The sequence below is a fragment of the Lampropedia puyangensis genome, assembly GCF_004833285.1.
Lineage (GTDB): Bacteria > Pseudomonadota > Gammaproteobacteria > Burkholderiales > Burkholderiaceae_C > Lampropedia > Lampropedia puyangensis.
Window position 1 is genome coordinate 1 of sequence record NZ_STFG01000025.1, and the last position, 44,563, is coordinate 44,563.

Here is a 44,563-nt window from a genome sequence, read left to right on the forward strand (position 1 = left end):
CTGGCTTTCAATGAGGCGTTGTATTCTTTCCAGTTGGTGGTGCGGTAGGTTTTCTTGCCCCAAGTGGATTCAGTCATTAAGCAACTGTTGCATATCTTGCGTCAAATTTTGCACTGCCATTCCATAGGGTGCATACAAGCGCAAGGTGCCATTTCGATCGAAAATATAGCCACCAGCAGAGTGGTCCATGGTGTACAGCCCATCATCCCCCACTGGGACCTTTTGATAAAACACTTTGAACTCACGCGCCATCGTTGCCAGCTCTTGTGGTGAACCCACCAAGCCAATGGCATGGGTATCAAAACTATCGAGATACGCCCGCATGATCTCTGGGGTATCGCGCTCTGGATCTACCGTGACAAAGATCACTTGCAAGTCTTGGCCTTGTTCGCCCAGTGCAGCTTTGACTTGGGCTAGCTCCAGCATGGTGGTTGGGCATACATCTGGGCACTGCGCAAAGCCAAAAAAAATGTAGCTGAGTTTGCCTTGCAGAATGCTTTGATCGACCCATGCGCCACTCGTATCCGGCATGCGCCAATTGCCACCATAGGCAGCACCAGTAATGTCATGGGAATGAAATGCGGTGCGCGAAGATCTTGCTGCCTCATCACTGCACGCCTGCAATAGCAACGACATACCAATTAAAAAAAAGATTAAAGAAGAACGCGCAGTTGCCGCCATGTAATGTCCTCTTAAGCTCAAAACCAATAGTGGTCCAACATCAGCGCGGCAAATAAAGTACTGAGATGCCAGAGCGACCACCGAAATGTGCGTTTGGCCAAAGCATCGCTGTAATGCCTGTGCAGATTCCATGCATGCACACAAAAAACCCAGCCGCAAATAAGTGCCACCGCGCCATACAACAATCCACTCATGCCCAGCAATACAGGTAAAAGGCTGATACCCCACAATGCCAAGGTATAGAGAAAAATATGGCGTGTTGTATAAGCTTGGCCATGCGTCACAGGAAGCATAGGCAGGCCTGATCGACGGTAATCATCCACCCGATACAAGGCAAGAGCCCAGAAATGCGGTGGCGTCCAGATGAAGATGATCAAAAACATCAGCAGGGCTTCTGGCGAAACTGTGCCTTGAATGGCAACCCAACCTAGCAGCGGAGGCATAGCACCAGAAGCACCACCAATCACGATGTTTTGCGGCGTAGCACGTTTGAGCCAAACGGTGTAGACCACCGAGTAGCCCAGCAACGTTGCGAATGTCAATCCAGCAGCAAGGGGATTGGAAGCTCTCCACAACACAGTGGTCCCCGCAGTGCATAACACCAAGCCGAAGACCACCACCAAAGAAGTAGCAACCGTACCTTGCGCTGTAGGGCGCGCGGCTGTGCGCTGCATGCGAGCATCACTGCGCGCCTCAATCACGCAGTTAAACACGGCTGCCGCCGATGCCACCAGCCAAATGCCAAAAGCGGCGAAAGCAATACGCAGCCACTGCCGTGTATCAGGCCAGTTAGGCAAAGCCAACAACATGCCAATGACTGCACAGAAAACGATGAGTTGCACCACACGCGGTTTGGTCAACATCCACAACTGGCGGGGCATAGAGGTACGCGATACCAGTCCGCGTTGAGTCGGCAGCAAAACAGGCACTCCTGCCATTGATGGCGAAGGCTCTGCGGTGGTGGTGGCCTGACTACTCCATCTGGTGGAGGAGATGGGCTGATTCATCGTGATTCTCCTTATGCGCCAGCACAGATTTATAGATCGCATGAACGAACACGCGACCTGCATCGAGCCTGTATGCCTCAGTTGCTCATCATGTGGAAATGCATGCTCCAGATGATCCAAATCGAAAGCGCCACCACAATGAACAAAATAACCAAAGTAAAGACGAAGCTGGCTAGGTTCCAGCCCCCTTCTGAACTACGATTCATGTGCAGGAAGTACACCAGTTGCACCACAATTTGCACGACCGCGAAACCAACCAAGATCAGTAAAGTGGTTGGCCTTGGCAGCATCGGATTCATCACCAGCACAAAGGGAATGACCGTCAAAATGGCGCACAACACAAAGCCAATGAGGTAAGACTTGGAACTACCGTGACTCTGCCCTGCCCGGCTTGTATCAGAATGACTCAAATTGGCCATGATCAAAATGCTCCAAACAAATAAACAAAGGTGAAGACACAAATCCAGACCAGATCAAGAAAGTGCCAGAACAAGCTCAGGCAAGAAATACGTGTCACATTCACCGCCGTCAAACCTTTGCGACTGATTTGATGCATGACCACTGCCATCCACAACAATCCAAAGAAAACATGCAAACCATGCGTGCCGACTAAGGTAAAAAAGGCAGACAAATAGGCACCGCGTGTGGGGCCGGCGCCAACCGAAAGCAAGTGATGGAACTCATAAATCTCCATTCCGATAAAAGCCAGGCCAAACGCAAAGGTTGCGGCTAACCAGCGCAATACGCCAGCCTGATCCAGGCGGTGCATAGCTTGCATGGCAAAGCCATAGGTGATGCTGGAGAACAGCAACATGAACGTTGCCGCCAAAATCAGTGGAAGGTTGAACAATTCTTGCCCTGTCGGGCCGCCCGCATAAGCGTTGCTAAGCACAGCATAAGACGCGAACAATGTGCCAAACAGCACACAGTCGGACATCAGGTAAATCCACATACCAAGTACTTTCATGGAGCCTTGATCGTGGGCGTGGCTGTCATGCGCATCGGCATGTTCAGCAGAATGTTGCGCGTGGTGCGCCAATGTGGTCATGGTGTTACTCCTGATGCATACGGAATGTGCCGCGCTGCGGGCATACCGTATGCGTTCACGTTCATGGGCATCAACGGCTGCTGGCCATTGCTGCTGTGGTCTTTTTGCCCGCAAGGTCTTTGCGTCGAGCACTTTCGTTTTCTATGCGGGCCACTTCTTCTGCTGGAACGTAGTAGTCAACGTTGTCGTCGTAAGAACGCACAATCAAAGTCACCACTACTGCCACCAAGCTTGCAGCAGCTAGCCACCAGATGTGCCAGATCAAGGCAAAGCACAAGGCCAAAATCCAGATATTCACGATCAGTGGCACACCGGTATTCGAGGGCATGTGAATCGGCTGGTAGCGACTAGGCGCTGCAGGCAATCCTCGTTTTTTTGCCTCATGGAATGCATCCAGAGTATCCACTTTAGGCACCACAGCAAAGTTATAGAACGGCGGAGGTGATGCGGTCGCCCACTCCAAAGTACGTGCATCCCAAGGGTCGCCCGTCAAGTCTTGGTTTTCTAATTTTTTACGGTTGAGAATGCTCACTGCGATCTGCACCAGCATGAAAATAATGCCAGCAAAGACGAACAAAGCTCCTACAAAAGCGACATTCAAGTAAGGCTCCCACGCAGGATTGTCATGTTGGTTCAAACGGCGTGTCATTCCCATGAAGCCCAGCATGTACAACGGCATGAAGGCCAGATAGAACCCAATTACCCAGCACCAGAAGGAGTACTTACCCCAGCGCTCGCTGAGTTTGAAACCAAACACCTTGGGGAACCAGTACACCATGCCAGCAATGTAGCCAAACAAAGCGCCGCCAATGATCGTATTGTGGAAGTGCGCCACCAAGAACAAGCTGTTGTGCAACAAGAAGTCTGCGCCCGGAATAGCCAACAACACGCCAGTCATACCGCCAATGGTAAAAGTCACCAAGAAGGCAATCGTCCACAACATAGGTACGCTGAACTCCACACGGCCGCCGTACATGGTGAATAGCCATGTGAATATTTTCACCCCTGTAGGGATGGCGATGATCATGGTCATGATGCCGAAGAACGCATTGACGCTGGCGCCTGACCCCATCGTGAAGAAATGGTGCAACCAAACGACGAACGACAAGATACCGATAGCCAATGTTGCGCCCACCATCGAGGTGTACCCAAACAGTTTTTTGCGCGAAAATGTCGCCGTCACTTCAGAGAAAATCCCAAATGCGGGCAGCACCAAAATATAGACCTCTGGGTGCCCCCAAGCCCACACCAAGTTGACATACATCATGGGGTTGCCGCCCAAGGTGTTGGTGTAGAAGTTGAAGTCCAGGTAGCGGTCTAAAGTCAGAGCCCCCAAGGCGACCGTCAAGATGGGGAAGGCTGCAATAATGATGATGCTGGTAACAAACACTGTCCAGGTGAACACGGGCATCTTCATCAAACCCATGCCAGGCGCTCGCATACGCAAAATGGTCACAAACAAATTCACACCAGTAAGCAAAGTTCCTACACCTGAGGCCTGTAGAGCCCAAATGTAATAGTCCACCCCTACCCCTGGACTGAACTCAATACCCGACAGCGGCGGATACGCCACCCAACCGGTCATTGCAAACTCGCCCACTGCCAATGACAGCATCATCAAAACGGCGCCCACCACGAAAATCCAAAAACTGAACGCGTTCAGGAAAGGGTATGCCATGTCGCGTGCACCAATTTGTAGTGGAATGACAATATTCATCAGCCCCACCACAAAAGGGGTTGCAACGAAAAAAATCATGATCACGCCGTGGGCAGTGAAAATCTGGTCGTAATGCTCTGGTGGCAAAAAACCGTCACTGCCAGGTCCTGCCATCGCCAATTGGGCACGCATCATCAAGGCATCTGCGAAGCCACGCACCAGCATAACCAGCGCCACGACGATATACATGATGCCGATCTTCTTGTGATCCACCGTGGTGAACCAGTCGCGCCATAAAGGCCGCCACCATTTCATGTAGGTAACCAAGCCTAACAGGCCAACTCCCCCCAGCACCATAGCAATCAGCGTTACCACGATGATGGGATCGTGCGTTGGGATGGCATCCCACGTCAACTTTCCAAACATGTTTACTCCTTGTGTGCTGTGGTGACTGCGTCTAAGTGCAAGACGTGCGAGTCCCTAGCAGCCTCGGCGGAGCGGGTGTTCTCACCTACCCCAATAAATTGATCGATCACACTTTTAAATAAATTCGGTTGCACGCCACCGAAATGCACCACCGCATGGCCTTGCGAAGGCTTGGCCACTTTTTGGAAAGTTGCCATGTCCAGCGTGATCGGTGCTGTGCGTACCTGTGTTACCCAGCGGTCAAAGGCCTGCTGACTAGTGGCCTTAGCCACAAAATTCATTTTTGAAAAACCGTGCCCGCTGTAGTTACCGGACATGCCGCGAAACTCCCCTTCTTCGTTGGCAATCAGGTGCAGCTTAGTTCGCATACCAGCCATCGCATAGATTTGCCCACCCAACTGCGGAATGAAAAAAGTGTTCATGGTGGAGTTGGAGGTGATGTCAAACTCCAACTGCCGTCCCGCAGGAAATGTGAGCTGATTGATCGTGGCAATCCCATAGTCTGGGTAGACAAACACCCATTTCCAGTCTGTGGCAATCACCTGCACATGCAAAGGCTCGCCTTTCACATCCAACGGACGATAGGGATCAAGCGCATGGGTTGACTTCCATACAATGGTTGCCAGCGCAATGATGATCAGCAAGGGTACGCCCCACACCACCACCTCCACCTTGTTGGAGTGCGCCCAGTCCGGGGTGTACTCTTCTTTGGTATTGGTTGAGCGAAAACGCCAAGGGAACCACAGCGCCATCACAATGGCAGGCACTACCACAATAAGCATGAGCCCAATGCAGATCAAAATCAGATCACGCTGGGCAATACCCACCGCACCTTTGGAGTTAAACAACACCCAGTCGCACCCGGCTAATGTGGCTGCCAGTACAGCAAGCCCCACCAGACGCAGGCAATTCCAGATTGATTTCATGGGGAAGCCCTGTCGAAAAAAAGATCGAAAAATAGGTAAGATGGAATACTGAAAAAACATACAAGACAGCATAAATCCATACAAACTGTACCACAAATTCAATTTTGTACGTTATTACAGAACATACAAAAATATGAAAACAACTCTATCAATGCCATCAGAACGTAAACTCAAGAAAGCAAACCACGCCTGGATGCGACCATTTGAAGCAAACGGCGGGGCAAGATACATACAAATATCCAAACAAATCATTGGTGCTGTTCATGATGGGGTTTTGTTGCCTGGCGACCGCTTGCCTCCCCAGCGCGACTTGGCACAAACCTTTGGGGTTGACCTAACAACCGTCACGCGAGCACTGGCAGAGGTGCGAAATGCTGGCCTGCTTGATGCGCATGGTGCTGGAGGAACATTCATCGCAACGCACAACACCAAAGATGACCGCACCGTTGATCTGAGCATGAACATCCCGCCTTTGCTCCATACCAGCGGTTTTACACATGCGTTTGCACAAGGCATGCAAAGCATTCCAGCGCTTTTGGCCAGCAGCGATTTGATGAGCTATCACGTTGGAGCAGGCAATAAGGCGGATCGGGAGGCTGCCGCGCTTTGGCTCAAGCCGATGCTGGGAACAATCGACAGTGACCGGATCGTGATTTGTCCCGGCACCCAATCTGCTCTTGCAGCATGGTTACTGGCCTACACAGAGCCAGAAGACACCATCGTGGTCGATGCCCTCACCTATCCTGGCATGCTTGCTGCAGCTCGCTTAATGCAGCGTAACATTCTGCCGGTTGAGGCCGACGAGCACGGTATGCACCCAGATGCCTTAGCGCAGGCCTGTAAAAACCATTCCCCGGCGATGATCTATCTGATCCCGACCATACATAACCCCACCACAATCACCCTATCGCAAGAACGACGCGAAGCTTTGCTTGCGGTAGCAAGTCAGCACCACATTCCGATTCTTGAAGATGACCCCTACTGGTTACTAGCAGGCGATGCCCCGCCGCCACTGGCAACCATGCAGAGTGCGCGTAGCGCACCCGTGTATTACGCATCAACACTGTCAAAATATTTAGCGCCGGGGCTGCGCACTTCTTACTTGGTGGTGCCACACTCGCACCCAATTGAACCGTTACTCGACGCCTTGCGCTCTATCACTCTGATGGCACCACAACCCTTGGTTGCCCTTGCCAGTCAGTGGATCAGAAGCGGTATAGCGCAAGATTTGTTTGAAAAAGCCAAAAATGAGCTCGCTAAGCGCCAAACCCTGGCCCGAAGCATTCTTCCAGAGCCACTATGGGCGCATCCATGTGGCCTTCACGCATGGCTGGCATTACCCAACAAGGTAGATTTGTATCGACTCATACAAACTGCACAAGAACAGGGCTTGGGGGTTGCCAATGCAGAGGCCTTCACACAGGTCAGTCCACCCCCCAACGGCATTCGCATCTCGTTGGGCGGAGCACCAGATATGCGACGCCTGCAAACAGCCCTAGAAAAATTGGCCGCAATTTTGCATGATCAGCAGGCCCCGCGCCCCTATCAAACCATTGTCTAAGAATGTGTTCACGATCTAAAAACAGATGCCTGCCCCATTGTTGAGAGCAGCAAAGCTGCTCAAAATGAGTTTGCGTTTTGGGCTGCCACGCTCTAGTCTTCTGCACATAGCTGTAATTGCTCTCCGGTCGCCAGCACCTCCAGCATTTGGCCTTTGCGGACCACATGCGAGTTGTCATAACGATAACGTAGCACCTTCTCAACAGTCCCATCATCACGTTGAAGCCTCCACATGCACGTTATGACCAGCCTGCGCACGGGCAACCACCCGCGTTGTTGTTAAATGCATATGCAGTGTCATTGTGTCCTCGTGGTCTTAAGAAATAACATACAAAACATATTGTATGGATTTTATTTCACACGTATGCAAGAATGAGCCATGCAAACAAGCAACACATGCCATCCTCATCACCGTAAACGTTTTCATTTGATCATGCTGACCTGTTTGGCTTTCACCGCAGCCATGATTGGTGCGCTGATCTTTGTAGTCTCGCGTCCACAAACAGCACAAGTGCAGGCAGCAGAGCAACATGCCATCGCCAAGTGCAGACAACGTAGCGGAAATCCAGAACGTACAGCCATCTACCGCGCGACCCAAGTGCAGGCCTGCAATGAAATGGAAAAACAATATCGCATCAAATTCGGCAAAGGATCAGACCAGACTTAACGCACATGGCAAATCCTGCCCCAATATCAAAAAAACACGTTTTGAATGGCAAAAAACGCTTTTTTCTAGGTGCGTGTGCGCTCATCATGCTGGCTATAGGCATAGCGCTTTGGCAATATTTTGGCTTTAGTAATCAAAGCAGTTGGACCGAGCAAGCCATTGTTTTTGAAGATACTTCCCTGCAGCTGCCCCCTGAGATAGCAGGAGCCACTGGGCGGATTCGCCTCGTTCACTTTTGGGACCCGGCCTGCTCAGGTTGTAACCGCGAAACTGGGGCGCACTTGAGCTACCTGATCAGCATGTATCGCCGAGAAAAAATTGATTTTTTCAGCGTACAAAAACCCCATACCCAAGGCGATCTCCCTCTGTTTTTACGTGAAAAACTCGTACCTCTGGAAAAGCTCGATGGAATGGAAAACATCCCGGCTAGCCCATTTGTGGCGATCTGGGATCGCAATGGGAAACTCGCTTACGCAGGCCCTTACAGCCTTGGAATGGTTTGCACTTCTGCCAATAGCTTTGTTGAACCACTTCTAGACAAACTGCTTCGCGGGGAAGAAGTCGAACCTTCAGGTATTTTGGCTGTCGGCTGTTATTGCTCGTGGCAATGAAATGGTATTGCGAAGATAGGTGGTGTTATTCAAACGCAAAAAATGCAACACAGACTTGTCAAGTGAAGTCATAAAAGTGACGTCAAAGAACCGTCTGAGTCAGCGATACGAGACCGCCCCTATATTTTTGCTTACTTCAAATTTCCCGAAAGAAATTTAGCCAATCGTTCGCTGCGAGGATTGCTCAAAACCTCTCTTGGCGCGCCCTGCTCCTCAATAACGCCTTGGTGTAAAAACACCACGTGGTTGGACACTTCACGTGCAAAGCCCATTTCGTGGGTAACGACCACCATTGTGCGACCTTGCTGAGCGAGCAGTTGCATAATGCGTAGCACCTCACCGACCAACTCAGGATCCAAAGCACTGGTCGGCTCATCAAACAGCAGAACTTCGGGTTCAACTGCCAATGCCCGGGCAATAGCCACACGCTGCTGCTGCCCGCCTGAGAGCTGATTGGGGTATTTATCCTCGTGGCCTTTGAGCCCCACCATATCCAGATAGCGAGCTGCCAGGGCCACTGCCTGTTCTTTACTCTGGCCCAGTACCTGAATCGGCGCTTCGATGATGTTTTGCTGCACAGTCATGTGCGCCCACAGATTGAAATGCTGAAACACCATAGTCAGCTTGGTTCGAAAGCGCTGCAACTGCTTCAAGTCGCTGGCATGCAATTCGCCATCTTTATGCAAGTTCAAGCCAAGCTCTTCCCCTGTCAGCAGCAATCTGCCCTTATTGGGCCGCTCTAACAGATTCATGCAACGCAAAAAGGTACTCTTGCCAGAACCGGAACTGCCAATAATGCTGATCACATCACCGGCGCTGGCAGAAAGCGAGACGCCCTTGAGCACATGGTTGTTGCCATAGTATTTATGGATATCCAAGGCTTGGAGTTTGATGTTCGAGGATGCGTTGCTTGTCATGCCAATAACTCGTTAATGGGTTCGCGGTTGAAGGTAGGAGGTATAGCGCTTCTCAAGTACGCGAAAAATCCCCATCATCGTGAAAGTGAGTACCAAGTACAGGCCTGCGGCAAACAAAAAGGCCTCAAACGTCAAATAGTAATCACGGTTTATTTTTTGTGCCGCAGCGGTGATTTCGAGCATGGCCGGCACCGTACTGGCCAGGCTGGTGCCATGCATCATCTGCATCACTTCATTGGTATAGGGCGGTAATGCTCTGCGCATGGCACTTGGCAGAATAATTCTGCGCAGCGCCTGCCAGCGCCCCATGCCCATGGCGTATGCAGCTTCAACCTCGCCTTTACTTGTATCGCGAATAGCCCCAGCCAAAATCTCAGCAAGGTACCCTGCATGGTTAATACTGAATGCCAGCATGGCACAGAACATGGCGCTCTTGAATGGCTCTAAAAACCAAATAGTGTCCCAATGGTTTTTGATCCATTCGAGCTGACCAATGCCGTAATAAATCAAAAAAATCTGAATCAATAACGGCGTGCCACGCACGAAATAGGTAAATGAGGATGCGATTGCATTGAGCACGCGAGATCGCGCGCACAGCATCAATGCAAAAATAACGCCTGCAATACCGCCAAAAATCAGTAAGCCGCCCAGCATATAGAACGTGCCAGCCATACCTTTGAGGTACAACAGCCACGTTGAGGATTCGGAAAATATCTCCCAGTTCATTACAGCCTCACAAGGTGATTTTTTCCGAGCCCAAGCTATATCGGGCATGCACTTTGCGCAATACCCAGAGCGACAGACTCGTGAACAACAAATAGATGACCGCAGTCATCAAAATGAAAACAAACGGCTGACGTGTTGCCGAACCTGCTTGGCGTGCCAGATACGTCATGTCATGCAAGCCGATCAGGCTGACCAGCGCAGTAGCCTTAATCAGCGCCATCCAGCTATTGGTGAAGCTGGGCACCACATAGCGAATCATTTGAGGCAAGGTAATACGACGAAAAACCTGCCAACGCCCCATGCCAAATGCCAGTCCGGCCTCACGTTGACCAAATGGAATCGCCTTGATTGCGCCACGAAAATTTTCAGTCATGTAGGCGCCATAGATAAAACCAATAGTCAGCACACCCGCAATGAATGGATTCACCGTCACTTGCATGTTCCAACCCATGCTTTCAAATGCAGCATTGAGGACGGTTGGTCCGCCATAAAAAACCAGCAGCATGGTCAACAGTTCAGGGACACCCCGAACAACAGTGGTGTACAGCTGGCCAAGCGCTACGGCTATCGGATTGCCCGAAAGTTTGGCCCCTGCACCAAGCAACCCTAATAAGATGGCAACGAGCAAGGAGGCCAATGCGACCCCAACCGTCGTTAAGGAGCCGTGCAAAATTGATATGTAATAACCGTTCATGCCCGATTGCAGTGATCGTGTCGATCTATAAATGGCGGGCTTGCGAGCAGTAAACAACACAAGCCATCCTCGAAAGATGGAATGTTAACAGCGCCTTAGCCCATATTCGGACGAAGGCGCTGTAATAGAAGGAGAAACCCAAGCGAAGGGAGCGGCTAGGGTAACTTATGTCCTGCGGTAGTTGACAGAATCAGTCTTGACCGTAAGGATCAAAATCGAAATATTTTTTCGCAATCTCAGCATATTTGCCATTGCTGCGCAAAGTCTTGATGGCCTGGTTAAGCTGGCCTTTGAGTTCATCCTGCCCTTTACGCAGTGCAATACCCATGCCTTCACCGTAGTACTTGGAATCGAGCAAATCGGGTCCGACTGATTTGAAGTCTTTACCATCTGGCTTGCTCAAAAATCCCCCCGTCACTTCCACTTTATCAGCCACCGTGCCATCGAGACGGCCAGCATTGATGTCCAAATAGACCTGATCCTGCGCTTCGTAGGCGACCACTTTTACACCTTTTAGGGCCAACTCACCTTCAGCATAACGCTCTTGCGTACTCCCCTTGAGAACACCCAGCGTCATGCCTTTCAAAGAATTCTGGTCTTTATAGTCGACCGAGTTTTTCACCACGATAGTGCTTGGCGTTTTGTAGTAACGATCAGAGAAATCAATCACGCGCTTGCGCTCTTCTGTGATCGACATATCACTGATGATTACGTCATAACGGCGGCTCTGAAGTCCGGGGATCATCGAATCCCACACTTGCTCAACAAACACGCATTTGCGCTTGAGTTCTTCGCACACAGCGTTTGAGAAATCGATATTGAAACCGACCAACTCCCCTTTTGCATTTTTGTACACGAAGGGTTCGTATGTAGGATCAACCGCCACACGCAGATCCTGCGCCACTACAGTGAAAGAAGCACCAGCCATCAAGCTAGCCAGCAAGGCAGTCGTCACGTGTTTTTTCATAGAGAACACTCCAAAATCAATGTCATAAATAAATGAGTCTCTGCGCGTTTGCGTTGACGCTCGATGCAAAAGAGCAATCACAGCGGCGTTAAGCGGCAAAGAACCATTTCAGTGGCAGCAATTCTAGTGCCAGCTTATTCATTGAGTCATTGTTTTGGTCTGATTCATTCAACATTTGAGGGTAAACAAGCAGTTGAACCATGCTGCACAGACTGTGGCCCCATGGCCGCAGTCATGGGGTGGCGACAAAGAGAATCACGGCATACAGCCTTTAAAACAATCTCTCTTCTTGACTTATACAAAAAAGCAACATTTATCTATATTCGTTATAATCGCGGCTGTTGCATTTGATTGCTTAGCGTTAAAGGCTTGGCATCAACGCCACTCGCTCATGCATGCTGAAGGTCCATCGCGGCCTGGCAGGCATGGTGTTTTCAACGGAATGCAGGCATCCCACCATCGGTCTGTATTCCATCTGGATGGTCGTTTTCTCGACTCGATGCCCAACGACTTGTTTGTCATGCACCTTTTATGTGCATGCGAAGAGGAACGTTTGCGTGAGATGGACTGCTTTTTCATCTCATTCGGCAGCCAATACGTATGCAGCTGTTGCAGCTTGCATGCCGTTTGTCTGAAGGCATGCGCTTTATTTAGCGTTTGTTTTTGTGTTGGTTAGTGTGATAGGCGGAACTTGGCTTGCCAGCCTCATTCGCCTTGCCTTGACTTATTTGTGCTCTTCGCTTGGCGTTGGGCTACAGGCTCTGACCAGTTGCCAGGCATCTGCATATCTGCTGCATTAGCGTCTACGCATGCAGCAGACAAGGATGCGCATATGCATCCCTTCCAGACCACAGGGAGGTACGACAAGATGGCCAAAAGCATTCACATCGACCACGTCTACAAAGTCTTTGGCAATAAGCCTGAACAGGCCATCACCATGGCCAAACAAGGCAAATCCAAACAGGACATTCTTGAAAAAACAGGCCAATCCATTGGTGTATATGACGCGCATTTCTCTATTGAAGCGGGAGAAATTTTCGTCATCATGGGGCTTTCTGGGTCAGGCAAATCTACGCTGGTCCGCATGCTCAACCGCTTGATTGAACCCAGTGCGGGCAAGATCGTGGTCGACGGACAAGACATCAACGCACTCAGTGATAAGGCTCTGCGCAACTTGCGCCGCAAAGACATCAGCATGGTGTTTCAATCCTTTGCGTTGATGCCACACATGACAGTACTGGATAACACTGCATTTGGTCTAGAGCTGGCAGGCATCGACAAAAACGAGCGGCACCAAGCAGCGCAAGCGGCGCTTGAACAAGTGGGCTTAGGCGCATGGGGTAACAGCTACCCTGACGAGCTCTCTGGGGGGATGCAGCAGCGCGTTGGTTTAGCCCGCGCTCTTGCTGCTGATCCTGCCATTTTGCTGATGGACGAGGCGTTCTCCGCGCTTGACCCCATCATCCGCACCGATATGCAATCAGAACTCTTGCGCCTGCAAGAGGTAAAGCAACGCACCATCGTATTCATCTCGCATGACCTAGATGAAGCCATGCGCATTGGCAACCGCATTGCCATCATGAAGGATGGCCACGTAGTCCAAGTCGGTACGCCAGAAGAAATTCTGCGCAACCCTGCCAATGATTATGTTCGCAGCTTCACCAAAGGGGTGGATGCGTCAGTGGTCTTTAAAGTCGCTGATATTGCAAGCCGCAACCAGCCCGTGCTTGATCTGAATAAACCAGGTAAAGGATTGCGCGCTGCGCTGCGCATTCTGGAAGATCAAGATCGCGATTACGGCTACGTAGTCTCACGCGGTCAACGGTTCGAGGGCATTGTTTCAACAGAGTCCCTGCGGCAAGCCCGCAACGGCTCCAACAATCTGCAGCCATTGTCGGATGCGTTTTTACCTGACCCCATCACGGTTCGTGGTGATGAATTGGTGGCTGATGTAGTCGGTCGTGCAGCTCAACCGCGCTACCCCTTACCAGTGGTCAATGAAGAAGGGGTTTTACTGGGTGTAGTCAGCCGTACTCGCTTGTTGCGCTTTTTAGATCGCGATACGCCGCCTTTGCCAGTAGAAAGTACGCGCATAGATACGCCTTCTAGCCCTCCCAATGCCGAAGCCGCACCAATGTCCGCAACAGTATGAAAGAGCACGCCATGACTGAAAATATTTCCCCTGTGCTGGTGGCGCAAAACTCATCTGCCTCCAACAACCCCTGGGCCTCCGGCCAAAGCACTACAGCCACGACACAAACTGAATCAGCCCCGTCAGCCGCAGCGAGCAATCCCTGGGCAAGCAACGACGCGGCAATAGAGCCTACGCAAAATACCAGCAGCGCCCCATTAGCAGACAACCCTTGGGGTGCTAGTACCCCTGATACCCCAGCTACAGGAGCAGATACTGGCAGTACTGCAGACTGGCTGTCGAGCGCCCCCCCATCAACGAACGCTCAAGAGGGCTTTCAGATCAGCCAATTATGGGATGGCAGCTTGCCTGTACAAGATTGGATCAATGATGGCTTGGCTTGGTTTGTGGCCAGCTTTAGACCTTTCTTTCAAGCCATTCGGGCACCAATTGACGCCGTGCTCAGTCAAGTGCAGCACCTGTTGGTATCCGTTCCAACACTCTTGATGATCAGCATCTTGTCCCTCATCGCATGGCAAGTAGCCGGGCGCGGTATTGCCATTGGTTCGTTACTGTCGCTATTGGTTATTGCGATGCTAGGCGTTTGGCCTGAAGCAATGGTGACCCTCGCCTTGGTCTTAACCTCATTGGTTTTTTGCATGTTGATTGGGCTCCCACTGGGTATCTTGCTAGCCAGTAGCGACCGGGCACAACGCGTCATGCGGCCATTCTTGGATGCGATGCAGACAACACCTGCCTTTGTGTACTTGGTTCCAGTTGTCATGCTCTTTGGTATTGGCAATGTACCCGGCGTGATCGTGACAATCGTATTTGCCCTGCCCCCACTGGTTAGGCTGACCAACCTTGGCATACGCCAAGTGCGCCCTGATTTGATTGAAGCGGCCAAAGCCTACGGAGCCTCCCCCATCCAAATGCTGGCCAAAGTGCAGTTACCTCTGGCCATGCCGTCCATCATGGCTGGCATCAATCAAGCGCTGATGTTATCCCTGTCTATGGTGGTCATTGCCTCCATGATTGCCGTCGGTGGTTTAGGGCAAATGGTTCTGCGCGGTATTGGGCGTTTGGATATGGGATTGGCCACTGTAGGGGGCTTAGGCATCGTGTTACTCGCCATCATGCTTGACCGTATGACTCAAGCCATGGGGCAGCCCAAACGAGGCGGTCAGTCATGGCTTGATGGAGGTCCCATAGGCTTACTGCGCCACCTATTGCGTCGCAGTCCAAAGGCCTCCTCCTCCGAAATTGCTTCAGGAAAAGTCAAAGACCAGCCTAGCCAGAAATCCTCTTCAGACGGTGTCGGTATGCAGGCTCCAGCCCATTAATGCTGCCGGTCTGAGCGTATACCCGCCGCAATTAATGCCGCCCCTCAATGGACGATGTTCATTGAGATTAAGCATATCCACCAGTGCGGATATTTTTATCCACCTCTATTCAAGGAGACTTCCAACGCATGCATTGTGCTCACTCGCTTTCATTTCACCCTCTTTCTTCATCTCTGAATTTCATTCGCGCCAAAGCGACAGCTTTGTTCAAACCCACTCAATGGGCCAAGGCTTTGGCCTTTACGGGCATTGCCATAGCAGCTTCAGCACACGCGCAGACACAACCAGGGCAAGGCCAACGGGTACAGCCCGTGCAAACTTCCGTCGCAGAAGAAACCTTTCAGACTTTATTGGTTGCACGCGCCCTGCAAGCGCTGGGCTACGACGTACAAGACATTCAAGAGACGGAGTACGCCTCTGCCTACTTGGCTGTTGCCAACGGCGATGCGAGTTATATCGCGGTGAACTGGCAGCCATTGCACGATGACTTCTATGCCAATGCCGGGGGCGACACCAAGTTCTATCGCAAGGGCACTTATGTAGACAACAGCGCACAAGGCTACCTGATTGACAAAAAGACGGCCGATGCCCACGCGATCACGAATTTCAGCCAGCTTCAACAACCAGAGATTGCGAAGTTATTTGATGCAAACGGTGATGGCAAAGCCGACCTGACAGGCTGCACGCCAGGCTGGGGCTGTGAAGCTGTGGTTGAACACCACCTTGACGCCTACGAATTGCGGCAAACCGTCACCCACAACCAAGGTAATTACGCCGCCTTGATGGCAGATACCATCACACGTTACCAACAAGGTCGACCGATCCTCTACTACACCTGGACGCCTTATTGGGTCTCTGGCGTATTGGTGCCAGGAAAAGACGTTGTGTGGTTAGAGGTTCCTTTCTCATCGATGCCCGGCGCTCAAAAAGACATCGACACTCAATTGCCCAACGGTAAAAACTACGGTTTTCCGATTAACCGCATGAACATCGTAGCGAACAAGACGTTTGCGAAAAACAACCCAGCTGCGGCCAAATTGTTTGCAGTCATGCAGCTTTCGATTGATGACGTTTCTGCCCAAAACCTGCGCATGCAACAGGGCGAGAACAGTCGCGCAGACATTGCCCGCCACACCGATGCTTGGATAAGCGCCAACCAAACCGTCTTTGATGGCTGGTTGCAACAAGCCCGTGAAGCGGCCAAACCCTAACGCTGGCATGCATTGCCCTGCTCTCGCATTTTTCACCTATCCACAAGAAAGGACATCCGCATGAAACACCCATTTCGCTTAACGCACCGTTTATTAGCGCTTGCTGTTGTAGGTTTTGGACTGAATACCACCGCTTTGCATGCCCAGGAACTCCCGGGTAAAGGCATCAGTGTGCAGCCAATCAAAAGTTCTATTGCTGAAGAAACCTTCCAGACGCTGTTAGTAAGCCGCGCACTTGAAAAATTAGGCTATGACGTCAAAGACATCCAAGAAACCGAGTACGCCACAGGCTTTGTCGCTTTGGCCAATGGTGACGCCACGTTTCTGGCTGTGAACTGGGTACCTTTGCATGACGATTTCTACAAGAATGTCGGCGGTGACGACAAGCTTTATCGCAAAGGCACTTATGTCACCAATTCATTGCAAGGCTATTTGATCGACAAAAAAACGGCTGATGCACACAAAATCACTAATCTGGGCCAACTCAAAGACCCCGCCATTGCCAAACTGTTTGATACCAATGGTGATGGCAAAGCCGACTTGACCGGTTGCAACCCTGGCTGGGGATGTGAGGCTGTAATTGAGCACCACATGAAAAGCTACGAACTGGGCAATACCGTCACCCATAACCAAGGCAGTTACTCTGCACTGATTGCCGACACCATTGCCCGTTACCGCTCAGGCCAACCTATTTTGTATTACACATGGACGCCCTATTGGGTCTCCGGCGTGCTCAAACCGGGAAGTGATGTGGTTTGGCTGCAAGTGCCTTTTACCGCGCTGCCTGGCGAGCAAGCGGCAGTGGAAACCAAACTGCCAGATGGCTCCAACTATGGCTTCCCTGTAAACACGCAACACATTGTTGCCAACAAGGTTTTTGCCGAAAAAAATCCATCCGCAGCCAAACTATTTGAGGTGATGCAGCTGCCAATTACCGCCATCAATGCCCAAAACTTGCGCATGCAGGAAGGCGAAAATTCTGCTGCGGATATCAACCGACATGTTGACGGATGGATTAAAGCCAACCAAACCACTTTTGATGCTTGGATTCAACAAGCTAAAGCAGCAAAATAAGTTTACAGCCGCACTGTCATGTGCCCCAAAAAAATGGCCCGCATTGCGCGGGCCATTTTCATTCATGCAACGGTTTGCAAAATCAATAAATCACCAAACTCAACCAGTACGCCAAGGCCGCGACAAACGCACTGGCAGGGATAGTGAAAATCCATGCCCAGACAATATTGCCAGCAACCCCCCAACGCACAGCGCTGGCACGTTGCGTGGAGCCAACCCCCACAATCGCACCTGTAATCGTATGCGTTGTTGAAACAGGAATTCCCATTGCGGTTGCAATAAAGAGTGTCAAAGCACCTCCAGTTTCCGCACAGAAACCGCCAACAGGTTTGAGCTTGGTGATTTTCTGCCCCATCGTTTTCACAATACGCCAGCCACCAAACATCGTCCCAAGACCAATCGCGGCATAACAAGAAATGATGACCCACAGCGGCGGTGATGTGGCCTCTTGCCCCATATAGCCTGTGCCAATCAACAGCAGCCAAATGATGCCGATGGTTTTTTGCGCATCATTGCCACCATGCCCCAAACTGTAGGCCCCCGCAGACACCAGTTGCAAACGGCGAAACCACTTATCGACATGGCCTGGACGTGTGCGCCGGAACAACCACGCCACAATCACCATCATCAAAGAGCCGAGCAAATAACCCAAAAGTGGTGAAACGAAAATAAAAATCACCACTTTTAAAATGCCCATCAACTCCAGCGCGCCTATGCCGCCTTTGGCAATCACAGCCCCCACAATCCCACCGATCAAAGCATGCGAAGAGCTGCTGGGAATGCCGTAATACCATGTCAACAGGTTCCAGCTGATCGCCCCCAGCAGAGCGCCAAACACTACATGGGTATCGACAAAATCGGGGGAAACAATGCCTTTACCGACCGTTGCTGCCACACTCAGATGAAAAATAAAAATGGCAACAAAGTTGAAAAAAGCAGCAAACAATACCGCTTGGGTGGGTTTAAGAACCCCTGTTGAGACGACCGTTGCGATGGAATTGGCCGCATCATGAAAACCGTTCATGAAGTCGAACACCAACGCCAGCAAGACCAGTATGGCGACGACCCACAAGGCCGCTTGTGTAATTTCCATGGATCACTCCTGTTAGGTTGCAGATCAGGAGTTTTCCAGCACAATGCCTTCGATGATGTTGGCGACATCCTGGCAACGGTCGCTAACAGTTTCAAGCAACTCGTAAATGGCTTTGAGCTTGATGAGTTCACGCACATTTTCTTCCTGACGGAAAAGTGCGCTCATAGCCGATCGCAATACGCGGTCAGCGTCATCTTCAAGCTGGTCAATTTCCTCACAGGTTTTCAAGGCCGCCTCAGCTACAGAAGAATCAGCAATTTTGTCTAGCGTTGCAATGGCGGCACGAACTCGGTCAACACAGCGTCGATCCAAGTCAGCCAGACTGCGCATATCTTGCGTAATCGACTGCACATCGTAGAGAACCAAGGTCTCGGCAACGTCCTGAATCAGATCCGCTACGTCATCCATTGTGTTGATCAGGCTATGAATTTGCTCACGATCAATCGGAGTGATGAATGTCTGGTGAATGGTCTTGTTAACCAGCGCAGTCACACTGTCTGCAGCACTCTCGGCTTCATCGATAGCAGCCGTGTACTGCGCTCTGAGCGCGGCATCGGAATAGTTCGCAATGAGTTTGACCAATGCTTCTGCAGCTTCGCCAATATGGTTGGCATGTTGATTAAAAAGCGCAAAAAAATTGCCCTCGCGTGGCAACAACTTTCCGAACAGCATTCAGAACCTCTGATAGATTGTCATATTAATGAAATAAAATTGTAAGAGAACTTCTCTCTGTTTCAGGTAACAAAACTGTTGCAATCAGCATTGAGGCTGCAGATTTACACATCTTTGCTGCACAAATCAGCGTGAAAACCAGCCGTTTCAAGCCTTGAACGCGGGAGTCATTGCCCATACGCATCATGCATAAAGGGGCACTTGCATGCCCCTTATCACTCCGTTCTTTTTACCTTTACACAATACTGCGCCTACTCTGCAATAGAGTGCATTTGGCCAAATTTCCCATTCTGAAAGTCAACAAACGCCTGGCGAATTTCAGCATCTGTATTCATCACAAATGGGCCATAACCCACGACAGGCTCTTCAATAGGCTCCCCAGACAACCAAAGTACAACCGCATCGTTGTTGCTCTCCAACACAACATCGGCATCTTCACGTGCCAGCTGCACCAACTGGCCTTCACGCACCACTTCTGCATCATTGATAAGCACTGTGCCGTGCAAGACCACCAAAGCCAGCGTACGGCTAGGAGGCGAAGCCAGCTGCACAGAGTGCCCCCCCTTGAGGTGAATATCCCACACATCCATCGCCGTAAAAGTATGTGCAGGGCCTTGATGGTTTTGGTATGCACCTGCAATCACACGCAGATGACCGGCGTCCCCTGCAAGAGGCACATGCGGGATGTCTTTTGCAACAATAGTTTGGTAACCTGGTGGTGCCTGCTTGTCTTTGGCTGGCAAGTTCACCCACAGTTGCACCATTTCGATCCGCCCCCCTGTTTTAGTAAAGGCTTGCGAATGGAACTCTTCATGCAAGATGCCTGAGCCCGCGGTCATCCACTGCACATCGCCAGGTCCAATCACTCCTCCAGCACCTGTGGAATCACGATGTTCGACCTCACCTTGGTAGACGATCGTCACGGTCTCAAATCCACGATGGGGGTGCACCCCTACACCACGAGGTTTGTCGGCAGGAGAAAAGTCAGTAGGCTGCGCATGGTCTAGCAGCAAAAATGGGCTCAATGCCTTTCCATGGTCGCTGTAACTAAACAGAGAACGTACAGGAAAGCCGTTGCCCACCCAATGAGGATGAGGAGCACTGTAAATGCCTTGGATATTTTTCAACATGAGACCTCTCCTTAAAAATGCTCGCCATCCATAGGGCGGCATTGCTGCGCAACTAGCGCCATGCCATTAATATAATTTCGCAACAATACTTTTAAAAGATCGAAAAATCAGACGCATTGTCCTATCATTGCAACGATGAATGCAATTGACTTGAATGACCTGTACTACTTCGCCAAGGTGGTCGAGTTTGGCGGCTTTGCCCCAGCCAGCCGCGTGCTGGGCACCCAAAAATCCAAGCTCAGCCGCCGTGTAGCTGCATTAGAAGAGCGCCTTGGGACTCAGCTGATTTTGCGTTCCACGCGTAGCTTTGCAGTAACAGACATGGGGCGTGTGTACTACCGACACTGTCAGGCCATGCTCACTGAGGCGGATGCGGCGGAAGAGTCTGTGTTGGCATCGCACACGGAGCCCTGCGGCAAAGTGCGCATCAGCTGCCCTGTTGCCCTGCTGGCCACGCGCATTGGCCCATTGCTTGCGCAGTTCATGCTGCGTTTTCCACGCGTGCAATTGCATGTTGAAGAAACCAATCGCAGGGTAGACGTGGTTGCAGAGGGCTTCGACCTCGCTTTGCGTGTGCGTCCCTTTCCTCTGCAAGACAGCGATCTGGTTTTGCGCACACTGGCCAATCGCCGGCAATGCCTGGTTGCCAGCCCTGCCTTGCTAGCGCAATACCCGACTATTGAAACATTCGCTGATTTGGCTCGCATTCCGAGTATGGATTTAGGACATCCCAAAGAAGAGCACCAATGGATACTGACAGGGCCAGGGCAGCAGCAGCAAGATATACGGCACCACCCCCACTACACCACACAAAGCCTGCTGGCGCTGCGCGATGCTGCTGTGGCTGGTGTAGGGGTTGTGCAGTTGCCCCGTATGTTCATTACGCAAGCGCTGGCGCAAGGCGATCTCACTGTGGTCATGCCAGGGTGGGAGCCTCGCCTGGAAATTCTGCATGCAGTTTATGCATCGCGACGTGGGCAGCTGCCTGCGGTGCGGCATCTGATTGATTTTTTGGCTGAAGCTTTCGCCGCTAGCCCCGACGAATAAAAAAACACTTCGGTGTCGAATCAGAATTCAGCAGGCACTTCAAAAAACAGCTCTTTTCCACTGACAGGGTGCGTGAAACCCAACTCCCTTGCATGCAACAGCAGCCTGGGGGCTGCTTGCAACACCTCACCTGTTGCATACAGAGGGTCACCCAACATGGTGTGGCCGACACTTTGCAAATGCACTCGCAACTGGTGTGTACGCCCCGTAACGGGCTCAAGATCAAGTCGCGTATGCGCAATTTCATAATGGGGCGCTCCTGATGGGGCAGGCAGGATGCGCCACTTGGTTTGACTGGGCTTGCCTTTGTCGTTATCGACGATGTGCAATGGCCTGCGATCCCAATCGAGAATCAAGGGCTTGTCAATCAACCCCCAACCGTCTTGTGCGGCAGGAGGTGACATAACACCTGCCACAACGGCTGTATAGCGCTTATGAATTCGCCGCTCTGCGAATGCAATGGAAAGTTCTCGATGGATTTCAGGATTGCGCGCAAGCACCAAAATGCCAGATGTGGACATATCCAAGCGGTGCACAATCAAGGCGTTTTTCCAATACTGCTTGGCACGCCACGCAAGAGAGTCTAATTTATGCTCACCACGTCCAGGCACGCTCAGCATCTCGTGCGGTTTAAATAGCACAAGCAAATGCTTGTCTTCATACAGTGCGCGGGGTTTTTCGATGGCGCTCAACGGCACTTGTTCTGGCAAAAAATCAGCATTCATAGCCGATATTTTCGCATTGCTGCTAGCAGGTCAATGGCAAGAGCCGGGCGCCCAAGCAGATTGTTTGGCGCAAACGCGGCAATAGCCGCCTTTACTCATCGACCAACGCTCGCAATTTTTGTAGCTCTGCTTCTTTTTGCTGAGCCGAAGCGCCTTGCTCTGTCGCAACAAAAACCGGGCTCGATTGGATCAGCGCCGATAAACGCGCCACTTCCAATCGTAAGCGCTCAACTTGCATTTCATGCTGCGCGGCCGTGTCAATCAAGCCCTTGATCGCTTGCGAAACAGGATCATCGCCCTGCGTTACACCGTACGCGGAAAATCGCGAGGTATCTGACTCCTCATTCGCAGGCACTTCACCTTTAGGGAGAATGATGCGCGCAGGATTTCCCACAGCAGTTGCGCCTGCAGGGACCGGCTTGGTCACCACCGCATTACTGCCCACCTTGGCGCCCTCACCCACTGTGAAGCCCCCCAATACCTGCGCCCCTGCACCAATAATGGCGCCAGCTCCAATTGTGGGGTGGCGCTTACTACCTTTGTGCAAAGAGGTCCCACCCAGCGTGACGCCTTGGTAAATCGTGACGCCGTCATGCACTTCAGCCGTCTCCCCAATGACTACGCCCATTCCGTGGTCAATAAATACCCCGTGACCAATGGTTGCCCCGGGATGGATTTCAATCCCAGTCAGCATGCGGCCAATATGCGAAGAAAAACGCCCCAACCATTTGAGCTGGTGAATCCAAAACCAGTGCGCAGCACGGTGAATCCACAATGCATGTAGCCCCGGATAACAAGTCAATACCTCCCACGTGTTGCGCGCAGCAGGGTCGCGCTCGAGAATGCATCGGAGATCAGCTCGCAATCGGGACAACATGAACATGGAAAATGGATGTGGGGAATGAAGAAATCAAAAATAACCGTGCCACAACACCGGCTGAGGCGGTGCGGCACCGCAATCGCAGCCGGCAAACGCGGAGTCAGGCTTCTTGCGGCGGACGTTGCGTCGAATTATCGCAAATTGCATATGCTTTTGCTTAAGCGGCATATAGCCACCATCAATCGTTAAGACTCCCCTTACGTGGCATCAGCGCTATCTTTTAGTCCGTCACGTTCATCACTTTTTTGAGCTGCGATATAGAGCATAGATTTGGCAATTCCGCGCAGCAAATGAATTTCAGGGTCGCTGAGTTGTGCTCGATTGAAAATTTGCTGCAATCGGGGCATGAGCTTTTTAGGTGCCGCCGGGTCTAAATACCCAATGGCTTCCAGGCCGCATCGCCAATGCTCCAACATGCCAGCCACAGCAGCGGCATCAGCCAAAGGAATTCCCTGCGCCCTAGTACTACCAGGCAAAGCGGCCTTTGTCTGTTGCCGATCTGCCGCGTTTGCATCCAACCATTGCCGCCATTCATAGGCAATCACCTGTACGGCTGACGCTAAGTTGAGCGAACCAAAATCTGGCGCCGTTGGAATCTGCAAAGCAACATGGCTGCGATACACATCTTCATTGCGCATGCCATAACGCTCGCACCCAAATAAAAAGGCCATCCCCATACCATTGAGTCCATCCTCGGCGCCATATCCCCAGTCTTGCTTGAGCTGATCAAAGTGGGCTCTAGGCGTGCGCGTTGGCGGCCCAAAATCCCTAGCCACCATCGCTGTTGCGCACAGGTGCTGAATACCATCCAAGGCTTCGTCCAGCGTTTGCACCACACGTGCACGCTGCAACACATCGGTAGCGCCACTTGCTCGGTCTATGGCCTCTTGGTGCGTCAACACATCTGGCCAACGCGGATCAACCAACACCAAGTCATCAAACCCCATCGTGCGCATGGCGCGCGCAACGGCGCCCACATTGCCTGCATGGCTGGTTTGTATCAAGATGAATCGAGTTTTCATGAATGATTTGGCACTGAAAAGGCAAAAAATGAAGAAGGTTAAAACGCACGCCATAAAAGAAAGGCGCACGTGCAGCAGATTTTGTCGCGCAGCAAATGTAAAATACAGGGTTTGCCAATATGACTGGTCTTGAATTGGGTCAAATAGGCGCAGATATACACTAGCAAACTCGCCCTTGGTTATCGCAAGGGCCGCATTGTGACTTGTTTGGCTAGATGCAAATGCAAGCATGGCGCAATGCCAAGCCTGTTAATGGTTAAATACCTTGCATTGCTAAGTTGTTCGCGCTTTACTTTTCTTGACTGGCCCTACCCTTTATTGTTGGCTTTTTTCGTTGATTGCAGCCCATGAGCACCACTACTACATCCACCAGCCTTCACCCCATGTTGAACGTCGCCATCAAAGCGGCACGCTCAGCAGGCAGTGTGATCAACCGCGCCGCACTGGATGTGGAAGCAGTGCGCATCTCGCAAAAACAGATCAACGATTTCGTAACGGAAATTGACACTGCAGCCGAAGACATTATTGTGCGTACGTTGCTGGATGCATATCCTCAACACGGCATTCTGGCTGAGGAGAGTGGCACCAAACACGGCAACTCCAAAGCCGATCACGTTTGGATTATTGACCCGCTCGATGGCACCACCAACTTCATCCATGGTTTTCCGGTGTATTGCATCAGCATCGCCCTGGCCTACAAAGGTCGAATTGAACAAGCCGTGGTGTATGACCCTGCCCGCAATGACTTGTTCACAGCCACGCAAGGTCGTGGCGCTTTCTTGAATGACCGCCGCATTCGCGTTAGCAAGCGCAAACAACTGCAAGACTGTTTGATTTCAACAGGATTCCCATTCCGCGCAGGTGACGACTATGCACAGTACCTGCAAATCTTCACCGAATTTTCCCAGCGCACTGCAGGCCTGCGTCGCCCCGGTGCTGCAGCATTGGATCTAGCCTATGTCGCAGCCGGCTTTACTGACGGCTTCTTTGAAACAGGCTTGAACATTTGGGATGTAGCTGCTGGCAGCTTGCTGGTGACCGAGGCCGGTGGCCTTGTCGGTAACTTTACTGGTGAAGCGGATTTTCTCAATCAAGGCGAATGCATGGCCGCAACACCACGCGTATATGGGCAAATGGTGCCGATTCTGAACCAATACAGCAAATTCGCTGGTGCCGATGCCAAACGCGCCGTGGCAACTCGCAGCCATGCCCTGCGTCAAGTGTTGGGCATTGCCGGCCAGCAGCCAGCGGCAAATGCAGCAGAGCAAGCAGCTGAGTAACGCATACTTGCGCTTTACATTGCTTGCCACCGACCCCTGCACTTAAGCAACTGGCCAGTGGCAACAGCCTCAACATGATGTGGAGCTTTTGCTTGGCTCTTTTGCAAGCATAAAAGCTCATTGAATTGGAGTCTCGGTTAGTTATGGCCCTGTTTCCTTTTTTCTCTCGTAAGCCCACTGAGCCACCAGCCCCAGTTGCTGCGCCAGTGGCCAAAACACCGCCCCCACCACACCCGCTTGATGCGGTGACGGGAGGTGTTTTTTCTGCTACCAGCTCCGCACAGCGCCTGGAATGCGTATCCCAATGGCTGGCCAGCAATCCTGAACCCGCCCTTTTGCAACAAGTTTACAAAGCCCTGAGCGCCAGCGACAAAGGCGCTGCCAAACCTATTCGCCAACGTATGAACGATATTCGCCAATCCAATCATCAGGAAGAAGCCAGCCAAGACTGGGCAGCCAAGGCAGAGAAAATCCTTTCGGCCAACACCTTCCATATAGCCGATGGCATGGCATGGTTGCGTGATGCAGCCAAAGCAGGTGCCCCGCTCTCGAAAGAACCTTTGTCTGAGCTGCGCAGCCGCATTGCCGACCAGATCAAAGCCCTGGAAGAGTTACAACACAAAACCATGGTGCAAAAAGAAGCCGCTGTTCTGTTGGCTCAACGGATTGACGTACTCTCAACCAAGCCTTGGCAGCAAGCAGCTGAAGCCGCCACAGGCCTTGCTCAAGATGTACAAAAATGGAACTCCCATGCAGGTGAATTGGTAGCTGCCCCACTATGGAGTAGCGTTGAGCCCCGTCATGCCAATGCCATCGAGAGCTCTCGCGTACAACTGACACAGGTATTTGAAGCCTTCTCTGCCGCGCTTGAGCAAGCAAAGCAAGCCGCAGAAGACCCGAAAGCGCCACTTCCGCAAGTTCAAGTTTGGGCCGATGAATTGCGCGCATTGCACGGCCTGCAAAGCCCCGCCGATCATGCTGCAACAGCAGCAACAATGACACCGGAGCAACAAGCTTTGGTGACTTCTGCAATCAAAGCACTTGAAACAACCATCAAACAGGGCCAATCCAAGCAAAGCAGCCAGGCAGCTGCTGCACTGCGTGACATGCTCAAGGAAATGGGCGGCTCAGTAGATGCGGAATTAGAGCGTCGCATCAACCGTGCATTGATTGATGCGGGCGACTTGCAAGGCTGGCAACGTTGGGGCGCCAACCAAGTTCGTGAAGAACTGATTGCACGTGCCGAAGGCTTGACCCAACCCTCAGGCGATCAAGCACCGCAAGGCAACAAAACCCTCCAGACACAAGTGCGTGAACTGCACGAGCAGTGGCGCCAGGTTGATCGTTCCAGCCCTCCGAACGGGCATTTGTGGAAGCGCTTTGACGAAGCCATGAGCAAGGCTCGTGAAATCGTGGATGAGTGGCTCAAAAAAGTCAAAGCAGAAGCGCAAGCCCACAAATCCGAACGCCAAACCGTTATCGACGAAGTACGCGCTTTTGCCGCATCGCTAGGCGAGCAAGTGGACCTCAAAGCATTGCAGCGCCAGTTGCAACAATTTTCGAATCGCTGGCGCAATGCCGGGCATGTGAACGACAAAGTCTTCGGTCAATTGCAATCGCAATGGAAAGAAGTGTACGAGCTGGCCAGTGCCCCGCTCGAGCAGGCACGTAAATACAGCGCAGACATTCGCCGCAGCTTGATTGAAGAGGCCAAAGACCTTGGCGCGCGTGCGCAACTCGACATTCGTGCCATCAAAACGCTGCAGCAACGCTGGCAGAGCGAAGCACAATCAGTTCCCTTGGATCGTAAGCTCGAGCAAAAACTCTGGGACGCATTTCGCCAACCGCTTGACCAAGCTTTTCAGCGTAAAGATACCCAACGCAATCAAGCTGAAGCTGCTGCATCGGTCCATGATCAAGCTGTCTTGAGTGCTGCACAAGCCGTAGAAGAGGCCATCGCAGCCGGTCATGCACAAGCTATTCGCGATGCTATGGATGCACTGCAAGTAGCCGTGCGCACAGCCCCTGCGGCGCCTTCTACCGATGCCGCAGTTGCAGAGCCAGTCGCGCAAGCGTCGGTTCAGACTGCCAACACCGAAGAAGCTGAGACTTCAGAGTCAGTACAGAATGCTGAATCTGAGACGGATTCCTCAGCAGTGCCAGATACAACAGGGACAGCCAGCGAAGTTCCAGCAGCAGAAGTGGCACCAGCAGCCCCTTCCGTAGCCCCAAAAGTCGTGATTGCCGTTCGCGGCGATGATCGTCCAGGAGCATCAGGCAGCGCCAAAACCGCAGCAACCCGCGAAAGCAATACTCGCGACGGACGTCGCCCAAGCGCTCGTGATGGACGCGATGACCGCCGTAATGGGCACGACAGCCGCCAACAGCGCGATCGCGCCGAGCGACCTGCGTTGGCTCCACGCTTAGGTGACCGGGCCTTCCGTGCGCAGCGCAATGCGATGGACAATGCCCAAGCCGCTCTTCGCAAACTGTCTGCCCAAGCACATGGCGAAGCAGTGACACAACTGCTGGACGCATGGAAGAGCCGCAGTGCCGACGCACTGCCTGCCCAAGCGCAAATCAGCAAACGCGTCAGCGGCCCGCAGTGGAACAATTGGAAAACGGCAATTGGCCAACCAGCTGCAAGCAACGACAAAGCAGCCGAAGCGGTTTTGCGCCTGGAAATGGCCGCAGAAGTTCCTACGCCAGCCGACTTCATGGGCGATAGACGCACACTCCAACTACAGCTGTTGACACAAAAGAATGCGGCCAGTCCATCTGAAACATGGGTAAACGATTTGCAAACGGTACTGGCAACGCCTGCAGATGACACTACGGGTAAGCGCCTACAATCAGCACTGAAGGTATTGCTCAAACGTTAAGCGCCTTATTGAACCAGCAACCTGCATAAATCGAACCGCCTAAGCCTTCCGGCCTCTGGCGGTTTTTTGTTTTTGAGTTCACGGGTTATCCGGGCTACGCAGAAGCATCTCTCCCCCAAAACCTAGAATAGGAAAGCAGCTAAAAAGGCCTCTGTGTTTAAAGGTAGCTTGTTTTCCGGCCCCTGGCTACGATATACGGCGTTACGTTTTCCACCAATTAACTATCTATGGGCAGAGGCATTATCGTGAAAGAGTCTTTCATTACATTGGGCGCAGGGTGTTTTTGGTGCACTGAAGCCGTGTATTCCCAAGTTAAAGGAATTATCAGTGTGGAGTCTGGCTATACCAATGGCCAGCAACCTGCTCGCCCTAGCTATGAACAAGTGTGCACCGGTACAACTGGCTATGTAGAAGTGGTTAGACTTGGTTTTGATCCCAGCCTCATCAGTGCCGCAGAGATTCTTGAGATTTTCTTCACCATCCACGACCCCACCAGCCTCAACCGCCAAGGTGCAGATGCAGGGACTCAATATCGCAGTGGCATCTATGTGGAAGATGAGTCGCACCGCAGCATTGCTCAAAGCTTAATTCACGAAATCGATTCCAGCGGAGTTCTTGGCAAACCAGTCGTTACCGAAGTGCAGTCCCTACGCAACTATTGGGCCGCAGAAGACTACCACCAACGCTATTTCGAACAGCACCCCTACCAAGGCTATTGCGCAGCCGTGATTGGCCCCAAAGTCGCAAAGTTCAAACAGACTTTTCAGCGCCTACTAAGCTGAATTAGATGCACACATGGCTTATACCTGCTTCTGCAGAGGCGCTCCATCTATCGAAGGATGGGCTGCTAGCATGTACCTCCTCGTTTAGCTCCAAAAAGCAAGTCAATGAGACCGTTTCCACATTGATCTCTCTAGTGGCATGCTTCGATCCACGCTACGTATGTATTGTATGGAGGCACGCCTGCGACACGCTTTGATTTTTCTCAACACATCGGTTGTGTGATTGCGACAGGGGTTGAGAGTGGCGCGCCTGTTCCATCAGATTTTCAGGATGTCGCTTATGCCTTCAAAAATCGCTATTTTTCATATTATGAATTGGCATTCAAGGCATGAAAACAACTTATGCTGCAGCGCGGCATAATTTTTCCAATGAAAAAATTTATTTTACATTGAGATATGTTCCATATAAATAATTGATTTTTCTTAATAAATAATTAGTCATATATAAGACACAAGATATCAATTCTTCATCTTGCTCAGCTAAAGTTAGCTCCAACGCATCCACTTTTATACAGGAGTAACTCGATGACCAAGCAACTCAACCGCGAACAGCAAATTGCAGCCCTTGAAAAAGACTGGGCAGAAAACCCGCGTTGGAAAAGCGTCAAACGCGCTTATTCAGCAGCAGACGTCGTGCGCTTGCGTGGCAGTCAACACATCGAATACACATTGGCGCAACAAGGCGCAGAAAAGCTGTGGGCTCGCGTGAATGGTGGCGCAAAAAAAGGCTATGTGAATGCATTTGGTGCGATCACAGCAGGGCAAGCCATGCAACAAGCGAAAGCCGGCTTAGAGGCTGTTTATCTGTCCGGCTGGCAAGTTGCTGCAGACGGCAATACCAGCGAAACCATGTACCCCGACCAATCGCTGTACGCCTACGATTCAGTTCCCACTATGGTCCGCCGTATCAACAACACTTTCAAGCGGGCAGACGAAATCCAATGGGGACGCGGCATCAATCCGGGAGATGCAGAGTTCATTGATTACTTCCTGCCCATCGTGGCTGATGCTGAAGCTGGTTTTGGCGGCGTTTTAAATGCCTTTGAATTGATGAAAAACATGATTGCTGCAGGCGCAGCAGGCGTGCATTTCGAAGACCAATTGGCGGCAGTGAAAAAATGCGGCCACATGGGCGGCAAAGTGCTGGTGCCAACTCAGGAAGCCATTGAAAAGCTTGTCGCTGCACGCTTTGCTGCTGATGTGATGGGCGTTCCCACTATTGTGTTGGCCCGCACTGATGCTGAAGCAGCCAATTTGATTACCAGCGACCATGATGCAAACGACAAACCATTCCTGACGGGCGAACGTACTCAAGAAGGGTTTTATCGTGTGAAAAACGGTTTGGAACAAGCCATCAGTCGGGGGATCGCATATGCGCCTTACGCCGATCTGGTCTGGTGTGAAACTGGTACGCCCGATTTGGGTTTTGCCCGTGAGTTTGCTCAAGCTGTACATGCCTCTTGCCCAGGCAAATTGCTGTCGTACAACTGCTCGCCTTCCTTTAACTGGAAGAAAAATCTGGATGACAAAACGATCGCAGCATTCCAAGACGAATTGTCAGCATTGGGCTACAAATACCAGTTCATCACACTGGCGGGCATTCATGTCAACTGGTACAACACCTTCAAGTTTGCAAATGCCTACGCAGGCGGCCAGGGCATGAAACATTATGTGGAAATGGTGCAAGAGCCTGAGTTTGCGGCACGGGAACAAGGCTACACCTTCGTTTCACACCAACAAGAGGTGGGTGCAGGCTATTTTGATGACGTTACCACCGTTATCCAAGGCGGCAGCTCCAGCGTTAAAGCGCTGACGGGCTCGACAGAAGAAGAGCAGTTTCACTGATTGCAAGCTGCCCTGCCCTTAGACTTCATCCATGATGGCTTGGGGCTCACGAGGCACATCAAGATGCTAAGGCCCGCACATGCGGGCTTTTTTATGGGAAAATGCCAAGGTTTACAATAACGGTTAGAAGCTTTGCGGAGATTTTGGCGCAAAGACGTCATTCCGGATACTTTACAGATACCTGAAATGCAATGGCGAACGACGCTTTAAACAGACATGCTGCCATGTGATGGCGGCGACTGTGCGCCTGTTTGCTCTTTTTTCGACCATTCAAGCGCGGCCTATGCCGCGTTTTCGTTTTTTATTCTCGCCTTGCTGGTGTTCCCATGATCCACATTACTCTTCCTGATGGCTCGCAACGCGAGTTTGACCACCCAGTATCTGTTGCAGATATCGCTACGTCGATTGGCCCAGGATTGGCCAAAAACACGGTTGCAGGCAAGGTGGATGGCCGCTTGGTGGATGCCAGCGATGTGATTGACCACGATGCCAAGCTGCAAATCATCACGCCAAAAGATGAAGAAGGCGTTGAAATCATTCGCCATTCTTGTGCGCACTTGGTTGGTCATGCAGTCAAGCAGTTGTTCCCTCATGCCAAAATGGTAATTGGGCCCGTCATCGACGAAGGCTTTTACTACGACATTTCTTTTGAGCGCCCCTTCACCAATGAAGATTTGGCGGCCATTGAAACGCGCATGAAAGAGTTGATTGCGAAAGATTACGATGTAATCAAACGCATAACTCCGCGCGATGAAGTCATTCGCATCTTCAAAGAGCGTGGAGAAGACTACAAACTGCGTTTGGTTGAGGACATGCCCAACGAAGCAGCCATGGGCTTGTACTTTCACGAAGAGTATGTGGACATGTGCCGCGGCCCACACGTACCCAACACTCGTTTTCTCAAAGCGTTCAAGTTAACGAAATTGGCGGGCGCCTATTGGCGCGGCGACTCACGCAACGAACAGCTTCAGCGCATTTATGGGACCGCTTGGGCTGATAAAAAGCAACTTGATGCATACATTCAACGTATTGAGGAAGCAGAAAAGCGCGACCACCGCAAGTTGGGCAAAGAGCTCGACTTGTTTCACCAAGATGAACACTCTCCGGGTACTGTTTTCTGGCACCCAAAGGGCTGGACTGTTTGGCAGCAAGTCGAGCAGTACATGCGTCGTGTCTACCAAGACAACGGCTACCAAGAGGTCAAAGGCCCGCAGATTCTGGATAAAACCCTGTGGGAGAAAACTGGCCATTGGGACAAATACCGTGAAAACATGTTCACGACCGATAGCGAAAAGCGTGAATACGCGCTCAAGCCGATGAACTGCCCCGGCCACTTGCTGATTTTCAACCAAGGCATGAAGAGCTACCGCGATCTGCCGCTGCGTTACGGCGAGTTTGGCCAATGCCACCGCAATGAACCATCCGGCGGTTTGCACGGCATCATGCGCGTGCGTGCCTTCACCCAGGACGACGGCCACATCTTTTGTACCGAAGACCAACTGCAACAAGAAGTGCAACACTTCACGCAATTGCTGCAAGCCGTCTACCGTGACTTTGGCTTTAGCGACATCATTTATAAGGTTGCCACACGCCCTGAAAAGCGCATTGGTACGGAAGAGAGCTGGGATAAGGCCGAAGGAGCTTTGATTGAGAGCTTGAAAGCCGCTGGAGTTGAATACCGCATTGCCGAAGGTGATGGCGCTTTCTACGGGCCAAAACTTGAATACACCCTCCGTGATGCGTTGGGACGCGAATGGCAGTGTGGCACGATTCAGGTCGATCCATCGATGCCTGAGCGTCTGGATGCCGAATATGTTGGTGAAGATGGCGCCCGCCATCGCCCGCTGATGCTGCATCGTGCGATTGTTGGCAGTTTGGAGCGATTCATCGGGATTTTGATCGAACACTACGCTGGCGCCATGCCCGTCTGGTTAGCGCCAGAACAAGTGAGCGTGCTGAACATTACTGACGCGCAAGCCGATTACTGTCGCGAAATTGTCGCAAAACTCCAAAAAGCCTTGCCGCACAACCCTATTCGTGCAAGCCTGGATCTGCGCAATGAGAAGATCACTTATAAAATACGCGAACATGCCATGCAAAAAGTGCCTTTCATCCTTGTCGCTGGCGACAAGGAAAAAGCCGCAGGAACTGTCGCAGTTCGCGGCCGAGGCAACCAAGACCTTGGTGTCATGCCGCTGGAGCAATTCATCACTTTGTTGAGCGAAAAAATCAACAACAAAGAGTGATGCCGCAGCAGCGCTTAGCACCATTGCAAGCACTGCCGCCGCCCATCCAGCATACGGGCGGCTTAACTGAAACCAACCTTTGAAGGTGAGAGCCATAGCTACTGAATACCGAGACCGTCGCCATCGTGAAGAGCGTAAGCACCGTTTGAACCGCGAAATTAACGCGCCAGAACTGCGCGTAACTGGCCCTGATAATGAGCCCATTGGCGTGATTAGCCTGCAGGAAGCTTTGCGCATGGCCGGTGATTTGGATGTGGATCTGGTTGAAATTGCCGCCAATGCAACGCCCCCTGTGGCACGTTTGATTGACTACGGCAAATTCAAATACCAAGAGCAAAAACGCGCTGCGGAAGCCAAAGCCAAGCAAACCGTGATTGACATCAAAGAAGTCAAGTTCCGCCCTGGTACTGATGATGGCGACTACAACATCAAGCTGCGCAATATTCGCCGCTTCTTAGAAGATGGGGATAAAGTCAAAATCACTCTGCGCTTTCGCGGTCGTGAAATCACGCACCAAAATCTGGGCCTTGATTTGCTCAACCGTTTGCGTGATGAATTGGCTGATTCAATCGTTGTGGAGCAATTTCCCAAGCTTGAAGGTCGCCAAATGATCATGATGATCGCACCTCAACGCAAAAAAGCCGCTGGTGCTCCTAACAGCAAGCCTAAGGCAGCAGAAGCTACAGCACCGCAAGACTCCTAAGGCTATAGATAGTGCTCATGGATCAACTGCAAAGGATCTGATGCAGAGGCTGCTTTAGTCCAGTCGGCTATAACGCTATGCAAGCAACATAAAGCAAAGTGGGCTCTGTGGAGCCCACTTTGCTTTTCTGCGAGCGCTAAAACCAAGTGAAATATACCGACTAAGCACCCAATACCGTGCTTAGTCGGCGTAAAACAATCGAAAAGGTTATCATTTGCGATTTTGCTGCATACAGTGATGTTCTGTCGAACTGTATGTTCCATCCACGCTTGCTGCATTCATGACCTCTTCTTTTCGCTTATTTCCACTTCTATTTGCTGCATTGGTTGGCTCGATGGCCATGATGGCATACGTCGCCATCATTGGACCGGTTGTGCGCGAGTTAGGAATTCCAGAAATAGTGGCTGGTATTTCCATGGCTGTGGGCGGCATTTTCTGGATGCTCATGGCAAGACCTTGGGGTCGCGTCAGCGATATGAAAGGGCGTAAACCGGTCTTACTTATTGGTCTAGGCGTTTTTTCACTAGCCTACGCAGCATTGGCTGTTTTTGTTGATGTGGCGCTAAGCAATACCTTCAGCGTGGTGTTGATTGCTTCAGTACTGATCATCGCACGTACGCTGATCGGAGCCTTTTATGCAGCAGTACCCCCGACTGCTGCCGCAACGATTGCAGATCACACGCCTCCTGCCGGACGCCAGCAGGTCATGGCCAAATTGGGTTCAGCCAACGCTCTAGGTATCGTGGCAGGGCCAGCTATCGTGAGTTTGGTAAGTGCACAAGGTCTGCACTGGGGGTTTTATGCAACGGCCCTACTGCCTCTACTAGGATTCATTGCCATTGCTTTTTTTCTGCCTAATGGAATACCGCCACAACCAGCCACGGAGAAAAGCACAGAAGCCCCTTCGCAGCAACGCCTGAACAAACTCCCTTTATTCGATCCGCGCTTGCGTTTAGCAATGTTCACTGCCTTTGTAGCCATGATGGGAGTGTCGATCGCACAAGTTTCCGTTGGTTTTTTTGCGATGGATCGTCTTGGCCTTAATGCCGACCAAGGTGCTAGAGCAGCAGGCCATGCCCTTACCTGTGTTGGGATTGCGTTGATGCTGTCACAACAGTGCGTCATCCGCCTCAAAGGAATTTCCTTGAACCAATGGGTCGTCGTTGGTGCGGTAGTTTCAGCACTTGGTTTTGGCAGCGTTCTGGTGATTCACCATGCCTGGGCACTGCTGATTGCGTATGGTGTTGGCGCTTTCGGAATGGGCTTTATTTTTCCATCATTTCAGGCCATGGCTGCCAATGGCGTTCAAGCACACGAACAAGGTGCTGCGGCAGGCAACGTTTCTGCGGCACAAGGCTTAGGCATGGTACTTGGCCCCATGATTGGTACGGCTCTGTACACGTGGGCGCCCGTAGCGCCCTACGCATGGGTCGCAGGCACGTTGGTCGCACTCGCCATTGCCGTGCAGTACCATGCTGCGAACAATTTACAAAAGTGACGCCCTATAAGGCGATCTCAAATCTAAAAACCCAGGATCAGTTCAGCTTATAAGCTTCACGTAGTGGGCAGTTTTTATAGCCCGATCTTTTAACCAGATTGTTTCTTCTATGTCTACCGACCAATTAGCAGCACCGCGTCACCAGCATCCCCTGAAACAAGAGTGGCCAGCAGCACTGGCGCAACGCTATCGTGAGGCTGGCTATTGGCGCGGTGAAACCATGACCGGTTTTTTACGCCACAACGCCGCCCAATTTGCACACCAGACCGCTATCGCAGGCCTCATCAATGGTCAATGGACGCGTTGGACTTACGCCCAATTTTGGGAAAAGGTAGAGACTGCAGCAGCTGGCTTCTTGGCGCTGGGATTGCAAGCAGGTGATCGCGTGGTCGTACAAATTGGTAATGTGCCGCAGTTCTACAGTGCCGTGTTCGGTTTGTTCCGCGCTGGCTTGATTCCTGTATACGCCCTGCCTGCCCATCGTCTAACAGAAATCCAGCATTTCGCGACCAAGGCAGAAGCCTCTGCCTACATCGTTTTACAGCACTACGAGCAATTCGATTACCGAACACTTGCCCGCGAGGCCCTTGTACATTGCCCCACGTTGCAACATGCCATTGTCATTGGTGAAGATTGCCAGGAATTCTGCGCCTTTAACGACTTTGAGCCTAACGCAAGCTTACTGCCAACCAACGATGCAGACCCACAAGCTGTGGCCTTCCTGCAAATTTCTGGTGGAAGCACGGGCTTGTCGAAGTTAATCCCGCGCACACACGACGATTACATCTACAGCTTCAGGGCCAGCAATGAGATCTGCAACATCACGGCAAACAGCGTGTACATGGTGGCCCTGCCCGCGGCACACAACTTTCCCATGAGTTCACCGGGTGCTTTTGGTGCGCTGTATGCAGGTGCAACTGTAGTTCTGAGTCCAACACCATCACCTGAGACCGCATTCCCTCTTATTGCGCAGGAAAAAGTCACCGCGGTGGGCTTGGTGCCACCATTGGCGCTACTGTGGTCGCAAGCGGCGCAAACCACGACACACGATCTTTCGAGCCTGCAAGTTGTTCAGGTAGGCGGCGCGAAACTGACCCCGGAAGCTGCCAAACGTGTGCTCGCAGGCCTCAAGTGTCAACTCCAGCAAGTATTTGGGATGGCCGAAGGCCTTGTTAACTACACACGATTGAACGATTCCGAGGAAGTTATCGTAGGTACTCAAGGTCGTCCAATCAGTCCGGCAGATGAAGTCTTGGTTGTGGACGACCACGGCCATCCACTGGACTCAGGTCAAACCGGTTACTTGCTCACCCGCGGCCCCTATACGTTACGCGCCTACCACAACGATGACGCGGCCAACGCCCGAAGTTTCACAGAAGATGGTTTTTACCGAACCGGTGATGTGGTTCTGCGCACGCCTGAAGGATATTTGATTGTCCAAGGGCGCGCGACCGACCACATTAACCGCGCAGGCGAAAAAATCTCAGCAGAAGAAATCGAAGACCACTTACTCGCTCACCCGCAGGTTTTTGATGCCACGGTGGTTTCTATTCCCGATGAGTTCTTGGGCGAACGCAGCTGTGCCTTCATCATCGCCAAGCCCAATCAAAGGCCACGCGCCATTGAGCTAAAACAATGGTTTAAGACACGAGATGTTGCTGCTTTTAAAATCCCCGACCAAATTGTTTTCGTCGATTCTTTTGGCACTACTGCTGTAGGAAAAACCAGTCGAAAAGAACTGCGTGCCCAATTGCGCCAACGTTTGCTGGCGCAAGAGAAGTAAAGGCCTTGCGGGTTTATTCACCAGAAACCGCGTCTGTTAGCTAACGATGGGCGCTAAACCAAGCCTTAGCCGCCTCAATATCCTTGGAAATCCCTTGCGTTAACGCTTGCAAATCTGGGTACTTCAACTCGTCGTGTAACTTCTCCAAAAGCTCCACTCGAATCGTTTTGCCGTAGCCCCCCTCTTGACCAAGCCAGGTTGGCCATTCCAAGCAATGGGTTTCTAAAAGAACACGACCACCATTCACGTCATTGGAATCAAGTGATGGGCGAACGCCCATATTCGCAACCCCAGGCAAGGGGCGATCTGCCAGCCCATGGACTTGCACCACAAAGATGCCGCTGGCAGCAGGCTTCCAATGCTTGAAATGCAGGTTCAACGTACGGAAACCGTCAGTGGCTGAACTGCCACTTGCGCCCAACTGTCGTCCCAACTTTCTTCCGTGCAACACATGGCCGCTGACTGCATAAGGCCTGCCAAGCAGTTTCGCGGCATCTTGCATACGCCCTTCTTGCAACGCCTTTCGCACCTCTGAGCTTGATACACGAACACCATGCACTTCGTAGCTGTTCATGCGTGCAACATCAAAACCCAATTGCCGTCCCATGGCATCAAGTAGCTGATAATCCCCTGCTCGATTTTTGCCAAAACGAAAATCATCGCCAACAAGCACATAGCGCGCACCAAGCGCTTGAACCAACACGTTTTGAACAAACTCTTCTGGCTCTTGATTGGCCAACTGCGCCCCAAATGGCAAAATCACTGTTTGTTCAACCTGATTGTCAGCAAGGTCCATGAGCTTGTCGCGAACAGTTCCTACGCGCGCAGGAGCCAGTTCTGGCTTGTGCAGTAACTTGGCAAAGTAATCGCGCGGATGCGGCTCAAACGTCAGCACACAGCTCGTAACACCACGGTTAGCAGCTTCGTTGCGCAGCAATGCCAGCATGGCCTGATGGCCTCGATGAACACCGTCAAAATTACCAATCGTGATGGCGCTGGCTGGTGCCAGTGTCTGGTGGTGGAGTCCTAAAAAAGTTCGCATGGCACGTGAGCGCTAGAGGGCAAGAAAGTCAGGGACTGCAATATTCACAAGAACCTGCTGCAGTCCATCCTGATCGAATCAGCGGCCTTTTTGCGCCGTGACGACAAAGCCCTTGACAGGCTCACCCGCCTCAAAACGTAGCGTCTTCTCTTCTATGCGAGCCATCGCATAACCGGCTAGTTCCAAAAGTGACTCCAAATACGCACGAGTGTGTGCATAACGGCCATTGGCCTGCAAAACATAGCCTTGCTCTGCCTCTTCTGCCACCTCGGTGGAGAAAAAGAAAAAGCCATCTGATTGCAAGATCCGGTGCACATTGCCCAAGACAGGCTCCAAATCGCCTACGTAAGGGAATACATCCAACGCCGTAATGACTTCGTACAAATTCGCAGGTGTATCACGCACAGCATCCAGAATATTGACGGTGTGAATTTTGTGGTAAATGCCATGACGCGCCGCTTGTTCGGCCATTTTCGTTGATGCATCAACACCGACGACCCAGCCATTGACTTTGCCCAAATACACACCAAGAAGGCCACTTCCACAGCCCAAATCCAACAAATTGAAGGTACGGTCAGGGAATATTCCAACAATTTTTTCTGCAATCTGCTTGGGCAATTCGTAGCGCAATACGCGCACCATATGCAAATCGTATTGTTGTGCCATGCCATCGAACAACTCACGTTGCAACTCAACCGGCTGTGTTGCAGGGGTTTGGCCTGCAACCACTTGGGCATAGTATTGGTAAACCGGATGCTCTGGGGCGTGTGCCAGCAGTTGTGCAATGTCTTCTTGAGCTTTAGCCGGCTGGCCAAGCTGAACCCAGGCATTGAGCCGCCCGTAATAGGCTTGTATCTGCTGGGGATCTATTGCAATCAATTGCGTCCATGTTTGCAGTGCTTTTTCATATTGCTTGCTGAAATAATAGGTTCGCCCTAAATTCATCAGCAGTACGGGATCATTGGGATACACCTCCAACGCCCGTTGGGTATATGCAATTGCTTTTGCAGAATCGCCACAGCGGGTCGCAATGTCAATGACGCCAGCTAAAGCCAGCTTTTCTTTGGATTCTAGTGCGAAGATTTTTTCAGCTTGTGCCAAAGCAGGAGCGTACTTGTCCAGACGCGCCAAAAGCAATCCGTACTCTAGTTGGGCAGGCCACCATTGGGGCGTCAAGGCCACGGCGTGTTCTGCCGCCTCAATGGCACTGGCAGGATGGCCTTGTTGCTCTGCCAATTTAGCACCCAACATGAAAATCCGGGGATCTTGCGTGGTGTTTTTCTGAGCAAGGTTCAGCAATTTGGCCACGTCCTCCAACTTACCCTGTGCCAGCAATTGGTAGGCTTGATTAATCAGCGGATCGTTGGCAGAAATTTTATTGGATAGGCTAGCGTTTTGTGTCATGAATCAGGTCTGTCCGTTCGCGGAAAGACAGCATTATGAATGATGCATCTTTGCCTGAATGTGGCAGCTGAATAAACCGGCCTGCAACGCATCGCAATCGTGTTGCGCAAGCAAGGCCACAAAGTGCGGTTAGCCAGCCTCCTTGTGGTCTTGCTTGCGGCCCCTAAAACAACTCTTCTTATGCAGTGACTCCTGCAGTTGCCTGCATGTTCTCGCTGATGATGCCGAGGTGGTACAGACTATCTCCCCATGTCATCTCGAGTTGTGTAAGTTTTTTGAAGTAGTGACTGCCAATGTATTCATCGGTTACCCCAATACCGCCATGTAACTGCACCGACTGCTGTCCCACATAACGCATGCTTTGCCCCAGTTGGTATTTCGCACGAGACAATGCAAGTTTGCGCTCAATGGCTACCGGCTCATCCAGTTTCAACCACGCGTAGTAATTCATGGAGCGGCCTAACTCCAATTGCATTTTCATGTCGGCCATTCGATGCCGCAATGCCTGAAAAGAGGCAATTACTACACCAAACTGTTTGCGCTGATTTAAATACTCTGCCGTGAGCGCTACGGTCTGTTCCATAACGCCAACCCCTTCGGCGCACACGCTAGCCATACCAATATAGGCGGCTTGTTGCAAAGCGTCATCCCCATCTTTTGTCAGCAATTGCGCAGGAGTATTCTCCAGCGTCAGCTCTGCCGCGCGACTCCCATCTTGGGTGATGTAAGCCTGAAGCTGTACACCTGCCGCCTGTCTTTCAACAATGAATAAAGCGGTTGCTCCAAGGTGTTGTGCGGGGACAATCCAGGCATCCGCACGATCACCAATAGGCACCAGACTCTTTTGCCCTGTGAGAAGGTAACCGCCTTCTTTTTCTACCGCCTGGGTCGCTGCAGGCGCCAAACGATAACGTGCGCCCCGCTCCATGTGGGCAAGCGCAATGACTGACTCCCCTGCAATCAATGGGCCAAGCCAAGTTTCCTTAACCTCTGGAGATGCATGTTTGACCAAAAACTGCGTTGCAATCAACGCTTGCACATAGGGCTCTAATACCAAACCTTTGCCCAACTCCTCCAAAACCACCATGGATTCCACAGCGCCCATACCCAAACCACCGTCGGCCTCAGGCACCGTTAATCCCATTAAGCCCAATTCCGCTAACTCGCCCCACACTTGGCGGTCAAATCCGCCATTGGCAACAATCGTTTTGCGGCGCTCAAAGGTGTAAGCTTTCTCTACCCACTTGTGTACGGCTTCGCGCAATTGCGTTTGCTCATCTGTGAAATCGAAGTCCATCGATTGTCTCCTTCGCTCAATATTGATCTTGTCTAGTAAAGAGGCTAAATATCAGCCCAGCACCGTTTGGGCCACGATGTTGCGCTGCACTTCATTGGATCCACCGTAAATGGTGGTTTTGCGGTAATTAAAGTACGTTGAAGCGAGTACAGAGACCGTAGCATCCCCACCGGGGAAATCGCCTTGCCAACCTGCACTCATGGCCTCTTCAATAAAGGGCAAGCTATAGGGGCCCGCTGCCAACATAAGCAACTCCGAGTAGCGCTGTTGAATTTCACTGCCTTTGATTTTCAAAAGACCGGCAATATCCAATGGATTGCGTCCCGACGACACAGCCGAAAGCACACGTAGCACTAACATTTCCAGTGCGACGATATCCACTTCCAGTTTGGCGATTTCGTCGCGACAACGCACGTCTTCCCACAAGCCCTGTACTTGTGCAACACGTTTAAGTCGCTCCAACTCACGTTTGGAACGATTCACGTCTGCAATATTGGTGCGTTCATGACTCAACAGGTGTTTGGCATAGGTCCAGCCTTGGTTTTCTTCACCAATCAGGTTCTCTGCAGGCACTTTGACGTTGTCAAAAAACACTTCATTGACTTCGCACTCACCATCAAGCAACTTGATAGGACGAACTGTAACGCCAGGCGTTTTCATGTCGATCAGCAAAAAGGAAATGCCCGTTTGAGGCTTACCTTCTGAGCTGGTGCGCACCAAACAAAAAATCCAATCGCCGTATTGGCCCAAAGTCGTCCAAGTTTTTTGACCATTGACAATGTAATGATCGCCTACCCGTTCGGCCTTGGTTTTGAGTGACGCTAAATCAGAGCCTGAGCCCGGCTCGCTATACCCTTGGCTCCACCACACTTCACCACTGGCTATACTAGGCAAGAAGCGTTTTTGCTGCTCCTCGTTGCCATAGGCCATGATGACAGGGGCCACCATCACCGGGCCAAATGGAATGATACGAGGAGCGCCTGCCAAAGCACACTCCTCTTCAAACAAATGTCTCTCAACCGCATTCCAGCCAGGGCCGCCAAACGCCGCAGGCCAACCGTAGGCCAACCACCCTTTTTTGCCCAAAATCTTGGCCCAACCTTGTAGGTCATCGCGAGTCAGACGCAAATTGTTGTGGACTTTGTAGGCCACCTCTTGCGGTAAATGCGCCTGTACCCATTGCCTGACCTCTTGCCGAAATGCCTGCTCTTGTGGCGTGTAATTCAAATCCATATGGCCTCGTCGTCGTTGTCTCGTTGATGAAATCATGGTCGCTGCCGTTGACTGTGTCCGTCGACACCATCCGTAATCACCGCCATCGTTTGCGCCCCATTTGTCTCACCCGCAGGTGTACCACGCCAATGCGTGCATACATGTCCAACACGCGACTTCCAAGCCGAGTTCAAAGAAATACCGTCAGTGCTCAGCAGCCATGTCGTGCTATTTCAAAGCGGAATCAACAGCACTCGCAGAGTTGCTGGTTTTAGCGTACTTCAGACTGTCCCAATCAACGATGGGATCAGTGAGACAATACGCCCCTCATGAAAAATATTGTGATTCTGATCTCTGGCACCGGCTCCAATATGGCTGCGTTGGTGCAAGCCCAGCAGCAGCGGCAATGGCAACAAAAATGGGGCGCACGCGTTGCCGCAGTCATCAGCAATCGTCCTGACGCTGCAGGCCTTCAATGGGCGCAAAACCAAGGCATAGAAACGCAAGTGGTAGACCACCAGCAATACCCAACCCGCGAAGACTTCGACCAGGATTTGGCTCGTGCCGTTGCCCATTACAGCCCTGCGCTGGTGGTACTTGCTGGCTTTATGCGCGTACTCACCGAAGGGTTTGTACGCCAGTTCGAGCATCGCCTTATCAATATCCACCCCTCATTACTGCCTGCTTTCGCCGGGCTGCACACGCACCAGCGCGCCATTGATGCTGGTTGCCGCATGGCAGGTGCGACTGTGCACTGGGTTACGCCAGAACTTGATGCAGGTCCAATCATTGACCAAGCTGCCGTTCCCATTCTTGACGATGATGATGCAACAGCTTTAGCCGCTCGGGTCAGAACGCAAGAGCACCTCTTGTATCCGCGTGCAGTAGAGAAGATCCTTGCACAGCTTACCCCGCCAGCTTGCTAATAGCCCATTGCCTTGCCCACTGATTACGACTGATCGCCCATGTTTGCCCGTTATCTCATTCTTGCCACCGCAGACGTTTTGCAACGACTCTCCCGTTTCGATGCTCCTGCGGACATCACCTTAGCCCAATTTCAACGCGAGAACCCAAAACTTGGCAGTCGCGACCGCCACCAAATTGCCAACGCAGCATTTGCCGCTTTGCGATTCTGGCCGCTGATACAGAGCTGGCTTGGTCACTCAACGACACCAACGCCTGCAAATAGCCGCAGCAACACGGCGGTGGATGAACGATTAGGCTTGATTGCGCTGGCGCTGGACGCACAAGGATTACTGACACCACCATTAACGTCTGAACAGCATCTTGAAATTTTGCAGCGTGCTAAATCGTGGGACAGCGCAGGCATGCACCATGCATGGCTTGATGCATGCATGGCTAAGGCCCAAACATTTGCGGCCCCACTCACGTCTGGATTGCAACACAACTTGCCTGAGTGGTTAGCGCAGACACTACAGGCACAGTATGGCGACGCTGCATTTGGCGCCTTGGCACAATCACTCAAGCAAACTGCACCACTGGATTTGCGCGTTAACTTGCTTACGCACAAACGCAATGTGGTATTACAGCAATTGGCCGAGCAAGGCATCGTATGTGCAGCAACACCTTATTCTCCATGGGGATTGCGCTTGCAAGGAAAACCATCGCTGCGGCAAAACCCACTCATGCAAAGTGGCGCCCTTGAAGTGCAGGATGAAGGCTCACAATTGCTTGCTTTGCTCACCGGTGCCAAGCGCGGGGAGACCGTCGTCGATTTTTGCGCTGGGGCTGGCGGAAAAACCCTTGCCTTAGGTGCCATGATGCGTAACACCGGGCGCTTGTATGCGCTAGATAACTCAGCCCACCGGCTCGATGGATTGCAGCCGCGCCTCAAACGCAGCGGATTGAACAATGTCCATACACTGGTCTTGCAATCGGAAACAGATGAGCGACTTGCACGGCTGCGTGGTAAAGCCGATCGAGTCTTGGTCGATGCGCCCTGCTCTGGACTTGGCACCTTGCGGCGCCACCCTGAACTGGCTTGGCGTAACTCCCTGCGCAGTATTGAAGAGCTGCAACAAACGCAGCGTCGCATTTTGGACAGCGCCGCCTCATTGCTCAAACCCGGAGGCACATTGGTGTATGCCACCTGCAGTCTGCTTGAACAAGAAAATGGGGCAGTCAATCATGTCTTCACGCAAGCCAATGCAAGCAGTTTTACTCCCTTCGACTGGACCGCTACGCTCGAAAAACACGGCTTAACTAACCTGCAGAAACCTGGCCATCATGCAGGCGTACCCAACGCGATTGCTTTGCTACCGCATCTGCACCAAACAGACGGTTTTTATGTAGCAGCTTGGCAAAAAAATCATTAAATCCTGAATCGACCAGGGTTTAGTAGATAATTTTGAGC

38 protein-coding genes are annotated in these 44,563 nt (G+C 51.7%); 18 read left to right on the forward strand and 20 right to left on the reverse strand.

The genetic code is table 11. From position 1 onward, the window contains the following. Positions 1–69 precede the first annotated feature (69 nt). From E9531_RS15290 to cyoA, 6 genes are all read right to left on the reverse strand, one after another. Positions 70–636, reverse strand: a complete 567-nt coding sequence (locus tag E9531_RS15290) for an SCO family protein (RefSeq protein ID WP_158291815.1) — start codon at positions 634–636, stop codon at positions 70–72. A 62-nt stretch (positions 637–698) separates the two neighbouring features. Continuing rightward, positions 699–1,619: a heme o synthase gene (gene cyoE, locus E9531_RS15295; RefSeq protein ID WP_136574673.1), complete on the reverse strand. Its 921-nt coding sequence runs from the start codon at positions 1,617–1,619 to the stop codon at positions 699–701. A gap of 146 nt (positions 1,620–1,765) precedes the next feature. Further along, positions 1,766–2,107 (reverse strand): cytochrome o ubiquinol oxidase subunit IV, encoded by a 342-nt coding sequence (gene cyoD / locus E9531_RS15300; protein ID WP_211343460.1) that lies wholly within the window; start codon positions 2,105–2,107, stop codon positions 1,766–1,768. Positions 2,108–2,109: 2 nt separating this feature from the next. Then, positions 2,110–2,736 carry a cytochrome o ubiquinol oxidase subunit III gene (gene cyoC, locus E9531_RS15305; protein ID WP_136574640.1) on the reverse strand — a complete coding sequence of 209 codons (627 nt, stop codon included), beginning with the start codon at positions 2,734–2,736 and terminating at the stop codon, positions 2,110–2,112. 70 nt (positions 2,737–2,806) lie between these two features. Then, positions 2,807–4,819, reverse strand: coding sequence for a cytochrome o ubiquinol oxidase subunit I (cyoB, locus tag E9531_RS15310; RefSeq protein ID WP_136574641.1), 2,013 nt, complete (start codon positions 4,817–4,819; stop codon positions 2,807–2,809). Between the two features lie 2 nt (positions 4,820–4,821). Beyond that, positions 4,822–5,745, reverse strand: a complete 924-nt coding sequence (cyoA, locus tag E9531_RS15315; protein ID WP_136574642.1) for a ubiquinol oxidase subunit II — start codon at positions 5,743–5,745, stop codon at positions 4,822–4,824. 151 nt (positions 5,746–5,896) lie between these two features. Here cyoA and E9531_RS15320 point away from each other — a divergent pair, with 151 nt between their 5' ends. From E9531_RS15320 to E9531_RS15330, 3 genes are all read left to right on the forward strand, one after another. Continuing rightward, positions 5,897–7,306 carry an aminotransferase-like domain-containing protein gene (locus E9531_RS15320; protein WP_136574643.1) on the forward strand — a complete coding sequence of 470 codons (1,410 nt, stop codon included), beginning with the start codon at positions 5,897–5,899 and terminating at the stop codon, positions 7,304–7,306. A gap of 378 nt (positions 7,307–7,684) precedes the next feature. Continuing rightward, entirely contained in the window at positions 7,685–7,972 is a 288-nt protein-coding gene (locus E9531_RS15325) for a hypothetical protein (protein ID WP_136574644.1), read from the forward strand. Positions 7,973–8,058: 86 nt separating this feature from the next. Further along, positions 8,059–8,583 carry a DUF6436 domain-containing protein gene (locus tag E9531_RS15330; RefSeq protein WP_136574645.1) on the forward strand — a complete coding sequence of 175 codons (525 nt, stop codon included), beginning with the start codon at positions 8,059–8,061 and terminating at the stop codon, positions 8,581–8,583. Positions 8,584–8,714: 131 nt separating this feature from the next. Here E9531_RS15330 and E9531_RS15335 read toward each other — a convergent pair whose 3' ends face one another. The 4 genes from E9531_RS15335 to E9531_RS15350 all read right to left on the reverse strand — a co-directional run bounded on the left by E9531_RS15335 (position 8,715) and on the right by E9531_RS15350 (position 11,887). After that, the gene (locus tag E9531_RS15335; RefSeq protein ID WP_136574646.1) at positions 8,715–9,500 is read right to left on the reverse strand and encodes an ABC transporter ATP-binding protein; all 786 of its coding nucleotides are present in this window, start codon (positions 9,498–9,500) and stop codon (positions 8,715–8,717) included. Positions 9,501–9,512: 12 nt separating this feature from the next. Further along, entirely contained in the window at positions 9,513–10,226 is a 714-nt protein-coding gene (locus E9531_RS15340; RefSeq protein WP_136574647.1) for an ABC transporter permease, read from the reverse strand. Between the two features lie 7 nt (positions 10,227–10,233). Then, the gene (locus E9531_RS15345) at positions 10,234–10,920 is read right to left on the reverse strand and encodes an ABC transporter permease (RefSeq protein WP_136574648.1); all 687 of its coding nucleotides are present in this window, start codon (positions 10,918–10,920) and stop codon (positions 10,234–10,236) included. Between the two features lie 190 nt (positions 10,921–11,110). Then, a complete protein-coding gene (locus tag E9531_RS15350) occupies positions 11,111–11,887 on the reverse strand; it encodes a transporter substrate-binding domain-containing protein (RefSeq protein ID WP_136574649.1) in 777 nt (258 codons plus the stop codon). A gap of 868 nt (positions 11,888–12,755) precedes the next feature. Here E9531_RS15350 and proV point away from each other — a divergent pair. The 4 genes from proV to proX (E9531_RS15370) all read left to right on the forward strand — a co-directional run bounded on the left by proV (position 12,756) and on the right by proX (E9531_RS15370) (position 17,646). Then, the gene (proV, locus tag E9531_RS15355; RefSeq protein ID WP_136574650.1) at positions 12,756–14,039 is read left to right on the forward strand and encodes a glycine betaine/L-proline ABC transporter ATP-binding protein ProV; all 1,284 of its coding nucleotides are present in this window, start codon (positions 12,756–12,758) and stop codon (positions 14,037–14,039) included. A gap of 11 nt (positions 14,040–14,050) precedes the next feature. Next, positions 14,051–15,361 carry a glycine betaine/L-proline ABC transporter permease ProW gene (gene proW, locus E9531_RS15360; protein ID WP_136574651.1) on the forward strand — a complete coding sequence of 437 codons (1,311 nt, stop codon included), beginning with the start codon at positions 14,051–14,053 and terminating at the stop codon, positions 15,359–15,361. A 128-nt stretch (positions 15,362–15,489) separates the two neighbouring features. Further along, positions 15,490–16,572 carry a glycine betaine/L-proline ABC transporter substrate-binding protein ProX gene (gene proX, locus E9531_RS15365; RefSeq protein ID WP_136574652.1) on the forward strand — a complete coding sequence of 361 codons (1,083 nt, stop codon included), beginning with the start codon at positions 15,490–15,492 and terminating at the stop codon, positions 16,570–16,572. A gap of 60 nt (positions 16,573–16,632) precedes the next feature. Beyond that, positions 16,633–17,646 (forward strand): glycine betaine/L-proline ABC transporter substrate-binding protein ProX, encoded by a 1,014-nt coding sequence (proX, locus tag E9531_RS15370; protein WP_136574653.1) that lies wholly within the window; start codon positions 16,633–16,635, stop codon positions 17,644–17,646. Between the two features lie 82 nt (positions 17,647–17,728). Here proX (E9531_RS15370) and E9531_RS15375 read toward each other — a convergent pair whose 3' ends face one another. The 3 genes from E9531_RS15375 to E9531_RS15385 all read right to left on the reverse strand — a co-directional run bounded on the left by E9531_RS15375 (position 17,729) and on the right by E9531_RS15385 (position 20,541). After that, positions 17,729–18,739 carry an inorganic phosphate transporter gene (locus E9531_RS15375; RefSeq protein ID WP_136574654.1) on the reverse strand — a complete coding sequence of 337 codons (1,011 nt, stop codon included), beginning with the start codon at positions 18,737–18,739 and terminating at the stop codon, positions 17,729–17,731. Positions 18,740–18,763: 24 nt separating this feature from the next. Then, the gene (locus E9531_RS15380; protein ID WP_136574655.1) at positions 18,764–19,411 is read right to left on the reverse strand and encodes a DUF47 domain-containing protein; all 648 of its coding nucleotides are present in this window, start codon (positions 19,409–19,411) and stop codon (positions 18,764–18,766) included. Positions 19,412–19,662: 251 nt separating this feature from the next. Next, entirely contained in the window at positions 19,663–20,541 is an 879-nt protein-coding gene (locus tag E9531_RS15385) for a pirin family protein (protein ID WP_211343461.1), read from the reverse strand. Between the two features lie 135 nt (positions 20,542–20,676). On the opposite strand from E9531_RS15385, the gene E9531_RS15390 reads away from it, so the two are divergent. Further along, the gene (locus E9531_RS15390; RefSeq protein WP_136574656.1) at positions 20,677–21,588 is read left to right on the forward strand and encodes a LysR substrate-binding domain-containing protein; all 912 of its coding nucleotides are present in this window, start codon (positions 20,677–20,679) and stop codon (positions 21,586–21,588) included. Positions 21,589–21,608: 20 nt separating this feature from the next. Here E9531_RS15390 and E9531_RS15395 read toward each other — a convergent pair whose 3' ends face one another. The 3 genes from E9531_RS15395 to E9531_RS15405 form a co-directional block, all read right to left on the reverse strand. Continuing rightward, positions 21,609–22,313 carry an RluA family pseudouridine synthase gene (locus E9531_RS15395; RefSeq protein ID WP_136574657.1) on the reverse strand — a complete coding sequence of 235 codons (705 nt, stop codon included), beginning with the start codon at positions 22,311–22,313 and terminating at the stop codon, positions 21,609–21,611. A 91-nt stretch (positions 22,314–22,404) separates the two neighbouring features. Next, positions 22,405–23,190, reverse strand: a complete 786-nt coding sequence (gene cysE / locus E9531_RS15400) for a serine O-acetyltransferase (protein WP_136574676.1) — start codon at positions 23,188–23,190, stop codon at positions 22,405–22,407. A gap of 200 nt (positions 23,191–23,390) precedes the next feature. Then, positions 23,391–24,215, reverse strand: coding sequence for an RNA methyltransferase (locus E9531_RS15405; protein WP_136574658.1), 825 nt, complete (start codon positions 24,213–24,215; stop codon positions 23,391–23,393). A 347-nt stretch (positions 24,216–24,562) separates the two neighbouring features. Between E9531_RS15405 and E9531_RS15410 the strand changes: the two genes are divergently transcribed. From E9531_RS15410 to E9531_RS15445, 8 genes are all read left to right on the forward strand, one after another. Further along, positions 24,563–25,495, forward strand: a complete 933-nt coding sequence (locus E9531_RS15410; RefSeq protein ID WP_136574659.1) for an inositol monophosphatase family protein — start codon at positions 24,563–24,565, stop codon at positions 25,493–25,495. A 143-nt stretch (positions 25,496–25,638) separates the two neighbouring features. After that, positions 25,639–28,377 (forward strand): DUF349 domain-containing protein, encoded by a 2,739-nt coding sequence (locus E9531_RS15415; RefSeq protein WP_136574660.1) that lies wholly within the window; start codon positions 25,639–25,641, stop codon positions 28,375–28,377. A gap of 227 nt (positions 28,378–28,604) precedes the next feature. After that, positions 28,605–29,159, forward strand: a complete 555-nt coding sequence (gene msrA, locus E9531_RS15420) for a peptide-methionine (S)-S-oxide reductase MsrA (protein ID WP_136574661.1) — start codon at positions 28,605–28,607, stop codon at positions 29,157–29,159. 525 nt (positions 29,160–29,684) lie between these two features. Continuing rightward, a complete protein-coding gene (aceA, locus tag E9531_RS15425) occupies positions 29,685–31,004 on the forward strand; it encodes an isocitrate lyase (RefSeq protein ID WP_136574662.1) in 1,320 nt (439 codons plus the stop codon). A 326-nt stretch (positions 31,005–31,330) separates the two neighbouring features. Further along, positions 31,331–33,250, forward strand: coding sequence for a threonine--tRNA ligase (gene thrS, locus E9531_RS15430; RefSeq protein ID WP_136574663.1), 1,920 nt, complete (start codon positions 31,331–31,333; stop codon positions 33,248–33,250). Between the two features lie 85 nt (positions 33,251–33,335). Further along, on the forward strand, positions 33,336–33,953 hold the full coding sequence (gene infC, locus E9531_RS15435; protein ID WP_136574664.1) for a translation initiation factor IF-3: 618 nt from the start codon (positions 33,336–33,338) through the stop codon (positions 33,951–33,953). A gap of 280 nt (positions 33,954–34,233) precedes the next feature. Next, a complete protein-coding gene (locus tag E9531_RS15440) occupies positions 34,234–35,451 on the forward strand; it encodes an MFS transporter (RefSeq protein WP_136574665.1) in 1,218 nt (405 codons plus the stop codon). Positions 35,452–35,560: 109 nt separating this feature from the next. Continuing rightward, positions 35,561–37,234 (forward strand): (2,3-dihydroxybenzoyl)adenylate synthase, encoded by a 1,674-nt coding sequence (locus E9531_RS15445; protein WP_136574666.1) that lies wholly within the window; start codon positions 35,561–35,563, stop codon positions 37,232–37,234. Positions 37,235–37,274: 40 nt separating this feature from the next. Here E9531_RS15445 and E9531_RS15450 read toward each other — a convergent pair whose 3' ends face one another. The 4 genes from E9531_RS15450 to E9531_RS15465 form a co-directional block, all read right to left on the reverse strand. After that, positions 37,275–38,276: a bifunctional riboflavin kinase/FAD synthetase gene (locus E9531_RS15450; protein WP_136574667.1), complete on the reverse strand. Its 1,002-nt coding sequence runs from the start codon at positions 38,274–38,276 to the stop codon at positions 37,275–37,277. A gap of 78 nt (positions 38,277–38,354) precedes the next feature. Next, the gene (locus tag E9531_RS15455; RefSeq protein WP_136574668.1) at positions 38,355–39,680 is read right to left on the reverse strand and encodes a methyltransferase; all 1,326 of its coding nucleotides are present in this window, start codon (positions 39,678–39,680) and stop codon (positions 38,355–38,357) included. Positions 39,681–39,858: 178 nt separating this feature from the next. Then, the gene (locus E9531_RS15460) at positions 39,859–40,977 is read right to left on the reverse strand and encodes an acyl-CoA dehydrogenase family protein (RefSeq protein WP_136574669.1); all 1,119 of its coding nucleotides are present in this window, start codon (positions 40,975–40,977) and stop codon (positions 39,859–39,861) included. Positions 40,978–41,028: 51 nt separating this feature from the next. Continuing rightward, positions 41,029–42,210: an acyl-CoA dehydrogenase family protein gene (locus E9531_RS15465; RefSeq protein WP_136574670.1), complete on the reverse strand. Its 1,182-nt coding sequence runs from the start codon at positions 42,208–42,210 to the stop codon at positions 41,029–41,031. Between the two features lie 308 nt (positions 42,211–42,518). Here E9531_RS15465 and purN point away from each other — a divergent pair, with 308 nt between their 5' ends. Next, positions 42,519–43,115, forward strand: a complete 597-nt coding sequence (gene purN, locus E9531_RS15470; RefSeq protein WP_136574671.1) for a phosphoribosylglycinamide formyltransferase — start codon at positions 42,519–42,521, stop codon at positions 43,113–43,115. Positions 43,116–43,154: 39 nt separating this feature from the next. Then, the gene (locus E9531_RS15475; RefSeq protein ID WP_136574672.1) at positions 43,155–44,525 is read left to right on the forward strand and encodes an RsmB/NOP family class I SAM-dependent RNA methyltransferase; all 1,371 of its coding nucleotides are present in this window, start codon (positions 43,155–43,157) and stop codon (positions 44,523–44,525) included. Positions 44,526–44,563 lie beyond the last annotated feature (38 nt).

Excerpts from the sequence above, each read along its gene's own strand:
- E9531_RS15290 (WP_158291815.1), bottom strand. The coding sequence starts at position 636 with ATGTCGTTGCTATTGCAGGCGTGCAGTGATGAGGCAGCAAGATCTTCG.
- cyoE (WP_136574673.1), bottom strand. The coding sequence starts at position 1,619 with ATGGCAGGAGTGCCTGTTTTGCTGCCGACTCAACGCGGACTGGTATCG.
- cyoD (WP_211343460.1), bottom strand. The coding sequence starts at position 2,107 with ATGGCCAATTTGAGTCATTCTGATACAAGCCGGGCAGGGCAGAGTCAC.
- cyoC (WP_136574640.1), bottom strand. The coding sequence starts at position 2,736 with ATGACCACATTGGCGCACCACGCGCAACATTCTGCTGAACATGCCGAT.
- cyoB (WP_136574641.1), bottom strand. The coding sequence starts at position 4,819 with ATGTTTGGAAAGTTGACGTGGGATGCCATCCCAACGCACGATCCCATC.
- cyoA (WP_136574642.1), bottom strand. The coding sequence starts at position 5,745 with ATGAAATCAATCTGGAATTGCCTGCGTCTGGTGGGGCTTGCTGTACTG.
- E9531_RS15320 (WP_136574643.1), top strand. The coding sequence starts at position 5,897 with ATGCCATCAGAACGTAAACTCAAGAAAGCAAACCACGCCTGGATGCGA.
- E9531_RS15325 (WP_136574644.1), top strand. The coding sequence starts at position 7,685 with ATGCAAACAAGCAACACATGCCATCCTCATCACCGTAAACGTTTTCAT.
- E9531_RS15330 (WP_136574645.1), top strand. The coding sequence starts at position 8,059 with ATGCTGGCTATAGGCATAGCGCTTTGGCAATATTTTGGCTTTAGTAAT.
- E9531_RS15335 (WP_136574646.1), bottom strand. The coding sequence starts at position 9,500 with ATGACAAGCAACGCATCCTCGAACATCAAACTCCAAGCCTTGGATATC.
- E9531_RS15340 (WP_136574647.1), bottom strand. The coding sequence starts at position 10,226 with ATGAACTGGGAGATATTTTCCGAATCCTCAACGTGGCTGTTGTACCTC.
- E9531_RS15345 (WP_136574648.1), bottom strand. The coding sequence starts at position 10,920 with ATGAACGGTTATTACATATCAATTTTGCACGGCTCCTTAACGACGGTT.
- E9531_RS15350 (WP_136574649.1), bottom strand. The coding sequence starts at position 11,887 with ATGAAAAAACACGTGACGACTGCCTTGCTGGCTAGCTTGATGGCTGGT.
- proV (WP_136574650.1), top strand. The coding sequence starts at position 12,756 with ATGGCCAAAAGCATTCACATCGACCACGTCTACAAAGTCTTTGGCAAT.
- proW (WP_136574651.1), top strand. The coding sequence starts at position 14,051 with ATGACTGAAAATATTTCCCCTGTGCTGGTGGCGCAAAACTCATCTGCC.
- proX (WP_136574652.1), top strand. The coding sequence starts at position 15,490 with ATGCATTGTGCTCACTCGCTTTCATTTCACCCTCTTTCTTCATCTCTG.
- proX (WP_136574653.1), top strand. The coding sequence starts at position 16,633 with ATGAAACACCCATTTCGCTTAACGCACCGTTTATTAGCGCTTGCTGTT.
- E9531_RS15375 (WP_136574654.1), bottom strand. The coding sequence starts at position 18,739 with ATGGAAATTACACAAGCGGCCTTGTGGGTCGTCGCCATACTGGTCTTG.
- E9531_RS15380 (WP_136574655.1), bottom strand. The coding sequence starts at position 19,411 with ATGCTGTTCGGAAAGTTGTTGCCACGCGAGGGCAATTTTTTTGCGCTT.
- E9531_RS15385 (WP_211343461.1), bottom strand. The coding sequence starts at position 20,541 with ATGTTGAAAAATATCCAAGGCATTTACAGTGCTCCTCATCCTCATTGG.
- E9531_RS15390 (WP_136574656.1), top strand. The coding sequence starts at position 20,677 with ATGAATGCAATTGACTTGAATGACCTGTACTACTTCGCCAAGGTGGTC.
- E9531_RS15395 (WP_136574657.1), bottom strand. The coding sequence starts at position 22,313 with ATGAATGCTGATTTTTTGCCAGAACAAGTGCCGTTGAGCGCCATCGAA.
- cysE (WP_136574676.1), bottom strand. The coding sequence starts at position 23,190 with ATGTTGTCCCGATTGCGAGCTGATCTCCGATGCATTCTCGAGCGCGAC.
- E9531_RS15405 (WP_136574658.1), bottom strand. The coding sequence starts at position 24,215 with ATGAAAACTCGATTCATCTTGATACAAACCAGCCATGCAGGCAATGTG.
- E9531_RS15410 (WP_136574659.1), top strand. The coding sequence starts at position 24,563 with ATGAGCACCACTACTACATCCACCAGCCTTCACCCCATGTTGAACGTC.
- E9531_RS15415 (WP_136574660.1), top strand. The coding sequence starts at position 25,639 with ATGGCCCTGTTTCCTTTTTTCTCTCGTAAGCCCACTGAGCCACCAGCC.
- msrA (WP_136574661.1), top strand. The coding sequence starts at position 28,605 with ATGGGCAGAGGCATTATCGTGAAAGAGTCTTTCATTACATTGGGCGCA.
- aceA (WP_136574662.1), top strand. The coding sequence starts at position 29,685 with ATGACCAAGCAACTCAACCGCGAACAGCAAATTGCAGCCCTTGAAAAA.
- thrS (WP_136574663.1), top strand. The coding sequence starts at position 31,331 with ATGATCCACATTACTCTTCCTGATGGCTCGCAACGCGAGTTTGACCAC.
- E9531_RS15440 (WP_136574665.1), top strand. The coding sequence starts at position 34,234 with ATGACCTCTTCTTTTCGCTTATTTCCACTTCTATTTGCTGCATTGGTT.
- E9531_RS15445 (WP_136574666.1), top strand. The coding sequence starts at position 35,561 with ATGTCTACCGACCAATTAGCAGCACCGCGTCACCAGCATCCCCTGAAA.
- E9531_RS15450 (WP_136574667.1), bottom strand. The coding sequence starts at position 38,276 with ATGCGAACTTTTTTAGGACTCCACCACCAGACACTGGCACCAGCCAGC.
- E9531_RS15455 (WP_136574668.1), bottom strand. The coding sequence starts at position 39,680 with ATGACACAAAACGCTAGCCTATCCAATAAAATTTCTGCCAACGATCCG.
- E9531_RS15460 (WP_136574669.1), bottom strand. The coding sequence starts at position 40,977 with ATGGACTTCGATTTCACAGATGAGCAAACGCAATTGCGCGAAGCCGTA.
- E9531_RS15465 (WP_136574670.1), bottom strand. The coding sequence starts at position 42,210 with ATGGATTTGAATTACACGCCACAAGAGCAGGCATTTCGGCAAGAGGTC.
- purN (WP_136574671.1), top strand. The coding sequence starts at position 42,519 with ATGAAAAATATTGTGATTCTGATCTCTGGCACCGGCTCCAATATGGCT.
- E9531_RS15475 (WP_136574672.1), top strand. The coding sequence starts at position 43,155 with ATGTTTGCCCGTTATCTCATTCTTGCCACCGCAGACGTTTTGCAACGA.